Origin of the sequence: Limnohabitans sp. Rim8 (genome assembly GCF_943326455.1) — a bacterium.
GTDB lineage: Bacteria > Pseudomonadota > Gammaproteobacteria > Burkholderiales > Burkholderiaceae_C > Limnohabitans_A.
In genome coordinates, this window is sequence record NZ_CALPTI020000018.1 from 1 (window position 1) to 57,671 (window position 57,671).

The following is a 57,671-nucleotide window of genomic DNA, read 5'->3' on the forward strand; positions in this document are numbered from 1 at the left end:
ATTGCTGCAACTGCTGATCAGCGGTGTGGCCCAGGGCTGTATTTACGGACTCATTGCCCTGGGTTTCGTGCTGATTTACAAGGCCACCGAAACGGTGAGCTTTGCCCAGGGCGACCTGATGATGGTGGGCGCCTTTTCGGGCTTGGCCGCCATGACGCTGCTGGGTTTCCCATTCTGGATTGCCGTCCCCTCTGCCATTGTGGCCATGGGCATTTTTGGCGTTTTGCTCGAACGTTTGGTCATCCGACCCATCCTGGGTCAACCTGCTTTTTCCATCGTGATGCTGACCATTGGCGTGGGCTATGTGCTACGCGGTTTGATTACCATGATTCCCGATGTGGGTACCGACACCCACACCTTGCCTGTACCCTATGCGGGCGAAGTTTTGCGCTTAGGTGGTCTGGTCATTGCGTCAGAGCAATTGGTGGTGATCGGTGCCACCGGCATTTTGTGCCTGGGCCTGTTTGCCATGTTCAAGTACAGCAAGCTGGGCATCGCCATGCAGGCGGCCTCGCAAAACCAATTGGCCGCTTATTACATGGGCATTCCGGTCAAGCAGATCAACGGCCTGGTCTGGGGCTTGGCGGCTGCTGTGGCCGCGGTGGCGGGCTTGCTCCTGGCCCCCATCACTTTTGTGCACGCCAACATGGGCTTCATCGGTCTGAAGGCCTTTCCGGCGGCGGTGGTGGGCGGTTTTGGCAGTTTGCCCGGCGCGATTGTGGGCGGGTTGGTGATCGGTATCGTCGAATCGCTTTCTGGCTTTTATTTGCCCGAAGGCTTCAAGGACATCGCGCCTTACATCGTGGTGTTGCTGATGCTGGTGCTCAAGCCCAATGGCTTGTTCGGCGAACAACTGCGCAAGAAAGTCTGAGGCTCCGGCATGCGTTTCATTTTCAAAACCGATTACAACCAAGATGTCAAACTGGCCAAGCACGGCGGCCATGTGTTCTGGTACAGCCTGCTGGGCTTGTTCCTCGTGGCTGCCCCCTGGATGGTGCCTGAATACTGGTTGGCCCAGCTGACCTTTGTGCTGATTTATGCGGTGGTGGGCTTGGGCCTGATGCTGCTGGCGGGCTTTACCGGCTTGTTCTCGCTGGGTCATGCCGCCTTTTTGGGGGTTGGGGCCTACACCCAGGCCGTCATGGTCAATGCCGGTGTTCCTTTTCCGCTGGCGTTGGTTTGCGCGGGGATGTTCTCGGCCATCGTGGGCATCATTGTGGGTTTGCCTGCACTGCGCGTCAAAGGCATTTACTTGGGCATGGCCACGCTGGCTTTTGGCTTCATTGTTGAAGAGGGTATGGCCCGCTGGGAAAGCGTGACGGGCGGCAACGCCGGTCTGATGGTCGGCTATCCCGCCATCGGCAGTTGGAAGCTGGACAGCACCGAATCGTTTTATTTCCTGTGTCTGGTCGTGACAGTGGGTGCTACTTTGGCCATCGTGAACCTGTTGCGTTCGTCCACCGGTCGTGCCTTTGTGGCCATCCGCGACTCCGAAATTTCTGCGCAAAGCATGGGCATTCACCTGGCGCGCTACAAGACGCTGTCCTTTGCCTTGTCGGCCGCGCTGGCGGGCATTGGCGGTGCTTTGTATGCGCACAAGATCCAGTTTCTCTCGCCCGAGCAGTTCAGCATCATCCAGTCCATTGACTTGTTGCTGATGGTGGTGATCGGCGGCTTGGGCTCGATCCATGGCGCCTTCTTGGGTGCGATTTTCCTGATCGTCATGCCGCAGCTGATTTCCATGGGCAAAGACTTTTTACCAGCCGCCATTGGTGGTGCCGCTGGTTTACAGGGCACGGTCTACGGCTTGGTGCTGATTGCCTTCGTGCTGTTTGAGCCCATGGGCCTGTATGGCCGCTGGCTCAAGGTGCGCACCTGGTTCCAGCTGTTCCCGTTTTACCGCCGTGGCCTGTTCAAGCGCCAAAAATCATTCCAGAAGTCGGACCGCCTGAAATGAACGCAGACATCCTTTTATCCGCCCAAGACCTGAGCGTGCGATTTGGTGGCGTGCTGGCCGTCAACAAGGTCAGCTTCGACGTCAAGCGCGGCGAAGTCTTCACCCTGATCGGCCCCAATGGGGCTGGCAAGACCACCGTGTTCAACCTGATCAGCCGCATTTACACCCCCACCACGGGTGTGATCGACTTCGCCGGGCCACAGGGCAAGGTGCGCCTGACGGAACAGCCGCCGCACCAGATTGCGGGGCTGGGCATCGCCCGCACCTTCCAGAACATCGAGTTGTTCGAACACGCCACCGTGCTGCAAAACCTTTTGATTGGCCGTCACACGCACCGCCAAACCGGCTTGTGGAGCGAGATGTTTTTCAGCGCCAAGACCCGCGCAGCCGAAATCCATGCACGTGAAAAGGTCGAAGAGGTCATCGATTTTCTGGACCTGCAGCACCACCGCGACTCTATGGTAGCGGGCCTGCCTTATGGTGTGCGCAAAGTGGTCGAACTGGCCCGCGCCCTGTGCACCGAGCCCAAGTTGCTGTTGCTGGACGAACCCTCTTCGGGCCTGAACGTCGAGGAAACCGACGACATGGCGTTCTGGATCTCGGACATCAAAAATGAGCTGGGCATCACCGTGCTCATGGTCGAGCACGACATGAGCTTGGTCTCCAAAGTGTCTGACCGCGTGCTGGCCATGAGTCAGGGCGAAGAACTCGCCACAGGTTCCCCCAGCCAGGTGCAAAGCGACCCTGGCGTCATCGAGGCCTATTTGGGCTCGGTGGACGATGTTTCCGCCTTGCGCCGTGAAAACTACGTGCCCGGAGGTGCCGCATGAGCGCAGCCACACAGACTATGAATTTGGCGCCCGAGGCTGCTGATGACAAGGTCATGCTCAAGCTGCTCAACGTCGAGAGCGCCTATGGCCCAATCAAGGCGATTCGCGGCGTGAGCCTGCAGGTGCGGCGCGGCGAAATCGCCACCGTGCTCGGCTCCAACGGCGCGGGCAAGACCACCATCTTGAAAACCATCAGTGGCATCATCGACCCGCGCAAGGGCTCGATCGAGTTCAAGGGCCAGAGCATCACCGCGCAAGATCCAGCCATCATCGTGCAACGCGGTCTGATGCATGTGCCCGAAGGGCGCGAGGTGTTCCCGCTGCTGTCCATCCGCGACAACTTGCTCATGGGCGCCTACACCCGCAAGGACCGCGATGGCGTGGCACGCGACATGGAAGCTGTGTACAACTACTTCCCCATCCTGCGCGAGCGGGCTGCACAAGACGCGGGCTTGTTATCGGGCGGTCAGCAGCAAATGCTAGCGATCAGCCGGGCGCTGATGGCCAACCCCGACCTGATCTTGCTGGACGAGCCCAGCTTGGGCCTGTCCCCAAAGCTGACCAAAGAGATTTTTGAAATCGTGGTGCGCATCAACCGCGAGCGCGGCACCACCATTTTGCTGGTCGAGCAAAACGCCAACATGGCGTTGAACGCTGCAGACTATGGCTACGTGTTGGAGAATGGCCGCATCGTGATGGAAGACACCTGCGCCCGTTTGCGTGAAAAAGAGGACATCAAGGAGTTCTATTTGGGGATGAAGGAAGAGGGCGTGCGCGCCGACCGCCGCTGGAAAAAGAAGAAAACCTGGAGATAAAACATGAGCCAACTCTGGGACACCTCCGGCATTGCGCCGCAAAAAAATGTCGTCATGGCAGGAGAGACCATCCCCGCCATTTTTTGGAATGCGGTGGCCGCACGCGGCCCCAATGTGTGGATGCGCCAAAAAGAACTGGGTATCTGGCGCAGTTGGACATGGGACCAGACCGCCCTGGCCGTGCGCGAGATCGGCCACGGCCTGATGACGTTGGGCTTTGAGGCGCGGCACACCGCCTCCATCCTGTCCAACACCAACATCGAGTGGGTGCTGTGCGATCTGGCCGTTCTCAGTGCCGGTGGTGTTTCCAACGGCATCTACCCCACCGATGCGGCTGAGCAGGTGCATTACCTGTGCGAAGACTCAGGCACCCGCGTGCTGTTTGTCGAAAACGACGAGCAGCTCGACAAGGCCCTGGCCGTGCGTGACACCTTGCCCTTGCTGCAAAAGATAGTTGTGTTCGACATGGACGGCCTGCGTGACTTCCACGACCCGATGGTCATCAGCCTGAAGCAGCTGCAAGCCTTGGGCCGCGAACACGCCCAGCAACACCCCGACATGCTCAAGCAGCGCAGCGCTGCCTGCAAACCCGAAGAGCTGGCCATTTTGGTGTACACCTCAGGCACCACAGGCAAGCCCAAGGGCGGCATGCACAGCCACCACGGGCTGGTCTACACCGTGCGCGGTTACAACACCTTGATTGCCCGCGACGAGCGTGACGAGTGCATGTGCTTTTTGCCGCTGTGTCACATCGCTGAGCGCATGGGGGGCGAATATTTTTCGATGTACACCGGGGCCAAACTCAACTTTGTGGAGAACCCCGAGACGGTGCCTGAAAACGTGCGCGAAATCGCGCCCACCGTGTTCACCGCCGTCCCTCGCGTTTGGGAGAAGTTCTACTCTGGCGTGATGATCGCGCTCAAGGAAGCCGGGGGGCTTCAGCAAGCCACATACGCTTGGTCCATTGGCGTGGGCCACCAAGTGGCCGATCTGGTGTTGGCGCAAAAACCGGTGCCAGGCAGTTTGAAGTTGCGCTTTCATGTGGCCCGAATGCTGGCGCTGAACAACGTGCGCAAGATGATTGGCATCCACCGCGCTCGCTTTTTGGTCACGGGTGCCGCGCCCATCTCGCCCGATCTGGTGCGCTGGTTCTTGGCATTGGGCTTGCCTATGCTGGAGGTTTGGGGCATGACCGAGACTTGCGGTGCCGCCACGGGCGTGCCTGCTGACCGCATCAAGCCTGGGTCGATTGGACCGGCGGCTGAGTACAACGAAATGCGACTGGACCCGGTGACCGGTGAAATTTTGGTGCGTGGTCCCAACGTTTTCATGGGCTACCTGAACCTGCCCGAAAAAACCGCCGAGACCATCGATGCTGACGGCTGGCTGCACACGGGTGATGTGGGGGTGGTGGATGAGGAAGGGTTTTTCCGCATCACGGACCGGATGAAAGACATCATCATCACGGCTGGCGGCAAAAATATCACCCCCAGCGAGTTGGAAAACGAATTGAAATTTTCGCCCTACGTCACAGACGCGGTGGTCATTGGCGACAAACGTCCCTACCTGACCGTGATCGTCATGATCGACCAGGAGAACGTGGAGAAATACGCACAGGACAACGATGTGCCTTTCTCCAATTACGCCAGCCTCACGCACAGCGCCGAGGTGCAAAACCTGATCCAGTCCGAAGTGGATCGGGTCAACAAAAAATTCGCGCGCGTCGAGCAGATCAAGAAATTCTGGTTGCTTGATACGCAGCTGAGCGCCGAAGACGAAGAACTGACCCCGACCATGAAGCTCAAGCGCAAATTGGTCGAGAAAAAATACGCGCCGCAAATCGAGGCGATGTACCGCTGATTCACTTTACCCTTTTCTACAACAGGAGACCTGCACTATGAAAATCAAACTCAGCCTCGTCGCCGCTGCGATGGTCTTGACCGCTGGTGCGGCCATGGCCCAGACGCAAGGCGTGTCCAAAAACGAAATCACGCTTGGCTCCATCCAGGATTTGTCGGGCCCACTGGCTGGCTTTGGCAAGCAAGTGCGTTTGGGCATGATGCTTCGCGTGGACGAAGCCAATGAGCAAGGCGGCATCAACGGCCGCAAGTTCAAGTTGCTGGTCGAAGACTCTGCCTATGACCCGCGTCGCGCGGTGCTGGCTGCGCAAAAACTGGTCAACCAGGACAAGATCTTTGCCATGATCGGTCACATTGGCACGGCGCAAAACATGGCCGCCATGCCGGTGCAGTTCCAGAAGAACGTGATCAACTTCTTCCCCGTCACCGCCGCGCGTGAAATGTACGAGCCCTTCCACAAGCTCAAGTACTCGTTTGCCGCCACCTACTACGACCAGATGCGCTTGGGTTTGCCGATTTTGGTGAAAGAAAAGAACGCCAAACAAATCTGCGCCATGCACCAAGACGATGAATTTGGTCTGGAAGTGTTCCGTGGTGCCGAAGAAGGCTTGAAGTCCATTGGCATGCAGTTTGCCGAAGTCACCACCTACAAGCGCGGCGCCACCGACTTTGCTTCGCAGATGCAAAAACTGGCCTCGTCCAAGTGCGACTTTGTGGTCATGGGCACCATCATCCGCGAAACCATTGGCGGCATTGCAACGGCCCGTCGTTTGGGCTTTAACCCCACCTTCCTGGGTTCAAGCGCGGCCTACACCGACCTGATCCACAAGTTGGGCGGCCCCGCTATGAATGGCTTTTACGCCACCATGTCGACCCAGCACCCCTACCTGGACGAGGCAGCACAGCCCATCCGCTTCTGGGCCAACAAGTACAAGACCAAGTTCAACGAAGATCCGACCGTGTTCTCGGTCTATGGTTACAACGCCATTGATTCGTTCTTGCGTGCGGTTGAGAAATCCGGTGCCAACGTGACCACCGAGAGCATCATCAAGGCCATGGACACCATGGTGATCCCGCCTGACATGTTCGGAACTGGCGAGATGACCTTCGGCCCCACCAAGCGTCTGGGCAGCAATGCATCGCGCATGTCTCAGATCACCGATGGCCGTTGGAAGGTCACATCCGGCTACTTTTCAGACAAGAAGTAAAAAAACCGCTTCAGCGGATTGGAAACCGCCAAAACCCTAATGGGTTTTGGCGGTTTTTTTATGGCTTTTGACAAAAGCGAAGCGCAAGCATTCAGCCCATTGCATGCTGTTCATGAGTCATTCAAAAATCAGTTTAATATTCCCTTTTTTCCGAAGTAAAAACCTATTTTATTCAGACATTAATTTCAGTTTCTGCCCTAGACTTCAGCCCTTGCATGACCCGCAAAAGTTGGTGAACTGAGGCAGTGGTGTGGACGGGTCATCACAACAAACTGAAAGGTGTTTATGGAAACCGTGGCTCCCTTGTGGCTGTGGGTAACGTTTGTGGCCATTGTGTTGGCGTCGCTCTTTGTGGATTTTGTGGTGTTGAAAAAGCAAGGCGCACACGACATCGCCGTTAAAGAAGCGCTCAATTGGTCGCTGATCTGGATCGCCTTGAGCTTTTTGTTCAACGGCCTGTTTTGGTGGGCCATCAAGGACACCACGGGTTCGGTCGAATTGGCCAACACCAAGTCGCTGGAATTCCTGACCGGTTACCTGATTGAAAAATCACTGGCCGTGGACAATATCTTTGTCTTCTTGCTGATCTTCACCTATTTCGCCGTACCTTCGCAATTCCAAAAGCGCGTTCTGATGATCGGCATCATCGGGGCCATCGTACTGCGGACCATCATGATTTTGGTAGGTGGCTGGTTGCTCCAGCAGTTCCATTGGATCTTGTATGTGTTTGGTGCTTTCCTGATCCTCACTGGCGTGAAGATGTGGTGGGCAGCAGGTCAAGAGCCTTCGTTGGACGACAACCCCGCGCTCAAGTTGTTGCGCAGGATCTTGCCCGTCAGCAAAAACTACGACGGTGAAAAGTTCTGGACCATCGAAAACGGTCAGAAAATCGCGACACCTTTGTTCATGGTGATTTGCTTGATTGCTCTGACCGACGTGATCTTTGCGGTGGACTCCATCCCCGCCATCTTCGCCATCACGACCGACCCCTTCATCGTGTTGACCAGCAACGTGTTCGCTATATTGGGTTTGCGCGCCATGTACTTTTTGCTGGCAGCTGTGGCCAGCAAGTTCCACCTGCTGAACTACGGTTTGGCGGTCATTCTGGTCTTCATTGGCACCAAGATGTGCCTGATCGACGTCTTCAAAATCCCGGTGGGCATCTCGCTGGGTGTGGTGGTGACGATTTTGGCGATCACCATGCTGCTGAGCGTGCGTTCGTCTTCCTCATCGTCTTCGTCCAAACCATAAGGGCCTTGGGCCATTCCCGGAGTTTCAACCGGGAATGGCCGGTATGCCAAGGCCAGCCTTCAATGGGCGCTGAGGGTGCTGGCCAGCAGCAAACGTTGCACCAGAGGGTGTTGCACTTTCTTTTCGGTGCCGATGGCATAGAAGTTTTCCTTCACGCCCTCGCAGTCCCCAAGTTTTTGCACCGCGTAGTGCGCCAGCAATTCGTCGTGGATGCATTCGGCGGCCGGGAACACGCCCATGCCGCTTTCTCCAAAGGTCTTGAGCAAGGCGCTGTCTTCGAACTCGCCCACGATGCGCGGGCGAATGCCGTGGTGTTCAAACCAGTGGTCCAAGCGCGTGCGCACGGCGGTGTGTTCGGTGGGCAGCAGCACGGGCACTTCGGCCAGACTGGCAGGGAATGTTTTGCGCGCTGCTTTCACCAGCGATGCGCTGCCATACCAAGACACGGCCGATGAGCCCAAGGCATGGTTGTAAAGCTTGAGGTTGGCATTGGTGGGGGCCGGGCGGTCCGACAGCACCACATCCAAGCGGTGTAGCGCCAGATCACCCAACAATTCGTCAAACTCCCCTTCATGGCACAACAAGCGCAGGTGTGGCTCACCCATGACCGGTTGCATCAACTGGCGTACCACCAGTTTGGGCAAACCATCCGAGATGCCAGCAGCCAAGCGCACCGTGGGTGAGCTGACGGCGTCGCGCACTTTCGAGGGCAGATCCTCACCCAGCTGAAAAATTTGATCGGCCTGTTGCATGGCAGCCAGGCCTGCATCGGTCAAGACCAGCCCACGCCCTGCTGGCTTGAGCAAGGCATAACCGAGCGATTTTTCCAATTCACGCACTTGCGCGCTCACGGTTTGCACTGCCATGTCGAGCTTGTCGGCCGCCCGCGTGATGCCTCCTTCCTTGGCCACGACCCAAAAGTAATACAAGTGTTTGTAGTTGAAGGGCGATTTCATGCTTAGCTTTTGTGAGAGTATTTTTCTTAAATTATCTGATTTTTTATGAGTCAAAAAAGGGGCCAAAGGATGAGCCGCTATCAGAAAAAACCCTAATGTGCGGGGAGTTCGTTTGCGAACTGCTTAGCAAACATTAAGCCGAAACTGACGTTAAAGATGGGTTTTGTCCGGATGAGGTCTACTTGTCAGGGTTACGGCGACGGGCGTTATGGCGACAGTGACCGCGATCACTACAAAAGCAAGAAGCTCTGGCTGCACGACATTTTGACTCAAGCCCAGAGTGTTGCAGGTGACCTGTCCCGAATAGGCCAGTGGTGTTGAGCTTGTGCGGTTAGATTGTGCTCAAGCACAACCGACTGCACACCATGAACCTCTTGACCGCACTGCGCCCGGGCTTGCCCATCCTGATCGGCGCTGCGCTGATGTTGTCGGTCAGCATGGGTTTGCGGCAAAGCCTGGGTGTGTTCATGCCGGCCTTGACCAAGGACATCGGCATTTCAGTGTCCGAGTTCACATTGGCCATTGCGGTGCAAAACCTGGCCTGGGGATTTCTGCAGCCCTTTGCCGGGGCGTTGGCTGTGCGCATCGGGTACCGACCCCTCATGATGACCGGTGCTTTGCTGTACATCTTGGGCATGACTTTGCTGTGCCTGGCCCAGGGCTTGCTGGGCGTGATTTTGGGCGCTGGTCTTGCCATTGGTGCGGCCATGGCCTGCAACGGATCTGCCATTGCCATGGCTGTGGCCTCCAGACCGGTGTCGCCTGCCTTGCGCAGTACGGTGCTGGGCATCGTGTCCGCCGCAGGTTCTTTGGGTGCCTTGATGGCGGCGCCTATCGGTCAGCTGCTGTCGCAGGACTATGGGTGGCGTGTGGGCGTGGGCGGTTTCGTCATCATGGCGCTGGTCATCTTGCCTGCAGCCTGGTATGCCGGACGGGTGGACGCCTTGCCGGTGCCGCCTTCACCGCATGGCGAAAAAGACAATGCCCTCGACATGGCCCGGTTTGCCTTGAAACACCCGCCTTTTGCGGTGATGACACTGGCCTATTTTGTGTGTGGCATGCAGCTGGTTTTTTTGACCACACATCTGCCGTCCTACCTTGATTTGTGCGGCATGGACCCGATGCTTAGCGCCCAAGCGCTGGGCATGATTGGTGGCTTCAACGTCTTGGGCAGCTTGTTTTTCGGTTGGGCGGGTGGACGTTACAACAAGCTGCTGCTGTTGGGCAGCATTTATGTGCTGCGCTCATTCGGTCTGGCCTGGTATTTTCTGTCGGTGCCAACGCCTGAGAACACGCTGGTGTTCGCCGCCATCATGGGTTTTTTGTGGCTGGGTGTGGCACCCTTGGTCACCGGCTACATCGGTGAAACCTTTGGCCTGCGCTGGCAAGCCATGCTGGGTGGCATCGCTTTCATGAGCCACCAGCTGGGCAGTTTCATGGGGGCTTTGGGGGGCGGTCTGGTGTTCGATGCCATGGGTTCGTACAACCGGGCTGTGCAAGTGGGCGTGCTGGTGGGTTTGCTGGCCGGCATGGTGCAAATGGCTTTTGCGTTTCGCTCCGAGTTGCCCCCTGGCCAGTCCAGACTTGCCTGATTCGCACCGTTTGAGCGTGGTCTGAGCCAAGTCTCAAATGCCCAGCTGCTTGGCCGCCAGCTCTTTCATGATGTCTTCAGCCCCGCCGCCAATCATCATGACCTTGACTTCGCGGTACACCCGCTCGCTCACGGTGCCGCGCATGTAGCCCATACCGCCCAACAGTTGCACGGCGGCATCGGCGCAGTGCTGCAGGGTTTGGGTGGCGTGGTTTTTGAGCAGGCAAACCTGGGCCACCCACTCGGCACCGGTCTGGCCCGCATCGGCCGACTGCGTCACGACATCGACCCAAGCCTGGGTGGATGAAATGCGCATTTGCATGTCCATCAGTTTGTGGCGGACCGCTTGGCGTTCGATCAACGCAGCGCCAAAGGTGTGACGTTGGCGACTCCAAGCCAGAGCTTCGTCAAAGCACGCCTGCGCAAAACCCAGCGCCATGGCCGACATGGCCAGGCGCTCGCCGTTGAAGTTGCCCATGATCATTTTGAAGCCTGCGCCTTCTTCGCCTAAGCGGTAACGCTGGGGCACGCGCACGCCCTCAAAGCGCAGTTGAGCGGTGTCTGAGCTGTGCCAGCCCATTTTGTGCAGGCGCGTGCGTGAGATGCCGGGTGTATCACCTGGCACCACGACCATGGAAATGCCGCTGGCGCCCCTGCTGGCCACATCAGTCCGCACGGCCAGCGTGATCCAATCGGCGCGCAAGCCCGAGGTGATGAAGACTTTCTCGCCGTCGATCACATAGTCCGCGCCATCGGCACGCGCCGTGGTGCGCAGCCCGGCCACGTCGGAGCCGCCGCCTGGCTCAGTGATGGCGAGTGCAGCAATGCGCTCGCCGCGCAGCACGGGGGGGACCACTTCGACCTGCAATTCGGCGTTGCCATGCGCCATGACTGGGGGCAGGCCGATGTTGAGCGAGAACAGGCTGGCCATTACGCCGCCGCTGCCGCCATAGCGGGCCAAGCTTTGCGACAGCAGGTTGCGCGCACGCCAAGGAGCGGGTGTGCCGCCCAGGTGTTCGGGGTAGCCCAGGCCCAGCAGGCCCAGCTCGGCGGCTTGGGTGTAAAGCGAACGGTCAAATTGACCGGCTTCTTCCCAGGCGGGCACATGCGGGGCGATGGCATGACGGGCAAAGCGCTCCACCGTGGCCTGCAGGCTTTGCAGATCTTCGGTGGTGAAATCGTTGGTGAATCCAGCTTTGTTCATGCAGCGTCCTTCCATTGCACCAGCACTTGGCCGGGGCTCACTTGTTGGCCCACGCTGGCCGAAAGGCTGTGCACCAACGCATAGCGTGGGGCGCACAAGATGTGTTCGAGCTTCATGGATTCGATCACCAGGACGGCATCTCCTTGTTTGACTGTTTGGCCTTCTTGCACATGCAGCGCGATCAGCTTGCCGTTGAAGGGCGCACGCAAAGACTGCGCGGCTTGTGTGCTGGCGCCTGTGTTGGGAGCGCTGTGGCTTTGGTCGCTCAGCCATAGCTCAAAGCTTTCGGGGCCATGCAGCTGCACATGCCACTGCACAGCGTAGGCTGTGCCCCAGCACGCCACGATGCGGGCATGCCAGCGCTGGCCGTTCAGGTCGATGTGCAGCGTCTCAGCGCTGCGCGTCACGTGGGCCTGGTGTGTGGCCTGGCCTGTTTGAATGCGCACTTGTCCCTGGCCCAGCTCCTGCAAGTTCAGCGAGAAGGTGTCCGCACCCATGCCCATGCGCACCGGCCGCGTGAACGGACTGGGTATGGCGTGTGCAGGCGCTTGGTTGGCATACAACACAGCCAGCGTGGCCACGGTGCGGGCTTCGCTCGTGGCTTGCAGACTGTGGCGCACGTTATCGGCCGCCTCGGCCAAGAAGGGAATCAAGGCCTCGCCCGCACGGAACACTGGGTGCTTCAAGCACGCGGCCAAAAAAGCACGGTTGGTGGGCAGGCCTAGCACGGCGGTTTGGTCCAAGCCCTTGCGCAGGCGGTCTATGGCTTGCGCGCGGGTGGGCGCGTGAGCGATCAGCTTGCCCAGCATCGAATCGTAGTGCGGCGTGACCACCATCCCCGCGTGTAGCGCATGGTCAAAGCGTAAATCTGCAGGTGCTGCAAAGGCCTGCACCGTTCCAGTTTGCGGCGTGAAATGTTCGTCTTCGGCGCACAAGCGCACCTCGATGGCGTGGCCTTGCAGGTGTACATCGGCCTGCGCCAAGGGCAGAGACTCGCCGCGTGCGATGCGCAACTGCCATTCGACCAGGTCCAGACTCGTCAGCATTTCGGTGACGGGGTGCTCCACCTGCAAGCGGGTGTTCATCTCCATCAAATAGAAGGGCTTGTCTGCTTGCTGGTTCGTTGGCGTCTCGTCCAGCAAAAATTCCACCGTGCCCGCGCCCACATAGCCCGCCGATTGCGCCAGCGCGATGGCCGCTTGCCCGAGTTGCTCACGCAGCGCAGCACTCACGGCCGGGCTGGGGGATTCTTCGATGATTTTTTGATGCCGCCGCTGCACCGAGCAGTCGCGCTCGCCCAAGTGGATGCAGTGGCCTTGTGTGTCGGCCATGATTTGCACCTCGATGTGGCGGGGGCGCAGCAAGGCGCGCTCCATCAGCAAGTCGCCGTTGCCAAAACCGGCCAGCGCTTCGGAGCGGGCGCTGTGCAGTGCGGGCAGCAGTTGCGCCATGTCGGTCACCAGGCGCATGCCGCGCCCGCCGCCGCCGGCCACGGCTTTCACCATCAGCGGCAAACCCAATTGCTCAGCCTGTGCGGTCAAGGTGGCATCGCTTTGGTCCGCGCCAAAGTAGCCCGGCAAACAAGGCACGCCATGTTTCAGTGCCAGCGCTTTGGCGGACGATTTGCTGCCCAGTTCGCGGATGGCTGCAGGCGGTGGCCCGACCCAGGTCAGGCCTGCGTCGATCACCGCTTGCGCAAACTCGGCGTTTTCGCTCAAAAAGCCATAACCCGGGTGCACCGCATCGGCCCCGGTGGCCTGCGCGGCGGCCAGCAGTTTGTCGATGCGCAAATACGAGTCGGCCGACAAGGTGCCGCCCAAAGCGAACGCGGTGTCGGCTTCTTGCACATGCAAGGCGTCGCGGTCGGCGTCGGAATAAACCGCCACCGTCTGGATGCCCATGTGGCGGGCTGTGCGGATCACCCGGCGGGCGATCTCGCCCCGGTTGGCGATCAACAGACGGGTGATGGTGTTGGTCAAAGGGGCGGTCATGCGGTGTCCTTGCCAGAATGTGTCCAGGGCGCGGGCTGTTTGCGTGCAAACGCGGCCAAGCCTTGGGCAGCCTCGGTGCTGCGCAAGCTGTGTGCAAAGGCCTGCGCTGCGGCATCGCGCACATCGGGCACCGGGCCGCGCAGTTGCCGCAGCAGTTGTTTGGTGCTGGCCACCGCGCCGGGTGCTGAACGCATGAGGCGCGTCAGCGTTTTTTGCCGGGCTTCATCGGTGTCTTGTTCGATCACCTCGTTCACCAAGCCCACTTGCAGCGCTTGCGCTGCGGTGTAGCTCAGGCCTTGCAACAGACATTGGCGTGCAGCACTTTCGCCCAGACGTTGCCATACAAAAGGCGCAATCTGTGCGGGTGGTAGGCCCAGCGTGACCTCGGGTGTGCCCAGCACCGAACGCGCTGTGGCCACCACATGGTCGGCGCAGCACACCAGGCCAAAGCCGCCGCCCATGGCCGCGCCGTCCACCCGGCACACCAAGAGCTGGGGCAGGGCGCTCAAGGCATGGAGCAGGTCGCCAAAGCCTCGGTTCATGGCCAGCAGCGGGTCGGTTTGGCCCGCTTGCAGGGGGTGGCCGATCAGGTTGGCAAAGCCACCCAAACTGCCGCCTGCGCAAAAAGCGCCCCCCGCGCCTGTCAACACCACGATGCGCAGCGAGCTGTCTTGAACGGCCCGCTTGCAGGCTTGCAGCAAGCCGTCCACGATGGCATTGCTCAAGGCGTTGCGTGTGGCCGGATCGTTCAGGGTCCAGGTCTCGACCGCGCCCTGGCGTTCGATCAACAAAGCGCTGCTCATTTTTGCGGCCGCTTGGCAATGCCCATCATCTTGGCCAGTATGCCCAGCATCACCTCGTCAGCGCCGCCGCCAATCGAGGCCAGACGCCCATCGCGGTACATGCGCGAGACTTTGTTTTCCCAGGTGAAGCCCATGCCGCCCCAGAACTGCAAGCAGGTGTCGGGCACGGTGCGGTTCAAACGACCTGCTTTGAGCTTGGCCATGGTGGCCCACTCGGTCACGTCTTCGCCCGCGATGTAATGTTCGCAAGCCTGGTAGGTCAGGGCGCGCAGGCATTCGATGTCGGCCTTGAGTTCGGCCAGCTTGAACTGCACCCACTGCTGGTCGGCCAAGGTGCTGCCAAACAGCTTGCGCTCTTGCGCCCATTCCACCGTCCACTGGATGCAGTTGGTGAGCGACTGAAGCGTGCTGGCGGCACACCACAGGCGCTCTTCTTGGAACTGTTGCATCTGGTAGATGAAACCCTGGCCCTCGGCTCCGATGCGGTAGCGCTGCGGCACACGCACTTCGTCAAAATAAATCAAGCCCGTATCGCTGCTGTTCATACCAATTTTTTTGATCTTCTTGCCCACCTCGATGCCGGGCAGCAACTTGCCGTTCTCGCGCATGGGCACCATGACCAAGCTTTTGTTCTTATGGATCGGCCCTTCACCCGTGTTGACCAGCATGCACATCCAGTCGGCCTGCAGGCTGTTGGTGATCCACATTTTTTGACCACTGATCACGTAGTCGTCACCATCTTTGCGGGCCACGGTTTTGATGCCCGCCACATCGCTGCCTGCGCCCGGCTCGCTCACACCAATGCAGCCCACCATGTCGCCCGCAATGGCCGGGGCCAAAAATTGCGCCCGCAATTCGTCGCTGCCAAAACGCGCCAAGGCAGGCGTGGCCATGTCGGTTTGCACGCCAATGGCCATGGGGATACCGCCGCAATCGATGTGCCCCAGCGCCTCGGCCATGGCCACGCTGTAGGAATAATCCAGACCCGCACCGCCATAGGCCTCGGGCTTGGTCAGGCCCAAGAGACCCAAGTTCCCCATCTTCTTGAAAACCTCGTGCGCCGGAAAGATCTCGGCCGCTTCCCACTCATCGACATGGGGGTTGATCTCGGCCTCGATGAAGCGCTTGAGCGTGTTCTGGATCTCGCGGTGTTCGTGGGTGTATTGCATGGTGTGTCTCCGTTGGGCTTGTTTCACATGCGCGCCACGCCAAACGTGCTGGCGCGGGGTTGGCGGGCGGTCGCTTCAAAGCAGGTGTCTAGGCAAAAGCTCAGCACGCTGCGGGTGTCACGCGGGTCGATCACGCCGTCGTCCAGCACCAGGCCGCTGGTGTAGAAGGCATCGGCTTGCGCTTCAAACAAGGCCACGATCTTGTCGAACTGGGCCTGCATCTTGTTGGGGTCGGGTGTGATGCCTTTGCGGGCCATGCCGGCTACTGCCACGATCTGCATGGTGCGTGCGGCTTGCTCGCCGCCCATCACCGCTGTTTTGGCCCCCGGCCAGCTGAACAAAAAGCGCGGTGCATACCCCCGGCCGCACATGCCGTAATTGCCCGCACCAAACGAGGCGCCGCACTGGATGGTGATTTGCGGCACGGTGGCGCTGGTCACAGCCTGGATCATTTTGGAGCCGTGCTTGATCATGCCGCCTTGCTCGCTGTCTTTGCCGACCATGTAGCCGGTGGTGTTTTGCAGGTAAATGATGGGATGACCCAGCTGACACATCCACTGGATGAAGTGCGTGGCCTTGTTGGCCCCGGCCACATCGATCGGGCCGTTGTTGCTGATGATGCCCACCGCATGCCCGCCGATGCGGGCTTGTGTGCACACCGTGGCCGCGCCGACAAGCGGTTTAAATTCCAGAAAATCCGAGTCGTCCACCAGCCGCAAGATGACTTCGCGCATGTCGATCGGTTCGCGGTGGTGGGCGGGCATCAGGCCCAGCAGATCTTCGGCGTCAAAGCGCGGGGGCTTGGCCTCTCGCTGTGCCTGGTGCGCCGCCCAGTCCCAACGCGCCACCACATCGCGGGCCGTGCCCAGCGCGTGGCGGTCGTCTTCACACAGGTACTCGCCCAGGCCCGACACGCTGGTGTGCATCTCTGCGCCGCCCAACTCTTCTTCGCTGGCCACTTCACCGGTCGCGGCTTTGAGCAAAGGCGGCCCGGCCAGAAAAGCCCGCGACCTGCCACGCACCATGATGACCGTGTCACTCAAGCCCGGCATGTAAGCCCCACCTGCGGTACCCGAGCCGTGTTGCACCGTGAGCACCGGCAAGCCGGCCGCCGACAGGCGTGCCAAGTTGCGGAACAGACTGCCGCCCAGTACAAAGCCCTCGACCTTGTACTGCATCAGGTTGGCTCCGGCGCTTTCGACCAGGTGCACAAAAGGCAACTTGTTTTCGAGGGCCAACTCTTGCACGCGCAAAATCTTTTCCAGGCCGCGTGCCTGAATGGCGCCGGCCTCGATGCCTGAGTCGCTGGCCACCACCATGCAGCGCACGCCGTTGATGAAGCCAATGCCCGCGATCATCCCGCCGCCGGGCACCGACTTGGTGGGGTCGGGCGTGTCTTGCATGAAGCCTGCCAGAGCGCACAGGGGCAAGAAGGTCGCACCGGGGTCGAGCAGCAAGGCCACGCGCTCACGCGGCAGCAACTGCCCGCGTTTGTCGAACACCGGTTTCGATTGGGCCGAGGCCTGCGCGGCCCGCTCTTGCAAAACTTGCCACTGCGCCAGGCGGGCCAGTGCCGCTTCGCGCCGTTTTTGTGCCACGGGGCTGTGCGGGTTCCAGGTGGATTCAAACGTCATTGGAATACCTTGGGTGTGACGGCGCGGTGAAAGCCGTCAAAGGCTTTGACGGCGTCGCGTGTTTGCACATCGGGCTTGGCCACACTTTGTTGCCAGCCCATGCGCATTTGGGGGCGGGCACCATCCACGCGCAGCACGGAGCCGCTGATGAAGCTCGCGGCGGGTGACAACAAAAACACAATCGCAGCCGAGGTTTCGGCTTCGGTGCCAAAGCGGCCTTGCGGCACCGTGTTGCGCATGGCGCGCAGCATGTCTCCAGCCTCGGGCGGGTAGTGGTCCATGCCGCTGCTGGCGATGTAACCCGGTGCCACGGCGTTGACGCGCACGCCTTGTGCGGCCCATTCAAGTGCGGCGGTTTCTGTAAAACTGACCATGCCCGCCCGCGCTGCGCCGCTGTGGCCCATGCCGGGCATGGAGCCCCACATGTCGGCCACGATGTTGACCACCACGCCGCCGTGCTGTTGCATGCTTTGGTTGAAGCACTCGCGTGCCACCAAAAAGCCGCCCGTCAAGTTGGTGTCGATGACGGCTTGCCAGCCTTTGGCGCTGGTCTTGGCCAGGGGCGAGATGTATTGCCCGCCCGCGTTGTTGACCAGGCCGTGGATGCGGCCGTGTTGCTGCACCACCTGCGCGACCATGGCTTTCACATCGTCCTCGCGCCGAATGTCGCAGCTGTGCCAACTGGCTTGCCCACCGTCACCCACGATCTCTTGCGCGGTGGCTGTCAGTTTGTCGGGGTTGCGACCGACCAGCACCACATGCGCGCCCAGACTGGCCAGCTCGTGCGCGGTGCAGCGGCCAATGCCCGAGCCGCCACCGGTGACCAGGATGACTTGTCCGCGCAGCAGATCGGGTGCAAAGACGGATTGGTAAGGTGTGGCGGGGTTCATGCAGGGGCTCTCAAAAACAAGGCCAGTGCGGCCTCGGTCAAATCGTCCAACGAGGCGCGTGGAAGGCTATTCCGTGCTGTTTGGGGTGCTGCTTTGGAAGCACGATTGGCAGCTGTGGTGTTGAATTTGGGGTCATGCGGCTGGTACCACTGCACTGCCCAATTCAAAGCGCCAAAGATCATCAGTCGGGCCAAGCCCACAGGCGCTTGCAGTTGCCCGCTGCCATGCAGGGTTTGCAGCACAGGCGTCCAGACGGCTTCGTAGTCGTCCTTGATTTGCGTGATGGTCTGGCGCTGCTCGTCATTGAGTGAGCGCCATTCGTAGAGCATCACCGGGATGAAATCGCTGTCCGGCCCCAGCAGCACATCGAACTGGTTGCGGATCAGGGCGCGAAGTTGTTCGCGTGGGGTCAATTCATCGGCCAGACCCGCGAAAGCGGCTGTTTGCCGTTGGCTGGCTTGCTTCATTCCTTCTACCATCACCGCCAGCAGCAGGTCTTGCTTGTTGCCGAAGTGGTAGAAGGGCGAGCCCGGCTGCATGCCCACCAGCGCTGCGATTTCGCGCGTGCTGGTGGCGTCATAACCCTTGCGGTGGAACAGCTGCGCCGCCGCCGAGATGAGCGCCTGACGCCGGTTGCCATCGTCGCGCTCGTCCTCAGTTTTGCGCGGGCGACCGCGTGCGCGTTTGGGTTCAGCCAACTCAACCATGCGATCAGCGGCCTGCCAAACCCATGCTGCGCGAGATCACTTCTTTCATGATCTCGTTGGTGCCGCCATAGATGCGTTGCACGCGCGCGTCGGCATAGGCGCGGGTGATGGGGTATTCCCACATGTAGCCGTAGCCGCCGTGCAGCTGCACACACTCGTCCATCACCTTGCATTGCAGGTCCGAGCACCAGTACTTGGCCATGCTGGCCGTGGCGGTGTCGAGCTTGTCTTGCAGCAACAGTTCGCTGCACTTGTCCACAAACACGCGCGCCACCTGCACCTCGGTTTGCAACTCGGCCAGGGTGTAGCGGGTGTTTTGGTAATTGCCCACCGCCTGTCCAAACACCTTGCGGTCCTTCACGTACTGCACCGTCCAGTCGATGGCCGCTTGCGCCGCAGCGATGCCACCAATCGCGATTTGCAGGCGTTCCCAAGGCAGCTGCTCCATCAGGCAAATGAAGCCCTTGCCTTGCATGGCCGTGCCGCCCAGCAGCTGGTCGGTGCTGACCTTGACGTTGTCAAAAAACAGCTCCGAGGTGTCTTGTGCCTTGAGACCCAGCTTCTTCAAGCGCTTGCCTTTTTCGAAGCCGGGCATGCCGCGTTCGATCAAAAACAAGCTGGTGCCTTTGGCGCCTGCTGCCGGGTCGGTTTTGGCCACCAAGATCACCAAATCGGCGAGCCAGCCATTGGTGATGAAGGTCTTGCTGCCATTGATCAGGTAAGTGCCGTCGGGCTGTAACAGGGCGGTGGTTTTGACGCCCTGCAAGTCGGAGCCTGCTGCCGGTTCGCTCATGGCAATCGCGCCCACCATCTCGCCACTGGCCAGCTTGGGCAGGTATTTTTGCTTTTGCGCCTCGGTGCCGTAATGCAGGATGTAAGGGGCGACGATCTCGCTGTGCAGGCCGTAGCCAATGCCCGAAAAGCCTGCGCGTGAGAGTTCCTCCATCTGCACCACCGAATACAGCTTGTCGGCGTCTGAACCGCCATAGGCCTCGGGCAAGGTCATGCACAAAAAGCCGTTTTCACCGGCTTTGTCCCACACCGCGCGGTCCACATAACCTTGCTCTTCCCAGGCGTCGTGGTGGGGGGCTATTTCCTTGTCCATGAAGCGGCGAAAGCTGTCGCGAAAAGCTTCGTGATCGGCGTTGAAAAGTGTGCGTTCGATCATGGGTGTCACCTGTTGGACTGAAGAGGGAGGATTTATACAAAGCGTTTGCTTGGTAAAAGTCTATACTGTTTAAAAACCCCCGCAACACAGGGCAAACCCCCTGATGACCCCCAGGAGACAGCATGAGCGAAGCATTTGTTTATGACGCCATACGCACACCGCGTGGCAAAGGCAAAAAAGACGGCAGCCTGCACGAAGTCAAACCCATCAGCCTGCTCTCAGGCGTGTTGCGTGAGCTGCAAAGCCGCAACCAGTTCGACACCGCTGCGGTGGACGACGTGGTCATGGGCGTGGTCTCGCCGATTGGCGAGCAGGGCTCGGTCATCCCCAAAGTGGCGGCGCTGGCGGCCGGTTGGGACTGGCGCTGCTCGGGTGTGCAGCTCAACCGTTTTTGCGCCTCAGGCCTGGAGGCGGTCAACACCGCCGCCATGAAGGTGCGCAGCGGCTGGGAAGACCTGGTGGTGGCCGGGGGCCTGGAGAGCATGAGCCGCGTGCCGATTGGTGCGGACGGCGGGGCCTGGGCACAAGACCCCGAGACCAACAGCGCCACGCTGTTTGTGCCGCAAGGCATTGGCGCCGACCTGATTGCCACCATGAGCGGCTTCACACGCCTCGATGTGGACGCCTTCGCGGTCGAGTCGCAAAAGCGCGCCACGGCAGCGCGTGCGGCGGGTTACTTCGATGGCTCGGTCGTGCCGGTCAAAGACAAGCTGGGCCAGGTCATCCTGGCGCAAGACGAATTCATCAAACCCAGCACCACGGTGGAAACACTGGGCGGCCTCAAGGCTTCGTTTGAACAACTCGGCGCCATGGGCTTTGACGCGGTGGCCTTGCAGCGCTACCCACAGGTCGAGCGCATCCACCATGTGCACCACGCGGGCAACTCGTCTGGCATCGTGGACGGCGCAGCGGCGGTGCTGATCGGCTCTGAGGCCGCGGGCAAAACGCATGGCCTGACACCCCGCGCCCGCATCGTGTCGGTGGCTTTGTCGGGGGCTGACCCGACCATCATGCTCACCGGCCCGATGCCGGCTGCGCGCAAGGCCTTGGCCAAAGCGGGCCTCACGATTGACCAGATCGATTTGTTCGAAGTGAACGAAGCTTTTGCCGCCGTGCCGATGAAGTTCATGCAAGAGATGCATGTGCCGCACGACAAGGTGAATGTGAACGGCGGCGCGATTGCCATGGGCCACCCGCTGGGGGCCACGGGCGCGATGATTTTGGGCATCCTGATCGACGAGCTGCACCGCCGCAAGTTGCGCTACGGCTTGGCCACTTTGTGTGTGGGCGGTGGCATGGGCATTGCCACCATCGTTGAACGCGTTTGACCGGGGAAAGAGCACCATGAGCACCATCATTTTGAAAACACTGCGCTACGAACTGGCGGACGGCATCGCCACCATCACCTTTGACGAGCAGGGTTCGCCGGTCAACACCATGTGCCTGCAATGGCAGGCCGACTTGGCCCAGGCGGCCGAGCAAGTCCTCAAAGACAAAGCCCAGATCAAGGGCGTCATCTTGGCCTCGGCCAAGTCCACCTTTTTTGCAGGGGCCGACCTCAAGGGGGTCATGCGCTCGCAAGCCTCGGACGGCCCGCGTGTCTTTGTGGAGATCGAAGGCATCAAGAAAGCTTTTCGTACCATCGAGACGCTGGGCGTGCCGGTGGTCAGCTGTCTCAATGGCACGGCGCTGGGTGGCGGCTGGGAAGTGGCGCTGATCGGCCACCACCGAATCGCCACCGCGAACCCCAAAACGCAGTTTGGCCTGCCCGAAGTCACGCTGGGCTTGATCCCCGGTGGCGGCGGCATCACCAAAATGACGCGCCAGCTGGGCCTCCTGGCGGCGCAGCCCTATGTGCTGGAAAGCCAACTCTTTGGCCCCGAAGAAGCGCAAAAACTGGGCTTGGTGCACGAGATCGTGGCCAGCGACGACCAGTTGCGCCCAAGCGCTCTGGCGCACATTGCGGCAAGCCAAGGCCAGCCCGAAGCGGCCCAACACCTGTGGGACCGCAAAGACTACAAAATGCCCGGCGGCACGCCCAGCAACCCCAAGATCGCGGGCATGCTGAGTGTGGCCCCGGCTGTGCTCAAGCAAAAAACACGCGGCCTTTACCCCGCGCCCGAAGCGGCGCTGGCCGCCATGGTTGAAGGCGCGATGGTGGACTTTGACACCGCCATGCGCATCGAAAGCCGTTACCTCGCAGGCCTGATGACCAGCCAGGTGGCGCGCAACATGATCAACACCTTCTTCTTCAACATGAACAGCATCAAGGGCGGCCAAAGCCGCCCCAAGGCTGCACCGCGCTACAAGCCCCAAAAAGTGGGCATCTTGGGCGCGGGCATGATGGGTTCGGGCATCGCGTATTCACAAGCCAACCGGGGCATCGCCACGGTTCTCAAAGACGTGAGTATGGAAGCCGCCGAAAAAGGCAAGGCCTACAGCCACAAGCTCACCCAACAGCGTGTGGACAAAGGCCGCATGGTGGCAGACAAACAAGCGGCCTTGTTGTCACTCATCCAGCCCACGGCCAGCGCCGCAGACCTCAAGGGCTGCGACCTGATCATCGAAGCCGTGTTTGAAAACCGCGAACTCAAAGCCCGTGTCACGCAAGAGGCCGAGCCCTTGTTGGCCGAAGGTGGCTTCTTTGCCAGCAACACTTCTACCTTGCCCATCAGCGGCCTGGCCACGGCCAGCGCCAAGCCCGAGAAATTCGTGGGCATCCACTTCTTCAGCCCTGTGGACAAGATGCAGCTGGTGGAGATCATTCGCGGCTCGCAAACCGACGACGAGACGATTGCGCGTGCGTACGACTACGTGCAGGCGCTGGGCAAGTTGCCGATTGTGGTGAACGACTCGCGTGGCTTTTACACCAGCCGCACCTTTGGCACCTTTGTGATGGAAGGCGCGGCCATGCTGGGCGAGGGCATCCCCGCGCCCGTGATCGAGAACCTGGCCATGCAAGTGGGCATGCCTGTGGGGCCGTTGGCGGTGTTGGACGAAACGGCGCTATCGCTGTCAGTCCATGTGCTGGACCAAACCCGCGAAGACTTCTCCAAAGAAGGGAAAACCCACCATGCCACCCCCGGCGAACTGCTGGTCGAGCGCATGGTCAAAGAACTGAAACGCCCCGGCCGCGCCGCAGGCGGTGGTTTTTACGACTACCCCGCTGGCCAAAAGAAAGTGCTGTGGCCTGAACTGAAAACCCGCTTTGAAAAAGCGGATGTGGCCTACAGCCAGCAAGACATCAAAGACCGTCTGCTGTACCGCCAAGCCGTGGAGACCGCCCGCTGCCTGCAAGAAGGCGTGCTGACCTCGGTGCACGACGGCAACATCGGTTCGATCTTCGGCATCGGCTTTCCGGCATGGACGGGTGGTGCGCTGCAGTTCATCTATGGCCAAGGCGTGGATGCGTTTGCCAAGCGTTGCGGTGAACTGGCCGCGAACTATGGCGCAGGTTTTGTTCTGACAGCCGATGTGATGGCGACCCTCAAGCAGCATCAGCCGGTGTATTGATGCAGCCGTTTGGTCAGCAGGCCCGGTTGGGGCCTGCCAGGTCAGATATCAGCTGAGCAAATCCAGCAAGGTCCGCGCCACCACCTTGGTCGCCCGGCGCAGGTCATCGAGCTGCACATGCTCGTCGGCACGTTTGGCGTTGGATTCGAGCACAGTGCGCGGGCCTGCGCCGTAGATCACGCCGGGGATGCCGCGCTCCACGTACAGGCGCACGTCGGTGTAGAGCGGTGTGCCGATGGCGGGGATGGGCTCACCAAAAACCTCACCGCCGTGTTTCTGAATCGCGTCCACCAGTGGCTTATTGCCGGGCAGGGGTTTCATGGCGTTGGCCAGCAGCATGCGGCGCACATCCACTTTCAGCACATGGCCACCGCGTGGGGGCTTGAAGCTGGCCGCCGCATCGGCAATGGTTTGGCGGATGGACGCCTCCACTTCGGCCGGGTTCTCTTCGGGGATCATGCGGCGGTCGAGCTTGAAGCTGACTTTGCCGGGCACCACGTTGGTGTTGGTGCCGCCTTCGATCAGGCCCACGTTCAGATAGGGGTGGCTGATGCCCTCGACCTTGGACGTGACCTTCAGGTATTGCGTGTTGAGCGCGAGCAGGGCGTTCAGAATGTGCACCGCGCCTTGCAGTGCGTCGGTGCCGCTGTCAGGGATGGCGGCGTGCGACATCTCGCCTTGCACGGTGACTTCCATCTGCAGGCAGCCGTTGTGCGCGGTGACCACCTGGTAGCTGAAGCCTGCCGCGATCATCAGGTCAGGCTTGGTCAGGCCCTTGGCCAGCAGCCAGCCGGGGCCCATTTCGCCGCCAAACTCTTCGTCATAAGTGAAGTGCAATTCCACGCCGCCTTTGAGCGGAGCCTTCAATGACTCGAGTGCCCGTGTGGCAAATGTGAAGGTGGAAAAGTCGCACTTGCTCACCGCAGTGGCACGGCCGTACATGGCGCCGTTGTGGATCTCGCCGCCGTAGGGCGGGTGGGTCCAGCCTTCGCCGGGGGGTACCACGTCACCATGGGCGTTCAGGGCAATGGTTTTGCCTTCGCCATATTGGCGGCGCACGATCAGGTTGGTGACCGACTCCAGGCCGTAGGCTTTGACTTCGGAGGCGGGCACTGGGTGCTTTTCTGCGACAAAGCCCATGGGGGCCAGCAGCTCGGCGGTGCGCTCGGCGTGGGGTGCGTTGTTGCCGGGTGGGGTGTCGGTGGGCACTTGCACCAGCGCTTGCATGAACTTGACCTGCTCGTCAAAGTGCGCGTCGATCCAGGCGTCGAGTTGTTGGTATTGTTGGGCGGTAACGCTCATGACAGTTCCTGAGAGAGTTGGTTCAAAACATGGGTGAAGGCGTCGACACACAGTTGCATGTCGTCGCTGGTGGTCGATTCGCGTGGGTTGTGGCTGATGCCCCCGTTTTCGCCGCGCACAAACAGCATGGCTTGCGGCATGACTTCGTGCAGCTTCATCGCGTCGTGGCCAGCGCCGCTGGGCAACTTGAACAGCGGCACGCCCAAGGCAATCACCGCACGTTCCCAACGGGCTTGCCATTCGGGGGCGCTGGGGGCGGCTGCGGCGCTCATGGTCAGCTCCGCTTTCACGCGCACGCCACGGCGCTCGGCAATGGCGTGCATTTGCGCCAAGATGTCGGCGACCAGCGCGTCGCGCTGCGCGTCTGTGGGGGCGCGCATGTCCAGGCTGAAGAGGCAGCGGCCGGGCACCACGTTGATGGAGCCGTTGGGTACTTGCAGCTGCCCTATGGTGGCGACGCTGTCACCGTCTTGGGTCGCGCGTTGCTCCATGTAAAGCGCCAGTTCTGCCACGGCGCAGGCCGCATCACGGCGGCGGTTCATGGGCGTGGTGCCCGCATGGCTGGCGGTGCCGATCATCTCGCACTGGTAGCGCACGCCGCCGTTGATAGAGGTGACCACGCCGAGCGGGATGTTCACTTCGTTGAGCACCGGGCCTTGTTCGATGTGCACTTCGATAAAGCCCAAATACTGCGCCGGGTCGCGCTGGATTTTGGGGATGTCGTCGATGTTCAAGCCCGCGTGTTGCATGGCCGCACGCATGGTGATGCCGTCGGCATCTTGCTGGTCCAACCAAGCGGGGTTGAACTGGCCAATGAGCGCGCCCGAGCCGAGGAATGTAGCTTTATAGCGCTGGCCTTCTTCTTCTGCAAAAGCGACGACCTCGACGCCAAAGGGCAAGCGCTTGCCATGCTGGTGCAACTGCTGCACACAGGCCATGGGCACAAAAATGCCCAGGCGCCCGTCGTACTTGCCGCCGTTGCGCACAGTGTCGTAGTGGCTGCCCGTCATCAAGTATTTGCCGCCTGCGGTGGCCGGGTGGTAGCGGCCCACCACGTTGCCCACGGCGTCGGTGTAGACCTCGTCAAAGCCGCAGTCGCGCATGTTTTGTGTGATCCGCTGGGCGCAGGCGCGGTGCGCGTCGGTCAGGTAAGTCACGGTGAGTTGGCCCAACTCGGCAAAGCCGGGGTCGGAGTGTTGCGCGAGTTGTTCTTGCCAGTCCCAGACCCTGTGGCCCAGTGTGGGCTCTACGCCAAACTTGTCGTTCAGGCGGATTTCGGCGATGCGGTGGATGTTGCGCAGGCACTCTTGCAACTCCATGTCGGGATGGCCGAACAGACGGCGTTCAAAGGCATCGATGATCTGTTTTTTGCTCAAGCCTAAGCCCCGCGGACCGCGCACGGCCAAAATGAAGGGCCAGCCAAACTTGGTGTTGTAGTCGGCGTTGAGCTTTTGAATTTTGGCGAACTCTTCGGGCGTGCAGTCGGTCAGGCCCGCCTTGGTTTGCTCGTTCGTCGATTCGGCCGTGAGCGACTTGCTGACCATGGCCTTGCCCGCCAATTCCGGGTGAGCGCGGATCAGGCCCAGCTGCGCGTCGCGTCCAGCGTGTGCCAGCACTTCACACATGGCGTGCTTGAGGTGGGCCAGCGATGCGAAGGGGCGTTCGTTCAGCGCCCGCTCGGCAATCCAGGGCGAATGCTCGTACAAGCCGTCGAGCATCTGCGCCGCCTGTGCTGCGGATGCGTGGTTGAGTTGTTCCAAGGTCAAGGGCATGTTCAATCCTGGTAGGGGTGAGTGGCTTTCCAGTGCCGTGCGATGTCAATGCGTCTGGCCACCCACACCTTGTCGTGTGACTGGATGTGGTCCAAAAAGCGTTGCAGCGCCGTGATGCGTCCCGGGCGGCCGAGCAGTCGGCAGTGCATGCCGATGCTCATCATTTTGGGCGCGTTGTCACCACTCGGGTCACCTTCTGCATACAGCGCGTCAAAGGTGTCTTTCATGTACTGAAAGAACGGGTCGGCATGCGAATAACCCTGGGGCAGAGCAAAGCGCATGTCGTTGCAGTCGAGGGTATAGGGCACGATCAGTTGCGGTGCATCGCTGCCATCACTTTTGCGCACTTTCATCCAGAACGGCAGGTCGTCACCGTAGTAGTCGCTGTCGTATTCAAAGCCGCCAAAGTCGGCCACCAAGCGGCGGGTGTTGGGGCTGTCGCGCCCGGTGTACCAGCCCAGAGAGCGTTCACCGGTCAGCTTCTGAATGATGGCCATCGCCTCGGCCATGTGGGCGCGTTCGGTGGCTTCATCGATATTTTGGTAATGGATCCATTTGAGGCCGTGGCAGGCGATGTCGTAGCCCAGTTCCTGGAAGGCGGCGGTCAATTCAGGGTGTTTTTGCAGCGCGGTGGCCACGCCAAAAACAGTGAGCGGCAGGCCGCGCTTTTCAAACTCGCGCAAGATGCGCCAGACACCGGCCCGTGAACCGTATTCGTAGATACCTTCCATGCTGATGTGCCGCTCGGGGAAGGACGCGGGGTTGAACATCTCGGACAAAAACTGCTCGGAGCCCGCATCACCGTGCAGCACCGAGTTTTCGCCACCCTCTTCGTAATTCAAGACAAATTGCACCGCGATGCGGGCGCCGCTGGGCCATTGGGCGTGCGGCACATGGCGGCCGTAGCCCTGAAGGTCGCGGGGGTAGGGCAGGGTGCTGTCGTAAGTGCTCATGGCGTTCAATCCAAAAGTTCAGGCCAGGGCCAGAGAAATGTCGTGGGTGGGGACTTTGCGGTCGAAGGTCAGGCTGGCCTCAACATGCAGCAGGTGTTCGTGCATCAGGCGCACGGCCAAGTCAGAGTCTTGTGCCTCGAGCGCTGACACGATGGCCACATGCTCGTCTGTGGAGTGTTCGGCTTCGTTGCGTGACTGGTACATCAGCGTGATCAGTGCGCAGCGCGAGATCAATTCACCCAGCACCTGAGCCAGCACATCGTTGTGCATCAATTCGGCCATGCGCACATGAAAGTCGCCCAGCAACTCGGTCCGTCCTGTGATGTCTCCCTGCGTCACCGCTTCGCGCTCTTGCTTGATGTGGTCTTTGAGGGAGGCGATTTGTTCGGGCGTGACCTGTTGCACAAATGCGCGGGTCATTTCGGCCTCGAGCATGCGGCGCACGGCAAAGACCTGTTGGGCTTCTTCGACCGAGGGGGCCGCCACAAACGCACCGCGAGCAGGCTCAAGGCGAATCAAGCGGTTTTGCGACAACTGAAACAGCGCTTGGCGAACCAGCGTGCGCGACACGCCAAAATGGTCGGCCAGTTTTTGCTCGGCCAGTTTGGAGCCAGGCAAAAGCCGGTGCTCCACGATGGCACGGGTCAGCGATTCGACGATGTGGTGTGTGGTGGAAATTTCCATGTCTCGCAGTCCCTTTGGGTGGCGACACCCAAGTGTTTTTATGCTGTTGGCGTCAATCATAGCCATCAAATGCAAAATTGTATACACTTCAGTCGACCGGTTTCTGGGGCAAATGAAAGTCTTGCCAAAACCACCCTTTTGACCCTTTTCAAGACAAGCGAGCAAAACCATGGGATTGAGCACACACGTTCTGGACACGATGCACGGCTGCCCCGCTGCAGGGATGCAAGTGGCCCTGTACACCACGCAGGGCGATCAAGCCACGTTGGTCAAAAGCTTCACCCTCAACCACGACGGTCGCAACCCTGACGGCTTGCTCTACGACCACGCCAGCTTGCGCAAAGGCACCTACCGTTTGGTGTTCAATGTGAGCGACTACTTCAAGGCCAAAGGCGTGGAACTGCCTGAACCCAATTTCCTGAACCTCGTGTCTCTGGACTTCGGCGTGGCCCATGAGGATCAGCATTACCATGTGCCGCTGCTGGCCAGCCCTTGGAGTTATTCGACTTATCGCGGGTCCTGAAAGCCATCGGGGCATGTCCCCGGTGATGCGCCCCTGTCGATGCTGTTGACCAGAGAGGAATTCAAAGTTTGACTTTTGACAGGTCAAAACTGGGCTTCGGGGGCTTCAGTTGCATGTTTTCCAGGGTTTGCACGATCAGTCCGGCCACGAAACTGTCTCGGTAAGGCTTGCTGTCGGCGGGCACCACGTACCAAGGGGACTCGGGCGTGCTGGTGGCGCTCAGGGCATCTTCGTAAGCTTGGGTGAATTGGGGCCACAACTCGCGGTCTTCAAAATCCGAAGGCTGCAGCTTCCAATGTTTGCGCGGGTCGTCCAGCCGGGCTTGCAGGCGTTTCTTTTGCTCGGATTTGGAAATGTGCAAATAGCACTTCAAAACGCTGATGCCCGCGTTGTGCAGCAAAGACTCAAAGTGCAGGATATTGTCGTACCGTTGTTGGCAGGTTTCCTCGTCAATCATGCCCCGCACACGGGTGACCAGCACATCTTCATAGTGGCTGCGGTTGAAAATCACCATTTCGCCGCGTGCAGGCGCTTTGGCATGGATGCGCCACAAAAAGTCATGGCGGCTTTCCAGCTCTGTGGGCACGCCAAAGGCCTCGGCCCGCACGCCCAATGGGCTGACGTGGGTGAAAACGCTGCGGATCACGCCGTCCTTGCCCGCTGTGTCCATGCCCTGAAAAACGACCAACAAGCCCCGGGTCTTGGCTGCATGCAGGGTGCTTTGCAGTTTGTCGAGCTTTTCGCCCATGTCGGCCAAGTGCTCCTCCAATTCGTCGCCAGAGAGTTGACCTTCGGTGGGGGGCGCGGTGTCAAAGTCTGAGAGTTTGCATTTGCTCTCGGGTGAGACATACCAAGGGGTGTAATCAGTGTTGGGCATGGGCACAGTTTAGGCGCTCGGTCAACATAAGCCCATCCATTGGCACATCGGACTTTTTGGGGCCTGGCTCTGGGCCAACTTCAATTGGGCTGGGTCCCCCTTTTTGTCTTTGCGTTCACGCCGCGCTCGGCTAAGCTGATGCCATGTTGAGGACTTTGATATTCATTTGTGCGATGGCTCTGTCGGCATGCGGCGGTGGGGAGGGCGCGAGTTTTGCGCCTGGAACGGGCAACACGCATTGCGGTGTGAGCGTTGGCACCCAACGCATTTCAGGCGTGGTCACATCGGTGCACGACGGTGACACGATCACCGTGGGCGGTGAATCCGTTCGGCTCGCCAGCATCGACGCCCCCGAGCTGGGCCAAGCCTATGGTCCTCAGTCGCGTGAGGATTTGGCGGCGATGGTCTGGGACCAGACCGTCACCGTCGCTTACGAAGAAAAAGACCGTTATGGCAGAGTGGTGGGCACCGTTTTCAAGACCGACTGCAGCCACGTCAACCTGAAGATGGTCCAAGAGGGCGCGGCTTGGTACTACGAGGCGTTTCAATGTGAGATCGATCTTCGGCAGCGCCAAGACTATGCTGCAGCCCACGGACAGGCTCAAGCAGCCCGAAGGGGGTTGTGGGCCGCGAATGCCATGGCCCCGTGGAGGTACCGCAACGGTGTGGATGCCAAAGTACCCAACAGCTGCCCCAATGGGGATGCGGCCTCGTTGTAAATGGGCGTATTTGCCCGTTCTCGTCGAAAAAGCAGCCCACAGCGGGTTTTCCCTCTCTAAAATCAGGCTTTACCGATTACCCACCCCCTGAAACTATGACCCAAGTCACCAACACCGTGCGCTTTGTGCTCGACGGCCGTATCGTCGAAGCCCAGGGCGAGCGCCGCACCACCACTGTTCTCGACTACCTGCGCGAAGAGCTGCACCGCACAGGCACCAAGGAGGGCTGCGCGGAAGGCGATTGCGGCGCTTGTGTGGTGATGGTGGGTGAGCTCAACGCCGCGGGCACGGGCGTGGACTATGTGGCCACGAACGCTTGTATTCAGCTGCTGCCTTCGCTGGACGGCAAATCGGTCAAGACCGTTGAGAGTCTGAAAAAAGCGGATGGCACGCTGCACCCGGTGCAGGCAGAAATGATCAAGTGCCACGGTTCGCAGTGCGGCTTTTGCACGCCGGGCATTGTGATGAGCTTGGTGAACCTGGTGCAGGTTTTGCCCATGCCCAATCGCCAGCAAATCACCGATTCGCTGAGTGGCAATCTGTGCCGCTGCACGGGCTACAAGCCGATCATCGATTCGGCCACCCAAGCCTGCGCCAAGCCCGAGGCCTTGAAGTTGGACGACAGCGCCGATGTGCCTTTGCTGAAAGAAATCAAGCGCGCCGGCGTGCCCACGCTGAGCCTGGACGGCGACATCATCGTGCAGCCTGTGGTGCGCACCCGCAAAGGCAACGAATTCGTCTCGCCCGCGACCCTCGCCGAAGTGGCCGACTACCTGGTCAAGAACCCTGGCACCACACTCTTGGCAGGCAGCACCGAAATCGGTCTGCAGGTCAACAAGCAGTTCAGCCGCCCCGAGCACATCATGTATCTGGGCAACGTCAAAGAACTGCGCCAAGTGACCGAGACCGCCAGTGCCTGGCGCATTGGCGCGGCGGTGTCGCTCACGCAAGTCGAAGCACTGGTGGCCCAGGCTTACCCCGACTTCACCGAAGTGCTGCGCCGCTTTGGATCGCCCCCCATCAGGTCGACTGCCACGCTGGCGGGCAACATCGCCAACGGCTCGCCGATTGGCGACACCATGCCTTGCCTGATGGCGCTCGGTGCCAGCTTGGTGCTGCGCCGGGGCGACAAGACGCGCAAGGTGCTGCTGGACAACTTCTACACCGGCATGAAGAAAAACGTGATGGAGCCCGGGGAGTTCATCGAAGCCGTGGAGTTGCCCAAGCCCGTTGCAGGCCAGGTGTTCCGTGCCCACAAGGTGAGCAAGCGTTTTGAGCAAGACATTTCGGCCACCTGCGCCGCGATCAGCTACACGCTGAAAGGCGGCCAACTCTATGGCGTGAAGCTGGCTTACAACGGCCTGGCACCATCGCCTTGCCGTGCCCCCAAGCTCGAAGCCGTGCTGGAAGGCCGTGCACCTGCCGATGTGAAGTCGGCCGATCTGGACGCTGCGATTGCCGCCAGCTTTACCGCCCGCGATGGTCTGCGTGCCACTTGGGCCTACCGCGCCTTGGTCGCCCGCAACCTGGTGCTTGAATTCATCGAAGAACAGAAAGAGGTGGCCTGAATGAACGCTCCTACCCCCATCAAAAACCTGTTGCCCGCTTCTGAGGTTCAGCAAGGCAAAGACATCTTTCACGAGTCCGCGCACCTGCACGTCACGGGTTCGGCCACTTACATCGACGACATCCCTGAGCATGCAGGCACTCTGTATGCCGCACTCATCTTGTCGCCCGTGGCGCATGGCGAGTTGATTGGCGACGGCATTGACCGCGCAGCCATCATCAAGGAGCATGGCGTCGTCGCGGTCTACACCGCCAAAGACATTCCCGGCGAAAACAACTGTGGCCCCATCATCCACGACGACCCTTTCCTCGCTGCAGGCAAGGTCGAGTTTGTTGGCCAGGCCGTGGCCGTGGTCGTGGCACGCGAGATGCTCTATGCCCGCGAAGCCGCCAAAAAAGCCAAAGTGCTGGTCAAAGAACTCACGCCCATCTTGACGATCGAAGAGGCCATGGCGGCGAGCAGTTTCATCATGCCGCCCAAAGGCATCACCCGTGGTGACGCCGCAGGGGCAATAGCCAACGCACCGCACAAGATCAAAGGCAGTACCAACACCGGCCAGCAAGAGCAGTTTTACCTGGAAGGCCAGATCACCTACGCCGTGCCCAAGGAAGACGGGCAGCTGACGCTGTATGTGTCGACCCAACACCCCGATGGCAACCAGCGCGAAGCAGCGCACGCCCTGAACCTCCACACCAACGATGTGGAGGTGATTTGCCGCCGCATGGGTGGCGGCTTTGGTGGCAAAGAAGGCAACGCCAGCATCTTCAGCCAAAGCGCTGCCTTGGCTGCGCACAAGCTGCAAAAGCCCGTCAAGCTGCGCGTGAACCGCGACGACGACATGACCATCACCGGCAAGCGTCACGATTTCCGTATCGATTACGAAGTGGGTTTTGACGACAACGGTCGCGTGCTGGGCGCCAACATCACGCTCATGTCGCGCTGCGGCTACAGCACCGATTACTCCGGCCCGGTGAACGACCGTGCTTGCTTGCACATCGACAACACCTACCACCTGCCCGCGCTCAAGCTGGTCAGCCACCGCTGCAAAACCAACACGCAAAGCGCCACCGCTTTCCGCGGTTTTGGTGGCCCACAAGGCATGTTCGGCATCGAGACGGTGATGGATGAGATCGCGATGACTTTGGGCAAAGACCCTTTGGAAGTGCGCAAGCTCAATCTGTACAAAGACCCGGCCATCAGTGGCACACCCGACACCATGACCACCCAGTACAACCAGTTGATTGAAGACTGGGTGTGTGACAAAGTGATCGATCAGGTGGAGCACGAATCCAACTACGCCGAGCGCCGCGCTCAGATTCACGCCTTCAACGCCAAGAGCAAAACCCGCAAGCGTGGCATGGCGCTGGTGCCTCTCAAGTTTGGCATCAGTTTCACCGCCACGCACCTGAACCAGGGCGGCGCATTGCTGGTGGTCTATATGGATGGTTCTGTCAGCTGCAACCACGGCGGAACCGAAATGGGCCAAGGCCTCAACACCAAGATGGCACAGGTGTGTGCCGATGGTTTGGGCATCAGTGTGGACCATGTGCGCATCACCGCCACCGATTCGCAAAAAGTCCCCAACGCTTCAGCCACCTCGGCATCGAGTGGTGCCGACATCAACGGCGCGGCCATCATGAACGCCACCGCGCAAATGCGTGAGCGCCTCAAACCCGTGGCGGCCCGCATGTTGAGCTGCGCCGCCGAAGAGGTGAGCTTTTCGAACAATGAGCTGCACGGCGGCGGCAAGTCCGTCAAGTGGGCCGACGTGACCAAGCAAGCGTATATGGAACGTGTGGGCTTGTCGGTCACCGGCTTTTACATGACACCCGAAATCAAATACGACTTTGCGACCCTGAACGGCCGTGCTTTCTATTACTACTGCTACGGCGCGGCCGTGAGCGAAGTGGAAATCGATACCCGCACTGGCGAGTGGTGGCTCAAGGCGGTAGACATCGTGCACGACGTGGGCCGCAGCATCAACCCGGCGCTGGACAAAGGCCAGATCGAAGGCGCTTATGTGCAAGGCATGGGCTGGCTCACCATGGAAGAGTGCATTTGGGACAAGAAGGGCAAGCTGCTCACGCACGGCCCCAGCACCTACAAAATTCCGGTGGCGGGCGACATCCCAGAACACTTCAACGTCACTTTGTTCGACAACGCCAACCTCAAACCCACGCCTTTCAACAGCAAGGCCACGGGCGAGCCGCCTTTGATGCTGGGTTTGTCGGCCTTCTTCGCTTTGCGCGATGCGGTGGCAGCCAGTGCTGACCACAAAGCCGTGGTGTACATGGACGCTCCGGCCACGCCCGAGCGCATCTTGATGGCCTGCGAAAAAGCCAAGGCGACAGCAGGCCTGTGAGGGCCTGATTTTCAGGAGCAGACCCATGTCAGACGATCCACGTTGCTGCGGCACCGGTACTTGCATCATCAATTCCGAGGGCGTGTGCTGGTGCGGCCAGCGCTGGGATGGGGAGAAGATGTGTTTCGTGGCCGAGCCTGCAAAGCCACAAGCGGGACTGCAAAACGGCGAGCCCTCCCAGCCGCCTTCTCGGGTTGGGCAAGACTGATCTCCGCCCAAGCATGACCTGCAGCCCATACCCGCTTGAGGTCTTGCATCGTTTGACGCAGGGCACAAGGCCACCTCGTTGAGCGATTCAGCTGCCCCCGCCTCATCCCCGCCCGCCATGCACTGGCGCGACCCGTTCCGGGTTCGGAGCTTTCGATTTCAGTGGCCGGCCGATTTGGCCACTTCTTGGGCCTTCGAGATGGAGTCCATCGTGCTGGGCTGGTTTATCTTGGTCGAGTCGGGCTCGGTCATGATGCTGGTGGTTTTTGGTGCCTTGCAGTACCTGGGCTCTTTGGTCTCGCCCCTGTTTGGTGTGGTGGGCGACCGATTGGGTTACTGCCGCATGCTGGTCCTGTCGCGTGCCCTCTATGCGGCGCTGGCGGCCACCTTCATGATGCTGGCCTGGATGCAAGTTCTCACGCCGCTGGTGGTGCTGTTGATGGCCGCTTTGGCAGGCCTGGTGCGCCCCTCGGACATGATGATGCGCAACGCCTTGATCGCGCAGACCCTGCCGCCCCGGCATTTGTTGGGCACGCTGGGCATTTCGCGCATTACCTCGGATTCGGCCCGCATCGCCGGTGCCCTGGCGGGTGCGGGTGTGGTTGCGTGGCTGGGCATGACCTGGGCTTATGCGCTGATCACCGCGCTTTACACGCTCAGCTTTGTGCTGTCTCGCGGGGTGTCGGAGGTGCCTGTCCCAGCCCATGACACCGTGCGCGTGTCGCCCGTGCGCGATTTGCAGCTGGCTTTTGGCTACGTGTGGACCCGCCCTGTGCTGTTGGCGGCCATGGTGCTGGCGTTTTTGGTCAACCTGCTGGCCTTTCCCTTTTCATTAGGCTTGCTGCCCTACGTGGCCAAAAACATTTACCAGACCGACCAGACGGGCTTGGGGTGGCTGGGCGCCAGCTTTGCCTTTGGGGGCTTGGTGGGTTCGGTGGTGCTGAGTTCGCACCGCTTTGCGTTTCGTGCTGCGCAAACCATGGTGCTGGCCGGGGCGGTATGGTTTGTGGTTGATCTGCTGTTTGCCTTCAGCACACAGTTGGGTGTGGGCATGGCTTTGCTGTGGTTGGCCGGCCTGGCGCAAAGTCTGAGCATGACTCCGTTGGCGGCCGTCATGCTGCGCGCCACAGAACCCGCTTACCGGGGCCGTGTCATGGGGATGCGCATGCTGGCCGTCTGGGGCTTGCCTTTGGGTTTGCTGCTGTCGGGACCACTGATTGACCGCTGGGGCTATACCACCACAGCGGGTGTGTATTCGGCCTTGGGTCTGCTGCTGACCGGGGCCATGGCGGTGTACTGGCGTGCGCACATTTGGGACCGCAAAGCCCCAGCCAACGCGCCCTTGTGATGCGCGCAGTTTGAGCCTCCGCTGTGACCAAAGCGACAGCGTGCAAGCGGCCTTGGATGCACAGTGTTATAGCCTGTTGACCGGGATGACCACCAGCGGACCTGAATGCTGACAGTCGAAAGCGCAAAACGACCATGACGACCTTGACCTCTTCTGCGGCCCCTGTGCCCGAACAACCAGCTGACCACCCTCGCATGGTGCGAGGCTTGCTCAATATCGCGCACGCGCTGGACCATTTGTTCTTGCTGATTTTTGCGGCGGCGGTCAGCACCATCGCGGCCGACATGGGCTTGGCCCAATGGCAAGACCTGATGCCTTACGGTGCGGGGGCTTTCTTCATGTTCGGTCTGGGCTCTTTGCCTGCCGGTCGCTTGGGCGATTTGTGGGGCCGCCGCAGCATGATGCTGATTTTCTTTTTTGGCATTGGTGCAGCCGCTATCCTCACGGCTTTCGCGCAGGCACCTTGGCAGTTGGCCGTCACTTTGACCTTGGTGGGTTTGTTTGCATCCATCTACCACCCGGTGGGCATACCGATGCTGCTTGAACGCTCCGCCAATCCAGGTACGACGATTGGCTTCAATGGTCTGGCGGGTAATTTGGGTGTGGCCGTGGCAGCTTTGCTCACGGGCTTTTTGATCCAGTGGTTCGGTTGGCGTGCAGCTTTTGTGGTGCCCGGTGTGGGCGCTCTTTTGTGCGGCTGCTTGTTCGCTTTGAATTGCCCGAAAGAGGCATCTTCCCCCGCCAAGCGCAAGGGCGGTGCCCAGGTGAGATTGCCCGCACCCCTGCTGGCGCGTGCGCTGGTGGTGATGACAGCAGCCGCGGTGACCAGCAGCGTGCTGTTTAACTTCACCACCAATGGCAATGGTTTGCTGTTGGCCGAGCGTTTTGTGGGGGTGATGGAAGATCCTGCTGCCTTGGGTCTGTTGTTGGCAGTGGTGTACGCCGTCGCTTCGTTGGCTCAGTTGATCGTGGGTCACTTGATCAACCGATTTGCCTTGAAACCTTTTTTCCTTTTCATGGTGTTGGCGCAGATTCCCATGTTGGTCTTGGCGTCCCAAGCGCAAGGCTGGTGGTTGTTTGTCGCATTGACGGGCGTGATGGTGTTCATTTTTGGCGCCATTCCTTTCACCGATTACATGATTGCCCGTTATGTCGACGATCGCTTGCGTTCGCGCGTATCTGGCATGCGGCTGGGTGTTTCGTTTGGCGTGAGCTCCTTGTCTGTCTGGGCTTTGGGCCCTGTAATCAAAGCCATGGGCTTTGGTCAATCTTTGCTGTTGTTGGCAGGCTTTTCGGTGACCACTTGCCTGATTTTGAGTTGGCTGCCCAATGCGGCCCATGAGGAAATCAAGCCTTCTTAAACAAGGTTTTTGCCTAGGGAAAATACCGGTACTTTTGGTCTACTTCATTGATTTTTCTATAAATAATTCCTTTCATAATATTGACTCATTTCAAACTGCGCTTGCGACGCAAAATGAGCATCTAAACAAGACTCGGTGTGTGGCCTGTCCAAAGTGCACATCAGGGTGTATTGAGTCTATTCAAGGAGTTCCATGAACATCAACCCCGACAGCGCAAGCGCGCATCGTCCGTGGTCCGCGGTTTACCCGCAGGTGGGCATTGCCCCCGATTTGCCCGCCAGCACTCACCACAATTTGGCGCACTTTATTCACGACCACTGCACCCGATGGGCGCGCGACAGCGAGGCCAAGGCAGCTTTCACCTGCGTGGTGCCCAATGGCATGAATGGCAGTTTGAGTTTTGCGCAAGTCGATGCTTTGTCGGATGCGTTTGCAGGCTATTTGCGCGGGACCCTGGGCTTGGCTCGTGGCGACCGTGTGGCGGTTCAGCTGCCCAACAGCCTGTCCTTTCCGGTGGCGGCCTTTGGCGTGCTCAAGGCCGGTTGCGTGTTGGTCAACACCAACCCGCTCTACACCGTCAATGAGATGGTCCACCAGTTCAACAACTGCCAAGCCAAGGCCTTGGTGGTGGTCGACATGTTTGCCGATAAGCTGCCCGAGGTTCTGTCGCAAACCGGCGTGCAGCATATTGTGTTGGCGGGCGTACCTGAATTCTTCCCGGCCATTCCGCGCGGCATCATCCGGGGCGTGCAAAAGGTCTGGAGCAAGGTGTTGCCACCCGTGACGGTTCCGCATGTGCGCTTGCAGACCGCCTTGGCTTTGGGCAGCGCCACCCTGGCACAGCAGCCGGCCAAAAGTTATTGGCAATACTTGCAGCCCCACGACTTGGCTTTGCTGCAATACACCGGTGGCACCACAGGTGTGAGCAAGGGGGCGATGATCAGCCACGGCAATTTGCTCAGCAATGTGCAGCAGATGTTGGCCATGGGTGCGACCCACATGAGCCCTGGCAAAGAGTGCGTCCTGACGGCGCTTCCCATGTACCACATCTTCGCGTTCACGGCCAACTTGTTGGGCTTCTTGTCCATCGGTGCGCACAACATTTTGGTGCCCAGCCCACGCCCTGTTCAAAACCTCCAACGTGCCGTCGAAAACTACCCACTCACTTGGATGACGGGCGTGAACACCTTGTTCAATGGCTTGCTCAATGAAGAGTGGTTTTTGGCCTATCCGCCCAAGCACCTCAAAGCCTCTATCGCAGGCGGTACCGCTTTGCACAGTGCTGTGGCGCAGCGTTGGCGCGAAGTCACCGGTACCCCCATCGCCGAAGGTTACGGCCTGACCGAGACCTCGCCCGTGGTGAGTTTCAACCCATTGAGTGGTGAGCCCCGGTTGGGCAGCATTGGCATTCCAGCACCGGGAACCGATGTGCGCTTGGTGTCTGAGACCGGTCAAGACGTGCCCGTGGGCGAGCCCGGTGAGATATGGGTGTGCGGCCCTCAGGTGATGCAAGGCTATTGGCAAAACGAGGCCGAAACCGCCAATGTCATGCGGGACGGTTGGTTTGCCACCGGCGACATCGGTGTGATGGATGCCGAGGGCTTTTTCCGCATCGTGGACCGCAAAAAAGACATGGTGTTGGTGTCGGGCTTCAACGTCTACCCGAACGAGGTGGAGGATGTGATCGCCCAGATGCACGCCGTGCTCGAGGTGGCCGTGGTCGGCACGCCCGACGAGCGCACGGGTGAGGCGGTGCGTGCTTATGTGGTGCCCAACCCCGACCATGCTGGTCAACTGACCACCGAAGACGTCATCGCGCACTGCAAGCAACACTTGGCCGCGTACAAGCGTCCCAGCTCGGTGGTGCTGCGCGATGAGTTGCCCAAGTCCCCGATTGGCAAGGTGCTGCGCAAGGACCTGAAAGCCGAAGTCAAAAATGAATTCAACCGCGCCTGAGCGCTACAGCGGAGTTTGATATGGTCACCGAATTTGAAACCAAATTGCTGGGCGTGATGATGATGATCATCATGCTGGGCATGGGCGCATCCTTGACCCTCAAGGACTTCATGATCGCGCTCAAGAGGCCAGTAGGCATTGGCATTGGCGTGGTCACCACCTACCTGCTGACCCCGATTGTCGGCTTCACGCTGGCGCATCTGGTGCTTTTGCCCAATGCCTCACAGGATGCCTCCCAGTGGTATGCCTATGCTGTCGGTCTCATTCTCATGGCCTGTTTGCCCGGAGGCACCACGAGCAACATCTTCAACTATTTCAGCAAGGGCGTGCTATCCCTGTCTTTGTTGATGACCATTGTCTCGACCTTGCTGGCTGTGGTGATGGTGCCCCTGACTTTGGGTTTCTTCAGCATGGGCATTGACGGCAACTGGAAGATTCCCCCGGAAAATGTGGCGCAGGTGCTGTTTGTCTTGCTGGTGCCCACTGCCATTGGCATGGGCCTTCGCAAGCTCAACCCCAACATTGGTGCCACTTTGGAGCTGCTGGGCGGTGCACTCGGGGTGCTCGTCATTCTCTTTCTGATGGTTTCTTGGGTGCCACGCAACTGGCAGCTGCTGCTCACGACGCCTTGGCAGGTGTACTTTGGGTCAATCGGTTTGGGGGTTTTCGGTTTTGCCGTGGGCTACACCTTTGCTCGGCTGGTTCGTCAGGATAAGCGTCGAGCCCGCACCATTGCCCTGGAGACAGGCATTCAAAACGGTCCCCTGGGTGTGCTGATCGTCACATTGACTTTCACGGGCATGCAGCAGCAACAGGTGCTGTTGATCCCGGTGCTTTATTCGTTGTTCATCATGGTCAGCTCGACCCTGGCGACCTTGTGGTTCAGGCGCATTTCTGACCGTGAAACCCTTTCCCGTGACCGCGCCAAGGTGGGCGCCATGAAGGCCGCCTGAAGCACTGGATCCACCTTGAGGCTGTGGCAGAAGCCCTTTGCATGGGCTTGCTGCTGTGCATGTCTTCAGTCCTGCCCTTCGGTCAGGGTGTCGAGCTGAAACTTGCCGCTTTTGTGCCATAGCCACACGTCGGTGTAGGTGACCTGACTCATGTGCAGGGGCACTGGGTAGGGCGCAGCGGCTTTGACCAATTGCTCAATCTCTCGCATCACCTGTGGCGCATGTTTGGGCGCACGTTGCCACTGGATGGCTTTGACGCTGCCCTTTTGGTCAATGTTGACATGGATCACGCCCACGGCTTCGAGCATGGGGGGCAAGCGGCCTTTGAAAATTCGCTGTTGGTGTTGGGCGTACAAATGGCTGGCGGCATCGTGGCGGTACTCTTTGGCGGTGCGTGCCAGAGATTTCTTGACCGTTGGGGGGGGAGGGCTGAAAGCCGGCGCTTCCGGAATCAGGCGTTCGGGCATGGCCACGAACGGGCGTGGTGGGGGTTCTGGCAAGACCGCTGGCTGAGCTGGCACGATGACAGCTTGCTGGACTGGCGCAGGCGGTGTGCTGCAGCCGCTCAACCATGTCAGGCCCAGCGCCCCCAGCGCCATGCCGATCCGGGCACCTAAAGTGCGGTTTATTCCGGTCTGATGTGTCATGTCGGGTGTGACTCCTTGGCATACTCAGCGTTTTACTCGCGTGATTGTGGCATTGGCTGACAGGCTTGGCGAGTCCTTGATGGACAATTGGAAATCAATGTGAATTGGATCAATGAGGCATGGACGCGTTTGTCCCAAGAGTCGGCCGTGCTGGTCACGGTGACGGCCACCAAAGGGTCTGTTCCGAGGGGGCCGGGCACGCTGATGCTGGTATTTTCTAGGGGTGAATTAGGCACCATTGGCGGTGGGCACCTTGAGTTTCAAGCTTTGGCGCACGCGCGGCTGATCTTGTCAGGGCACTCCGCACCCAACAGGTTGAGCCAAGTGTTGGGCCCTAGTTTGGGGCAATGCTGTGGTGGTGCGGTGGATTTATCGTTTGAACAGGTGCAACTGGCGGATTTGCCCCGCCTGCGTGAGCAGTGGGTGCCTCAGCGCAGCCCATTGGCGCTGTTTGGTGGTGGGCATGTGGGCAAGGCACTGGTTCAGACCCTGGCTCCTTTGCCCTTTGCGGTGCGTTGGATCGATAGCCGTGACGAGATTTTTCCGCCAGATGTTCCGAGTGGCGTGGATTGTGAACACTCCAATCCCGTGCAGGCCGCCGTGACCGATCTGGCCCCGGGTAGCCGGGTGCTGATCATGAGTTTCAGCCATGCAGAAGATCTGGACATCGTGATGGCGTGTTTGAAGCGACAGCGGGAGCAGGGCGACTTGCCCTTTGTGGGCCTGATCGGCAGCCAAACCAAATGGGCCACCTTCCAGCACCGCTTGGAGGATCGGGGTTTCAGTGCACAAGAGATCGCGCACATCACCTGTCCCATCGGCGTTCCCGGCATCACGGGCAAGGAGCCCGAAGTGATTGCCGTGGCGGTGGCGGCACAACTCTTGCAGTCCCTTTGATTGCGCGATGCTGGTTTCCCCTAGGCTGCTAAGCCTTAGGGGTACTGGAATCTCAAACGTAAACTGTATACACTTCGGTGCACTGGTCGCAGCGGCGCAGGTTTCTTCGGGAACATGTTCGCGGCCGAATACCCGCTCACAGGGCCCGCGGTGGTGAGAGGGTTGGAGAATCCTTCATGGAACCGTATTTTTTGGAATGGGCCAATTTGTTGCTGCGATGGGTGCATGTCATCACCGCCATCGCCTGGATTGGCTCTTCGTTCTACTTTGTCTTTCTCGACAACAACCTTCAAAAACCCAATTCACCCGACCTGCTTGAAAAAGGCGTCGGCGGCGCGATGTGGGCGGTGCACGGCGGCGGTTTTTACAACCCCCAAAAATACATGGTGGCTCCCAAAAAGATCCACACCAAACTGCACTGGTTTTATTGGGAAAGTTACTCCACTTGGTTGAGCGGGTTTGCGCTCTTCACGGTGATGTACCTCTACAACGCGGGTACTTTCTTGATCGACAAGTCCTTGATGGACTGGACGCCTGTGATGGCCGGCTCGGCCGCTGTGGGTTTGTTGGTGGCCTTCTGGTTCGTGTACGACATCATTTGCCGTGTCTTTGGTTTTCGCCAAAACGGCGAGCTGATCGTGGCAGGTCTGATGATCGTGGTGGTGGCCTTTTCATCCTGGTTGGCCAATGAACTGTTTGCAGGCCGTGCTGCCTTCTTGCTGGTGGGCGCCATGATTGCCACCGCCATGAGCGCCAACGTGTTTGTTTGGATCATCCCTGGCCAACGCAAAGTGGTGGCGGCCATGACCAGCGGCGAAACCTATGATGCCAACGCCCTGGCCATCCACGGCAAACGCGGCAAGCAACGCAGTGTGCACAACACCTATTTCACTTTGCCCGTCATCTTCGCGATGCTGAGCAATCACTACAGCTTTTTGTACACCCACGAACACCGCTGGGTGCTGCTGTTTGTGATGATGTTGGCCGGTGCCTTGATTCGCCAGTTCTTTGTGCAGCGCCACGCCTTCCACCTGGGCCGCGCATCCAACCCCTGGCCTTTTGCAGCCGTGGGCGTGGTGATGATTTTGGCTGTGATCGTGGCCTTGAAACCGGCAGCCCCCGTGGCCTCGGCCGCTCCGGCAACACCGGTGAGTTTTGCGCAGGTGCAGGTACTGGTGGACAAGCATTGCCTGAGCTGCCACAACGCGCAGGTGCAGATGAAAAACGTGCGTCTGGACAGCCCCGAACAGCTCAAGCAGCATGCGCAAAACGTCTACCAGCAAGTGGCGGTGACCAAGCAAATGCCCATGGGCAATGCGACCGGCATGACCGAAGAAGAGCGCGCTCTGATCGGGCGCTGGTTTGTGGCAGGGGCCAAGCTGGACTGAGGGCTGGACACGCTTGTCGGTTCACGACGAGCGGCCTGCAACCGCCCTAGTGCGGCAGCTATAAAGCCTGTCGCAGTTCAAGCTTTTTTGTCTGGCGGTGTTTCAAACTGGTCTGCGTTTTTGCCCTTGAAGGGGGCATAAAACGCTTTGATGGCGACCATGTCTTCTTCGATGTTGCCCGTGGGATAGAACAACGGCCCCAGGCCACTGAGTTTGCGCGAGTAGTCCATGTAGGCCATCACGATGGGCACTTGCGCTTGCAGCGCGATGTAATAAAAGCCGGTTTTCCAATAGCGGGTTTTGCTGCGCGTACCTTCAGGCGGCACCACCAGGTGCACCGAGCCTTCGGCTTTGACCAATTCTTGAGCGCAGGAATCCACCAAGTTCGATGCTTGTGAGCGGTTGACCGCAATGCCGCCCAACCAGCGCATGACCGGACCAAACGGAAACGAAAAGATGCTGCTTTTGCCCATCCAGTAAATCTGCAGTCGCAAGGCAAACGCCACCATCAGGGTGTAAGGCAAATCCCAGTTGCTGGTGTGCGGTGCGGCAATCACGACGCATTTGCTCACACCGTCAGGCAAACTGCCCTCGATCTTCCAGCCTGTGACTTTGAGGAATGCCAGCGAGATGCCGCGCAAGGCGGTGTTGACGATGGGGGTGTCAAAAATGGTGCGGTGCATGAAAGGCAGGTCTGTGAGAGAGAAAATCGTGTTTGAGACAGATGCCTTGAATCATTGTCCAACGAATCGCAAGCGGATTATGACTGTCCCACGGTCATGGGTTCAACATAAGCAGCATCACCTTGAACCTATCGCCAACCGCATCGCCAGCTGGTTGTGCCGCTCGATCAGCGGCCCCATGTCCACGGTCGTGATCTGACCCTGACGCACCACCACGCGGCCATTCACGAGGGTGTAGTCCGCGTTGTCACTGGCGCACAGCAAGAGCGCGCCCACCGGGTCGTGCACCGCGCCGCCCGCCATGCTCAGCGTGTCGGTGCGGAACATCGCGATGTCGGCGCAGTAGCCTTCTTTGATTTGTCCCAGCTCGTGGGCGCGGCCCAGCACCTCAGCGCCGCCGCGTGTGGCCATGCGCAGGGCGTCGCGGGGTGTCATGTCAGACGGACCCAAGTCACAGCCAAACACGGTGCGCCCGTTTTCGATGCGCGGCGGCTCCATCGCTTTGCCCACACGCGCCAGCAGCATGGCTTGGCGGGCTTCATTCAGCAAATGCGCCGCGTCGTTGCTGGCGCTGCCGTCCACGCCCAGGCCAATCGGAACGCCGGCATCGAGCATTTTGCGCAGGGGCAAGATGCCGCTGGCCAGGCGCATGTTGCTACAGGGGCAGTGGGCAATCCCGGTGCGCGTGCGGGCAAATAAATACTTGCCTTCGTCGTCGAGCTTCACACAGTGGGCGTGCCACACATCGTGGCCCACCCAGCCCAAGTTTTCGGCGTATTGCGCGGGGGTGCAGTTGAACTTCTCGCGGGTGTACGCGATGTCGTGGTCGTTTTCGGCCAAGTGGGTGTGCAGGCGCACGCCGTGGGCGCGGGCCAGCTTGGCCGATTCGCGCATCAGGTCTTGGCTCACGCTGAAGGGCGAGCATGGGGCCACAGCCACATGCGTCATCGAGCCAAAGCTCGCGTCATGCCAAGTCTCGATCAGGCGCTGGGTTTCTTTCAGGATGAAATGCTCTTGCTCGACCACGCTGTCGGGTGGCAGGCCTCCTTGAGATTCGCCTACGCTCATGCTGCCGCGTGTGGCCGTGAACCGCATGCCGATGGTGTGCGCGGCTTCGATGCTGTCGTCCAGCCGCACGCCATGGGGGTAGATGTAGAGGTGGTCACTGCTGGTGGTGCAGCCGCTCAGCAGGAGTTCTGCCATGGCCACTTGGCCCGACACGCGCACCATCTCGGGCGTGAGGCCCACCCAAATCGGGTACAGGCCTTTGAGCCAACTGAACAGTTCGGCGTTTTGTACCGCTGGGATCGCCCGCGTGAGTGACTGGTACATGTGGTGGTGCGTGTTGATCAGGCCCGGCACCACCACATGGCGGCGGGCGTCGATCACCTCGTCCACTTGCGTGAGCAGTTCGCCGACGTTCTCATTGGCGGGGATGATGCGCTCGATGCGGCCATCGCGGATCAAGAGCGACGCATCCTGTCGTTCGGAGTTCGCATCGTCCATCGTGGCGATGCAGCGGGCGCGGTGGATGAGCAGCGTGGTCATGGACTTGTCCTGTGCAAAGTGTGAAACAAGTCGCGGCCGAATCCCCTGGCCCCAAGTGCAGGGGTAGGGCGAGCACCACGATGCCGCGCGTCCCGGGCTGTGCAGTGGGGTGATTTTAAGCGGGCATGCTGCAGATTCAGGGGCTGGCGGGCCTGAATGCCTCGGCGACAAAGTCCACAAACGCCCGTACCCGTGCTGCCGATTTGTGTTGCGCTGGATAGACCGCATAGATGTCGGCATCGGGCGTGTGGTGCTGCGGTAGCACTTGAACCAGCTGGCCATTGGCCAGATGTTGACGGATGTCCCACTCTGCGCGCAACAAAATGCCGTGACCTTCAATCGCCCACTGCACTGCGATGCTGCCGTCGTTTGTGGTCAGGTTGCCGCGGGTTTTGATGGTCTCGGATTTCCCCTGCTTGCCTCGAGTGAGCTTGATGACCCCATAGGCCTCACCCCCTTGGCGGATGCTGATGAGGTTGTGACGCGCCAAGTCACTCGGACTTTTGGGTTCACCATGTACCTGCAAGTAAGTGGGCGCGGCGCACAGAAGCCGTTGGTTATCAGCGATCTTTCGCGCGATGACGCGGGTGTCTGGCGGCGGACCAAATCGGATGCAAACGTCGAAGACATCGTCCGTCAGCGCCGGTGGATCGGCAGTCAAATGCAGCTGGGCTTGCACTTGCGGATATTGCTTGACAAAGCGACTGACCAAAGGCCCGATGTGACTTCTGCCAAAGCCTAAAGTTGCATTGATGCGCAGCAAACCACTGGGCGTTGATCGGCTGGCACCGAGTTGTTGATCCAGGTCGGCCATCTCGGCCAGGATGCTGCGGGCGTGGCGCAGCACGGTTTCACCCTCCACGGTCAAACTCATGCGGCGCGTGGTCCGGTTGACCAGTGACAAACCTGCTCGAGTTTCCATTTGGGACAAGTGCTTGCTCACTGCCGCAGTGGTGATCCTCAACTCCCTGGCGGCTGCGCTCAGGCTGCCGGACATGGCCAACGTTGAAAAAAACCCCAGATCGGCTGCTTGGAGGCGGGTTTTCATTGTTAATTAAAAGTTAATAGCACCTTAAATTTTAAATAGTTTGTTGAGCATGCAGGTGTACAAAATTGGGCTCTCTGTCACTTTATTTCAGCAGTACCTTATGAAAACCTACCGCATCGCCACCATCCCCGGAGATGGCATTGGCAAAGAAGTCATTCCCGCAGGCCAGCAGGTCATGCAAGCCTTGGCGCAAGCCTGCGGCACTTTTGCTTTTGAGTTCGAAGACTTTGGATGGGGCGGTGACTACTACCGCCAGCATGGTGTGATGATGCCGGCCGATGGTCTGGATGCTTTGCGTGGCAAAGATGCCATCCTGTTCGGCTCGGCCGGTGACCCGCACATTCCTGACCACATCACCTTGTGGGGTCTGCGCCTCAAAATCTGTCAAGGCTTTGACCAATACGCCAATGTGCGCCCCACGCGCATCTTGCCTGGTATCGATGCGCCTTTGAAGCGCTGCACGCCCAAGGACCTGGATTGGGTCATCGTGCGCGAAAACTCCGAAGGTGAATATTCAGGTGTGGGTGGACGTGTGCACCAAGGTCATCCGATCGAGGCGGCCACCGATGTGTCCATCATGACCCGCACAGGCGTTGAGCGCATTTTGCGCTATGCCTTCAAACTGGCACAGTCGCGCCCTCGCAAGTTGTTGACGGTGGTGACCAAAAGCAACGCGCAGCGCCATGCCATGGTCATGTGGGATGAAATCGCCGTGCAAGTGTCCAAAGAGTTCCCCGATGTGAAGTGGGACAAGGAATTGGTGGATGCGGCCACCGCCCGAATGGTCAACCGACCTGCGACCCTGGACACCATCGTCGCTACCAATTTGCATGCCGATATCTTGAGCGATTTGGCAGCCGCGTTGGCGGGTAGCTTGGGCATTGCGCCAACGGGTAACATTGACCCCGAACGCCGTTACCCCAGCATGTTCGAGCCGATCCACGGTTCGGCTTTTGACATCATGGGCAAAGGCCTGGCCAACCCGGTGGGCACGTTCTGGTCGGTGGTCATGCTGCTGGAGCACATTGGCGAGCAAGCCGCTGCCCAGCGCCTGATGGAGGTCATTGAAAGCGTGACGGCCAACTCCGCCTTGCACACAGGTGATTTGGGTGGCAATGCACGCACGCAAGAAGTGACCGAGGCGGTGTGCAAGGCCTTGGCTTGATTCGAATGAAGTTTTTCTGAGTTTTCGGTGAACGTTTTTCTGTCTCTCAATTTTTGAAAGGTTTGAACATGAGCTTCAAGTTTCTATCCGTCGCCCTGGCCTGTGCGGCCATGGCCTCTGCCAACGTGATGGCGCAGGATTACCCTGTTGCCAACAAATCCATCACCTTCGTCTTGCCCTATGCGGCGGGCGGCCCAACCGACAAGGCGGCGCGTGACCTGGCACAGTCCATGAGCAAGTTCATGGGTGGCCACAGCATCGTGATCGATAACTCTGCGGGCGCATCGGGCTCGATTGGTGCCAACAAAGTGGCCAAAGCCCCAGCCGACGGTTACACGCTGCTGTTCACCCACATTGCACAGGCCACCTTGCCCACGTTTTTCCGCAATTTGCCCTACAACGTGGAAAGAGACTTTGAGTACATCGGCCTGGTCAGCGAAAACCCCATGAACCTGATCGGTCGTCCCAGCTTGCCGGCCAACAACATGGCTGAGTTGTTGGGCTGGATCCAAAGCAACAAAGGCAAGATCAACATCGCCAATGCCGGCCCAGGCTCCGCTTCTCATTTGTGCGGCATGTTGTTCCAATCCACCATCAAAGTCGACATGACGTCGGTGCCCTACAAAGGCACGGCGCCCGCAATGACCGACTTGATTGGCGGCCAGGTCGATTTGATGTGCGACCAGACCACCACCACCATTCCTCAAATTGAGGGTAAGCGTGTCAAGTCCTTTGCTGTGACCACGCCTGTGCGTTTGACCGCTCCGGTGCTCAAAGACAACCCCACCATGCAAGAAGCTGGCCTCAAGGACTTCTCGGTCACCATCTGGCAAGGTTTGTATGCCCCCAAAGGCACGCCAGCACCGATTCTGAAGAAGCTCAACGATGCGCTCAAGGCAGCGGTCAAAGACACTGACTTCATTCGCAAGCAAGAGGCCGGTGGCGCCACAGTGATCACAGATGCGCGCAACGACCCAGCAGGACACAAGACCTTTGTCATGTCTGAAGTGGCCAAGTGGGCACCGGTCATCAGGGCCGCTGGCGTTTACGCGGATTGACATTGGATTTCACGGGCCGTGCTGTGTTTTGACAGAGCACTGGTCTCGTCGGTTTCAGCCAATTCGTCAGGGCAGCGTTGGTCGCATGCTGCCTTGATGTCAATTGCCTTTATCCTTGGCTTTTGCATCTTTGACCACTTGCCTTGTGAAGACTGAACCTCAAACCATCTTGCGCCACCTCTACGATGTGGCGGTGCAACGCGCCCTGCCCCTGCACAACACGGCGGCCCATTTGCCAACACCCCCCAAGGGGCGCACCTTGGTGTTGGGTGCAGGCAAAGCCGGAGGCGCAATGGCCCAGGCTGTCGAGGCGCTGTGGCCGGCAGATGCCCCACTGTCGGGTTTGGTGGTCACGCGTTACGGCCACACACCACCGCGCCCTGCCGGTTTGCCCGAACGCATTGAAGTGGTGGAGGCGGCACACCCCGTGCCCGATGCGGCGGGCTTGCAAGCGGCCGAGCGTATTTTGGAACTGACGAAGGGTCTGACGGACGACGATCTGGTGTTGTGCCTGATCTCGGGCGGCGGCTCGTCTTTGCTGACTTTGCCAGCCGACGGCATCAGCTTGCAGCTCAAGCAAGACATCAACCGCCAACTGCTCGCCAGCGGTGCCAATATTTCTGAAATGAATTGCCTGCGCAAACACCTCTCGCGCATCAAGGGCGGGCGCTTGGCGGCGGCATGTAGCCCTGCGCGGGTGGTCACACTCACCATCAGCGATGTACCCGGCGATGATCCGTCCATCATCGCCAGCGGCCCCACCGTGCCCGATGCCACCAGCTGCGCGGATGCGCTGGCCATCTTGAAGCGTTACGCCATCACGGTGCCCGACTCGGTGCTGCAGGCTTTGCAGTCGGGTGTTTGGGAAACGCCCAAGCCCGGCTCGGCTGTCTTTAAAGGTCACAGCGTGCACATGATCGCCACGCCCCAGCAGTCGCTGGAGGCTGCTGCCGAGGCCGCCCGCGCGATGGGACTCAATGCCTACATCCTGAGCGACGAGATCGAAGGCGAATCGCGCGAGGTGGGCAAGGTGCATGCGGCGCTGGCCCGTGCGTCGGCCAAGGGCTTGGGGCCGTTCATCAAGCCTTGTGTGATTCTGAGCGGCGGCGAAACCACGGTGACGATCAAGCCGCAAACGGTGGGCGTGCCCAAAGGGCGTGGGGGCCGGGCGGGAGAGTTTTGCATGGGGCTGGTGCAGGCCTTGCAGGGCCAGTCAGGTGTTTGGGCCTTAGCGGCCGATACCGATGGCATCGATGGCATCGAAGACAATGCCGGGGCGCAAGTGGCCCCTGACACACTGGCTCGTGCTCAGACCCTGGGACTCAAAGTGGACGAACACCTGCAGCGTAACGACGCCTATGGCTTTTTTCAGCCACTGGGCGATCTTGTCATCACCGGCCCCACTCACACCAATGTGAACGATTTCAGGGTGATGCTGGTGTTGTGATTTTCTAAGGAGAAAAAGCATGTCTATCAGTCGAAGAACTTTTTTCGCAGCCGCATCGACACTGGCCGTTGACGCGGCCTTTTCTCAGGCGCACCACCACCATCCGGATTTGCCAGTGTTGCCTTCAGCGGTAGAACCTTATGCCCGTTTGCAGGGAGGGCAGCCGCACCACCTGACGGCAGACCAGACGGCACAGCGCTCGTTTGTCAGTCCTGCACCCAAGGGTCCTGAAGGTCGCTGGGTGCCCAAAGCCGCTTTGCCCATTCCCCGAAGCGAGATGGCCTGGGCCACAGAGTGGGCGGGTCGTTTGCACGTGGTGGGCGGCTACGGCGAAGGGCGTGTGGATCGGGGGTACCACCATGTGTACAACCCGGCCACCGATCGGTGGCACAACGCTGCGGCATTGCCACGAGGTGCCAACCACGTGGCGGTGGCCACGTTGAACGGGCGCATCTACGCTTTTGGTGGCTTCATCGAGCAAAACCGCAACCCCGATGCTTACGCTTATGTCTACGATGTCAGCCAGGACAAATGGACGACGGTGGCGCCCATGCCCCGTCCGCGCGGCGCAGCAGCAGCAGTAGCGCTGGGCGGCAAGCTGCATTTGATTGGCGGCGCAGCCGCACCCACGGAAGAGCGTGCCAGTGTGGGCTGGCATGAGGTGTACGACCCCCAGACTGACCAATGGAGCCGCCGCAAGCCATTGCCGGGCGCGCGTGACCATGTCGGCTGCGTGGCTGATCAAAATCGCATCCATGTGGTGGGTGGGCGCTTCAACACCTTCGAGTACAACACGGCCTTGCACCACGTTTATTTGCCCGAGCGTGACACTTGGGAGCTGCGCGCGCCCATGCCCACAGCCCGATCAGGCCATGGTTTGGTGATCTACCGAGACCGGTTTTTTGCCATGGGAGGAGAGGGCGGCATCATCAATCGGCCTGGACAGCAAACTGTGTTTGGCCAAATGGAGAGTTACGACCCCAAGACGGACAGCTGGCAGTCGCACGCTGCGATGCCCACACCGCGACACGCCGTGGGGGCAGTGGCGATCGGCGATTGGATTTACGTCGCTGGCGGTGGCGCCATTTTGGGCGGTGGCGTGCAATCGGCCGTGCACGAGGCATTCACGTTGCAGTCCTGACCTGAGTGCCCCATGGGCACTTTCAGCAGCTTTTGGGGTTTGAATCAGAGCTTGTGTTGGAAATGATTCGCATCGATTGACTGCTTTGATGTGCGTCAAATGCTTGTCTCTCAGGCTCTGGCACATTCGGGTCCAATATGTTGGATACCTCTTTGTCCCCCCTGCCCGAGCCCGCTCCACCCTTATCCCTTTTGGGGGTAGGCACCGTGTTGCAGCACCGAGGCGATGCTGTGGACCACATCTTGCACGTCATGCAGGGGCGCGTGGTGCTGGGTGTGATGGCAGACGGCCACATGGCGCACCAGCTGGGCGTGGTCGAGGGGCCGTTTTGGCTTGAAGCCGCTTCGGGCCTATTGGCCTTGCCTCACGCGGTCGATGCGGTGGCCGAGACCGAGGTGCATGTGCAGTACGTGAGCGTGGACGACTTTGTGGCCGAGGTGCAAGCCTTGCCCGTGGCCTCGCAGAAATTGCTCATGGACATGGCCCGTTCGCAGCGCCAACAAACGGAAATGGCCGTGAGCCGCCAGGCCAAGGACGCCGATGCGCGTTGCGCTGAATGGCTGCTGCGCCATGCTGTACCCGACGAGCTTTTGGGGGGCTTGTCCGTGAAGCTGACAGAACGCAAGCGCACGATTGCCGCCCAACTGGGCATCGCCCCCGAAACTTTCTCCCGCGTGTTGCGCCACTTGCGCGAGCGCCAACTCATCAGCGGTGGCGGCCGTGTGTTGGGTCTACCCAATCCCCAAGCCTTGCGTGAGCTGGCTGGGGTTTGAGCCTGCTGGACCTTTAGGACTTTTGCAGCCTTGGATTTTTCATCCACAGCACGGGTTGTTCCTTGACAGGGCGCGCTGGGGCCCCGTGTTGCAGCAAAGCTTGGTCGAGTGCTTGACCGGCTTCGTCTTGCAAGGCCGCTTGGCGGATGCGGGCCACAGCCTCAGCCCTCTCGGTCACCGGCACTTTCGAGGCCGGACCGCACACATGGCGCAGGATGTGCAGCAGGTTGTCTTTGCCGCGCTCGTTGGTGCTGCCGTAGCCTTTGATGAGCTGCCCGCAACGTGCCAGTTCCAGGCCCAGTGCGGGTGACTGGCGCGTAGCGGCTTCGATGCCGCCCAACCACTCTTCGATCAGGGCTTGCTCTGTGGCATAGCGGCTGCCCAGTGGGCGCAGCACGCGCAGGCTGGCCAAGAGGCGCAAGCTGGCCATGCCCCACAGCGCATGCCGCGCGACCTTGAGCGGCATGGACCAAGGCGCTTTGCCATTGGCCACGCGGCCACGGTCCCAGCGCAGTAGATGGTTGGCTAGGGCTTGCGGCAGCAGGGCAGCCAACTCGGGGACGCCAGGTTTGAAGTGGTCGTACACCTTGAGCACATCGCCTTCTTTCGCCTTGACCTCTTGCGTGACCCGGCTCCAGCGGCTGGCGCGGCTTTTCAGGTCAGCCACGCGGATGATGTCGTCAAACGCCATCCACAGCGCCAGCCAACGGGTGGCCTCGGCGGTCACGGGGTGGCTGGCGTCGTTGGCGTGGGCTTCTGCACTCTGCAAGCGTTCGAGCCGCTGCACATACAAACGGGCATAAGCCGGACCTTGGTACTCGACCAAGCGCTGGTGCGCCAAGCCCATCAGGGGGTGCAACACGGCTGGAAACTTGGCGGCGACATCTGCAGGCAAAACAGCCGAGGCAGAGGGTGCAGCCACGGCAGGTTTCATCACCTGTTCGACATAGTGTGCCTGTTCGCGCTGGCGCTTGACCAGATCAAAAGCCAGTGCAAAGCCGCGCAAACTGGCCTCGGCCGAACTACTTGGCCCCGCCAACACGGCCTCGTAATGCGCCCTGTCAAAAGGCAGCAAGCCACTGCCAGCAATGGACCCCAGCATCACGGCACTCACCATGGTGCCGCTTTGCTGGCACAGGCTGGCCATGTCCATCACATGGTGTCGCAGGCTGTGCGCGGCCACCACATCGAGCAGTGGACCTTCAGGGCGACGACCGTCGCCCATGGTCATTTTTTCGGCGGTGGTGAGCGCCCGGGAGGAAGCGCTGATCACCAGCGTGCGGTCGTTTGAAGCCAGGCCGTTGCCAATTTGGCGTGCGGTTTCCAGCAATTCGGATGAGACGAGCGCATCGAGTCGGCCTGGCAGCGGGTTCAGACCCAACACCGGCAAGCGGCCTTGCAGCTGGCTGTGGGGCAGAGGGTAGACCTCGAGGTAGTAGGTGGTGGCGCCGGTGCGCTGCGCCACGCCGGGGATCGAGGTGGCTTGCGCCGGATAGCCTGCGTGGCGGGCCACGTCAACCAGCCAGTCGGCCAGCACGCCGCCGCCTTCGCCGCCCAGGGCGCAGAGCAAGATGGAAATCGGTTGGGTCATGGTGTGTCTCTCAAATGAGCGTTTCAAGCTGGTTGCAGCCAACGTGTGGCCAGGCCTTGCCAGCGGGCCCACAGGCGTTCGTGCCACTTGGGGTTTTGCACCACTTCGGCGCGGTAAAAGGACGGGCACAGTGTGGCCGCGTGCGCGTTTTCGCCGCACAGGCCGCAGCCCACACAGCCGTCGATCACGGTGGCCACCGGATCCACTTTCAGCGGGTCGGGGTTGTCTTTGAGCGTCAAGGTTGGGCAGCCTGAGAGGCGAATGCAGGCGTGGTCGCCATTGCACACGTCTTCGTCCACGCCGTATTTCACGCGCTCGACGCGTTCGCCTTTGGACAGCAGCGAGGCCAGCCAGGGCTTGATGCGGCGCTGGCGTTCCAGCTGGCATTCACCCTCGGCCACGATCACTTTCAAGCCCTGAAACTCGGTGGTAAAGGCCTCGGTGAGTGTGGCTTGCATGTGGCTCACTTCGTAGGTATGCACCGTGCGCAGCCACTGCACGCCCAAACCTTTGAGCGTGGACTCGATGGTCTGGTTGGTGTGCACCATGCTCTGGCGCTTGTCACCCGCCAGTTCTTTGGCGATGTCAGTAGGCGTGTTGATGATGTCCTGCGTGCCGGTGGCCGAGGTGTAGCCGTTCTTGAAGATCAGCAGCACCGCATCGTCGCCATTGAACAGCGCGCTTTGCACGCCCGTCAGCAAGCCGTTGTGCCAAAAACCACCGTCACCCATTACCGACAACACTCGCCGCTTCATGACGGGCGACACACCCGCCCGGCTGGCCAGGCTCATGCCATACCCCAGGATGGAGTGGCCAAAGGAAAACGGCTCGAAGGTGGCCAGCGCGTGGCAACCAATGTCGCCCGCGATGTGCACTGGGCCCACGTCTTGTTGCGCCAGTTTGAGCGCAGAAAACACCGGCCGCTCGGGGCAGCCAATGCACATGCCGGGCGGCCTTGCGGGCACCGGACTGCCCAACAAGGTTTGCACTTGTTGGCGGCGTTCGCCGTTGGTGGCCAGCCATTGGCGCGTGGTCTCAGGCACGGCGTCCGCTTGATGGCGGTCCAGAAACTTCAGCAAGCCTTGGGCCATGACTTCGGCGGTGTACTCACCGCCCGAGGGCAGCATGTCTTTGCCGTGCAGCGGGGTTTGCAGATCGAGGCGGCGCAGCATCAGCGCAAGTTCTTGCTCGATGTATTCGGGCTGGCCCTCTTCGAGCAACAGCACGGCCGACTTGTCCTTGCAAAAATTCACCAACTCATCGGGCACCAGCGGATACGTCACATTCAGCACCAGCACCGACAAGCTGGACACGCCAAAGGCGTCGGCCAGGTCGAACTGCTGCAGGGCCCGCATCAGCGTGTTGTACAAACCGCCTTGAACGATCAGGCCCAAGTGGCGGTGGGTGCTGCCTTCAAAGTGTTCGTTCAGGCGCTGTTCAGTGATGTATTGGCGGGCAGCGGGCAGGCGGTGCTCTACTTTGCGTTTTTCTTGCGCAAAGGTCACGGGCGGGTGCGCCAGTCGCATGTAGTTGAAGCCTGCCGGCTCATCGATCAGGTGCTTTTTGGACAGCTTGGGGGCTTGGTTGTCCTTGGCCACAAACTGGCCGCGCACATGGCAGGCGCGGATGCGCAACTCCATCATCACTGGCATGTTGGACGCTTCGGACAGCCTGAAACCATGTTCGACCATGTTGACCATTTGGCCCAACTCGGGGCGCGGGTCTAGCAAGCACATGCCCGACTTGAGCGCATAGGCGTGTGTGCGCTCCTGGATCACGCTGGCACCTTCGCCGTAGTCTTCGCCCACCACGATCAGCACGCCACCCGTCACGCCGGGCGAGGACAAGTTGGACAGCGCGTCGGCCGCCACGTTGGTGCCCACAATCGACTTCCAGGTCACCGCGCCGCGAATCGGGTAGTGGATTGACGCGCCCAGCATGGCCGCTGCCGAAGCTTCATTCGAGCAGGCTTCCACATGCACGCCCAACTCGTCCATGTAGGGCTTGGCCTGCACCATCACATCGAGCAGGTGCGAGACCGGCGCGCCCTGGTAGCCACCCACATAGCTCACGCCCGACTGCAGCAGACCCTTGGTGATGGCCAGGATGCCCTCACCGTGAAAGACCTCGCCTGCGCCCATGCGCAGGGCCTTGATTTCTTCGTGAAATGAAACTTCCAAAGCACACTCCTTGCGTTGTGGTGTCCGCATGCTGCGGGGCAAGGAGCATCTTACGTATAAGTTCATTCAATGAAATTTATAAAGATCATGCATTGAATTTATAAGTCAGGGCCAGTCATCTTGGTTACAGCAGACCCTGCTGCAAGACGCCACCATGCGGCATCCCCCAACCAACAGGAGTCGATACATGAGCAGCAGACGACAGTGGATTCAATGGGCCGGCCTGGGTGCCGCTTCGCTGGGTGTGATGGGCCGTGCTTGGGCCTCTGCATTTCCTGACAAACCGATCAAATTGATCGTGCCCTATCCTGCAGGTGGCGGTGCCGATCAATGGGCCAGGATCGTGGGGGGCAAGGCGGAGAAATTGTTGGGGCAACCCATCGTGATGGATTACAAGCCCGGTGCCAGCACCACCATCGGTGCGGATGCTGCCGCGAAAGCCCCGGCCGATGGCTACACCATCCATTTGATTGACAGCACCGCTTTTGCCTATGTGCCCAATATGCGCAAAGTGTCTTATGACCCCCTCAAAGCCTTCACGCCTTTGGTCCATTTGGGCGACTTGCCATTTGTGCTGGTGGCTCACCCCTCATTGCCCGTTCGCAACTTGCAAGAGCTGATTTCGTTTGCCAAAGCCAACCCCAACAAAGTCAATTGCGCCAGTGCGGGGGTGGGTTCACCGCATCATTTGATTGCCGAAATCTTCAAGCAACGTGCAGGCATCTCCATGAACCATGTGCCTTATAAAGGGGCCGCTCAATACATGGCCGATTTGGTGGGCGGGCAAGTGGACTTGGCCGTTTCAACCTTGGGGCCGGCCTTGCCGCACATGCAAACGGGTCGCATCCGTGCTTTGGCCGTGTCTACGGGCAAGCGTTCGTCTGCCATGCCCGATGTCCCCACCATTGCCGAGCAAGGGTTTGATGGCTTTGATGAGAAGCCCTGGAACTGTTTTGTGACCAATGCTGGTGTGCCCGCCCAGGCTTTGGATCGCTTGCGTTCAGCATTTCGCGCAACGATGGATGACCCCGAGGTGGTACAGGCTTTACGTAAGACGGGCGTCGAAGAAATAGGCCGCATGCCCTTGGCCCAAATCAGCGAGCAAATGCGTCTGGACAACCTGAAGTGGGGCGAAGTGATTCGCCGCGCCAAAATCACCATGGACAGTTGAGCGCCGCAGGCCCTGATTGGGCCCTTGGGCCTGACCTCAAGCTGGGAGGCGGGCCTTGTCCGGGTACTGGTCAAACACGGTGCCGTGGGCGAACAGGGTCTCTATGTCTGGGGCCGAGTAGCCCAGTTGGCTCAGCACAGTCCTGGAGTGCTGACCCAACCACGGGGCCGGCTGTCGAATGCTGCCCAAAGCGCCACTGGATTTGATGGGCAAGCCCAAAGTTTTCATGGGGCCAATGATCGGGTGGTCCATCTCATGCACCATCTGTCGTGCCAGCACATGCGGGTCGTGCAGGGCTTGTTCGTAGCCAAAAACCGGACCGCCCGGTATGCCCACCGCATCCAGCCGTGCGACCCAGTGGGCCGTCGGTTCTTGCGTTGTCACCGATTCAATGTCGCGTTCAAGCGCATCCACGTTCTTGACGCGCAATGCCTGAGTCAGGTACTCAGGGCGCTGAAGCCAGTCGGGCTGGTCGATGACTTTTTCACAAAAGGCCACCCACATTTTTTGCGTGCCCGCACCCACCGTGACATAGCCATCGCGGGTGCGGTAGGCCTGGTAGGGGGCAGAGCGCCTGTGGCGGGTGCCGGTGGCGGTAGGGATCTCGCCTGAGCCAAAATAAGCCCCGAATTCCCAAGGGGTCCAAGCCAGCCCTGCCTCCAAGAGCGAGGTCTCTAGGTACTGACCTTCCCCAAAACGCAGTTTGCCAATCAGGGCACCCAAAATCCCCGACAGAGCCGTCACGCCACTCGCAATGTCGTTCATGGCAATACCCACCTTGGCCGGACGCCCACCGGGCGCTCC

At 60.0% G+C, this 57,671-nt stretch carries 48 protein-coding genes (1 of these 48 running past the window's edge); 27 read left to right on the plus strand and 21 right to left on the minus strand.

Annotated features, from left to right (window positions below; genetic code table 11):
- Nucleotide 1: 1 nt before the first annotated feature.
- The 7 genes from Q1M54_RS11825 (at nt 2) to Q1M54_RS11855 (ending at nt 7,920) form a co-directional block, all read left to right on the plus strand.
- Nucleotides 2-871, plus strand: a complete 870-nt coding sequence (locus tag Q1M54_RS11825; protein WP_300557427.1) for a branched-chain amino acid ABC transporter permease — start codon at nt 2-4, stop codon at nt 869-871.
- 9 nt (nt 872-880) lie between these two features.
- On the plus strand, nt 881-1,957 hold the full coding sequence (locus tag Q1M54_RS11830; protein ID WP_300557429.1) for a branched-chain amino acid ABC transporter permease: 1,077 nt from the start codon (nt 881-883) through the stop codon (nt 1,955-1,957).
- Nucleotides 1,954-2,787 carry an ABC transporter ATP-binding protein gene (locus Q1M54_RS11835; protein ID WP_300557431.1) on the plus strand — a complete coding sequence of 278 codons (834 nt, stop codon included), beginning with the start codon at nt 1,954-1,956 and terminating at the stop codon, nt 2,785-2,787. The genes Q1M54_RS11830 and Q1M54_RS11835 overlap by 4 nt, the downstream gene beginning before the upstream one ends.
- Nucleotides 2,784-3,602: an ABC transporter ATP-binding protein gene (locus Q1M54_RS11840; protein WP_300557433.1), complete on the plus strand. Its 819-nt coding sequence runs from the start codon at nt 2,784-2,786 to the stop codon at nt 3,600-3,602. The genes Q1M54_RS11835 and Q1M54_RS11840 overlap by 4 nt, the downstream gene beginning before the upstream one ends.
- A 3-nt stretch (nt 3,603-3,605) precedes the next feature.
- Complete coding sequence (locus Q1M54_RS11845) at nt 3,606-5,462, plus strand: long-chain fatty acid--CoA ligase (RefSeq protein ID WP_300557435.1); 1,857 nt, start codon at nt 3,606-3,608, stop codon at nt 5,460-5,462.
- A 37-nt stretch (nt 5,463-5,499) separates the two neighbouring features.
- Nucleotides 5,500-6,669, plus strand: coding sequence for an ABC transporter substrate-binding protein (locus tag Q1M54_RS11850; protein WP_300557437.1), 1,170 nt, complete (start codon nt 5,500-5,502; stop codon nt 6,667-6,669).
- A 285-nt stretch (nt 6,670-6,954) separates the two neighbouring features.
- Nucleotides 6,955-7,920: a TerC family protein gene (locus Q1M54_RS11855; protein WP_300557439.1), complete on the plus strand. Its 966-nt coding sequence runs from the start codon at nt 6,955-6,957 to the stop codon at nt 7,918-7,920.
- 59 nt (nt 7,921-7,979) lie between these two features.
- Here the strand turns inward: Q1M54_RS11855 and Q1M54_RS11860 are convergent, their stop codons facing one another.
- Nucleotides 7,980-8,876 carry a LysR family transcriptional regulator gene (locus Q1M54_RS11860; protein ID WP_300557441.1) on the minus strand — a complete coding sequence of 299 codons (897 nt, stop codon included), beginning with the start codon at nt 8,874-8,876 and terminating at the stop codon, nt 7,980-7,982.
- A gap of 365 nt (nt 8,877-9,241) precedes the next feature.
- On the opposite strand from Q1M54_RS11860, the gene Q1M54_RS11865 reads away from it, so the two are divergent.
- Nucleotides 9,242-10,468, plus strand: coding sequence for an MFS transporter (locus Q1M54_RS11865; protein WP_300557443.1), 1,227 nt, complete (start codon nt 9,242-9,244; stop codon nt 10,466-10,468).
- 33 nt (nt 10,469-10,501) lie between these two features.
- Here Q1M54_RS11865 and Q1M54_RS11870 read toward each other — a convergent pair whose 3' ends face one another.
- Genes Q1M54_RS11870 through Q1M54_RS11905 form a run of 8 tightly spaced genes read right to left on the minus strand, consistent with a single transcriptional unit; the run spans nt 10,502 to nt 20,033 of the window.
- Entirely contained in the window at nt 10,502-11,671 is a 1,170-nt protein-coding gene (locus Q1M54_RS11870; RefSeq protein ID WP_300557445.1) for an acyl-CoA dehydrogenase family protein, read from the minus strand.
- Complete coding sequence (locus Q1M54_RS11875) at nt 11,668-13,662, minus strand: biotin carboxylase N-terminal domain-containing protein (protein ID WP_300557447.1); 1,995 nt, start codon at nt 13,660-13,662, stop codon at nt 11,668-11,670. The genes Q1M54_RS11870 and Q1M54_RS11875 overlap by 4 nt, the downstream gene beginning before the upstream one ends.
- The gene (locus Q1M54_RS11880; RefSeq protein ID WP_300557449.1) at nt 13,659-14,465 is read right to left on the minus strand and encodes an enoyl-CoA hydratase-related protein; all 807 of its coding nucleotides are present in this window, start codon (nt 14,463-14,465) and stop codon (nt 13,659-13,661) included. Before Q1M54_RS11880 ends, Q1M54_RS11875 begins: the two co-directional genes overlap by 4 nt.
- The gene (locus Q1M54_RS11885; protein ID WP_300557451.1) at nt 14,462-15,634 is read right to left on the minus strand and encodes an acyl-CoA dehydrogenase family protein; all 1,173 of its coding nucleotides are present in this window, start codon (nt 15,632-15,634) and stop codon (nt 14,462-14,464) included. Before Q1M54_RS11885 ends, Q1M54_RS11880 begins: the two co-directional genes overlap by 4 nt.
- Before the next feature lie 23 nt (nt 15,635-15,657).
- Nucleotides 15,658-17,268: a carboxyl transferase domain-containing protein gene (locus Q1M54_RS11890; protein WP_300557453.1), complete on the minus strand. Its 1,611-nt coding sequence runs from the start codon at nt 17,266-17,268 to the stop codon at nt 15,658-15,660.
- Nucleotides 17,265-18,158, minus strand: coding sequence for an SDR family oxidoreductase (locus Q1M54_RS11895; protein ID WP_300557455.1), 894 nt, complete (start codon nt 18,156-18,158; stop codon nt 17,265-17,267). Before Q1M54_RS11895 ends, Q1M54_RS11890 begins: the two co-directional genes overlap by 4 nt.
- Entirely contained in the window at nt 18,155-18,865 is a 711-nt protein-coding gene (locus Q1M54_RS11900; protein WP_300557457.1) for a TetR/AcrR family transcriptional regulator, read from the minus strand. The genes Q1M54_RS11895 and Q1M54_RS11900 overlap by 4 nt, the downstream gene beginning before the upstream one ends.
- A 4-nt stretch (nt 18,866-18,869) precedes the next feature.
- Nucleotides 18,870-20,033, minus strand: coding sequence for an acyl-CoA dehydrogenase family protein (locus Q1M54_RS11905; protein WP_300557459.1), 1,164 nt, complete (start codon nt 20,031-20,033; stop codon nt 18,870-18,872).
- Between the two features lie 122 nt (nt 20,034-20,155).
- On the opposite strand from Q1M54_RS11905, the gene Q1M54_RS11910 reads away from it, so the two are divergent.
- Nucleotides 20,156-21,361 (plus strand): acetyl-CoA C-acetyltransferase, encoded by a 1,206-nt coding sequence (locus Q1M54_RS11910; protein ID WP_300557461.1) that lies wholly within the window; start codon nt 20,156-20,158, stop codon nt 21,359-21,361.
- Nucleotides 21,362-21,392: 31 nt separating this feature from the next.
- Entirely contained in the window at nt 21,393-23,546 is a 2,154-nt protein-coding gene (locus tag Q1M54_RS11915; protein WP_300557541.1) for a 3-hydroxyacyl-CoA dehydrogenase NAD-binding domain-containing protein, read from the plus strand.
- Between the two features lie 48 nt (nt 23,547-23,594).
- Here the strand turns inward: Q1M54_RS11915 and Q1M54_RS11920 are convergent, their stop codons facing one another.
- From Q1M54_RS11920 to Q1M54_RS11935, 4 genes are read right to left on the minus strand one after another with little or no spacing between them, the layout of a single operon-like run.
- Nucleotides 23,595-24,848, minus strand: coding sequence for a M20/M25/M40 family metallo-hydrolase (locus Q1M54_RS11920; RefSeq protein ID WP_300557463.1), 1,254 nt, complete (start codon nt 24,846-24,848; stop codon nt 23,595-23,597).
- Complete coding sequence (uraD, locus tag Q1M54_RS11925) at nt 24,845-26,620, minus strand: 2-oxo-4-hydroxy-4-carboxy-5-ureidoimidazoline decarboxylase (protein WP_300557465.1); 1,776 nt, start codon at nt 26,618-26,620, stop codon at nt 24,845-24,847. The genes Q1M54_RS11920 and uraD overlap by 4 nt, the downstream gene beginning before the upstream one ends.
- Nucleotides 26,621-26,622: 2 nt before the next feature.
- A complete protein-coding gene (puuE, locus tag Q1M54_RS11930; protein WP_300557467.1) occupies nt 26,623-27,573 on the minus strand; it encodes an allantoinase PuuE in 951 nt (316 codons plus the stop codon).
- 18 nt (nt 27,574-27,591) lie between these two features.
- Nucleotides 27,592-28,257 (minus strand): GntR family transcriptional regulator, encoded by a 666-nt coding sequence (locus Q1M54_RS11935; RefSeq protein WP_300557469.1) that lies wholly within the window; start codon nt 28,255-28,257, stop codon nt 27,592-27,594.
- Between the two features lie 169 nt (nt 28,258-28,426).
- Here Q1M54_RS11935 and uraH point away from each other — a divergent pair, with 169 nt between their 5' ends.
- Nucleotides 28,427-28,780: a hydroxyisourate hydrolase gene (gene uraH, locus Q1M54_RS11940; protein WP_300557471.1), complete on the plus strand. Its 354-nt coding sequence runs from the start codon at nt 28,427-28,429 to the stop codon at nt 28,778-28,780.
- A gap of 61 nt (nt 28,781-28,841) precedes the next feature.
- Here the strand turns inward: uraH and Q1M54_RS11945 are convergent, their stop codons facing one another.
- Nucleotides 28,842-29,657, minus strand: a complete 816-nt coding sequence (locus Q1M54_RS11945; protein WP_300557473.1) for a PPK2 family polyphosphate kinase — start codon at nt 29,655-29,657, stop codon at nt 28,842-28,844.
- Nucleotides 29,658-29,800: 143 nt separating this feature from the next.
- On the opposite strand from Q1M54_RS11945, the gene Q1M54_RS11950 reads away from it, so the two are divergent.
- The 8 genes from Q1M54_RS11950 (at nt 29,801) to Q1M54_RS11985 (ending at nt 40,130) form a co-directional block, all read left to right on the plus strand.
- Nucleotides 29,801-30,376 carry a thermonuclease family protein gene (locus tag Q1M54_RS11950; protein WP_300557475.1) on the plus strand — a complete coding sequence of 192 codons (576 nt, stop codon included), beginning with the start codon at nt 29,801-29,803 and terminating at the stop codon, nt 30,374-30,376.
- 95 nt (nt 30,377-30,471) lie between these two features.
- Nucleotides 30,472-31,944, plus strand: coding sequence for a xanthine dehydrogenase small subunit (gene xdhA, locus Q1M54_RS11955; protein WP_300557477.1), 1,473 nt, complete (start codon nt 30,472-30,474; stop codon nt 31,942-31,944).
- The gene (gene xdhB / locus Q1M54_RS11960; protein WP_300557479.1) at nt 31,945-34,305 is read left to right on the plus strand and encodes a xanthine dehydrogenase molybdopterin binding subunit; all 2,361 of its coding nucleotides are present in this window, start codon (nt 31,945-31,947) and stop codon (nt 34,303-34,305) included.
- Nucleotides 34,306-34,330: 25 nt separating this feature from the next.
- The gene (locus Q1M54_RS11965; RefSeq protein WP_300557481.1) at nt 34,331-34,513 is read left to right on the plus strand and encodes a hypothetical protein; all 183 of its coding nucleotides are present in this window, start codon (nt 34,331-34,333) and stop codon (nt 34,511-34,513) included.
- A gap of 117 nt (nt 34,514-34,630) precedes the next feature.
- The gene (locus Q1M54_RS11970) at nt 34,631-35,860 is read left to right on the plus strand and encodes an MFS transporter (protein ID WP_300557483.1); all 1,230 of its coding nucleotides are present in this window, start codon (nt 34,631-34,633) and stop codon (nt 35,858-35,860) included.
- 134 nt (nt 35,861-35,994) lie between these two features.
- A complete protein-coding gene (locus Q1M54_RS11975; RefSeq protein ID WP_300557485.1) occupies nt 35,995-37,221 on the plus strand; it encodes an MFS transporter in 1,227 nt (408 codons plus the stop codon).
- Between the two features lie 192 nt (nt 37,222-37,413).
- Entirely contained in the window at nt 37,414-39,177 is a 1,764-nt protein-coding gene (locus Q1M54_RS11980) for an AMP-binding protein (protein WP_300557487.1), read from the plus strand.
- Nucleotides 39,178-39,197: 20 nt separating this feature from the next.
- Entirely contained in the window at nt 39,198-40,130 is a 933-nt protein-coding gene (locus Q1M54_RS11985; protein WP_300557489.1) for a bile acid:sodium symporter, read from the plus strand.
- Between the two features lie 65 nt (nt 40,131-40,195).
- Here Q1M54_RS11985 and Q1M54_RS11990 read toward each other — a convergent pair whose 3' ends face one another.
- Complete coding sequence (locus tag Q1M54_RS11990) at nt 40,196-40,777, minus strand: hypothetical protein (protein ID WP_300557491.1); 582 nt, start codon at nt 40,775-40,777, stop codon at nt 40,196-40,198.
- 99 nt (nt 40,778-40,876) lie between these two features.
- On the opposite strand from Q1M54_RS11990, the gene xdhC reads away from it, so the two are divergent.
- Both xdhC and Q1M54_RS12000 read left to right on the plus strand, forming a co-directional pair.
- Nucleotides 40,877-41,674 (plus strand): xanthine dehydrogenase accessory protein XdhC, encoded by a 798-nt coding sequence (gene xdhC, locus Q1M54_RS11995; protein ID WP_300557493.1) that lies wholly within the window; start codon nt 40,877-40,879, stop codon nt 41,672-41,674.
- A 176-nt stretch (nt 41,675-41,850) separates the two neighbouring features.
- Entirely contained in the window at nt 41,851-43,062 is a 1,212-nt protein-coding gene (locus Q1M54_RS12000) for a urate hydroxylase PuuD (RefSeq protein ID WP_300557495.1), read from the plus strand.
- Nucleotides 43,063-43,139: 77 nt separating this feature from the next.
- On the opposite strand, the gene Q1M54_RS12005 is transcribed toward Q1M54_RS12000, so the two are convergent.
- The 3 genes from Q1M54_RS12005 to Q1M54_RS12015 all read right to left on the minus strand — a co-directional run bounded on the left by Q1M54_RS12005 (nt 43,140) and on the right by Q1M54_RS12015 (nt 46,341).
- Nucleotides 43,140-43,745 carry a lysophospholipid acyltransferase family protein gene (locus tag Q1M54_RS12005; protein ID WP_300557497.1) on the minus strand — a complete coding sequence of 202 codons (606 nt, stop codon included), beginning with the start codon at nt 43,743-43,745 and terminating at the stop codon, nt 43,140-43,142.
- A 117-nt stretch (nt 43,746-43,862) separates the two neighbouring features.
- Complete coding sequence (locus Q1M54_RS12010; RefSeq protein WP_300557499.1) at nt 43,863-45,293, minus strand: 8-oxoguanine deaminase; 1,431 nt, start codon at nt 45,291-45,293, stop codon at nt 43,863-43,865.
- A 136-nt stretch (nt 45,294-45,429) separates the two neighbouring features.
- Nucleotides 45,430-46,341 (minus strand): LysR family transcriptional regulator, encoded by a 912-nt coding sequence (locus Q1M54_RS12015; protein ID WP_300557501.1) that lies wholly within the window; start codon nt 46,339-46,341, stop codon nt 45,430-45,432.
- A 100-nt stretch (nt 46,342-46,441) separates the two neighbouring features.
- On the opposite strand from Q1M54_RS12015, the gene Q1M54_RS12020 reads away from it, so the two are divergent.
- The 5 genes from Q1M54_RS12020 to Q1M54_RS12040 all read left to right on the plus strand — a co-directional run bounded on the left by Q1M54_RS12020 (nt 46,442) and on the right by Q1M54_RS12040 (nt 51,925).
- Complete coding sequence (locus tag Q1M54_RS12020; protein ID WP_300557503.1) at nt 46,442-47,506, plus strand: tartrate dehydrogenase; 1,065 nt, start codon at nt 46,442-46,444, stop codon at nt 47,504-47,506.
- Between the two features lie 68 nt (nt 47,507-47,574).
- Nucleotides 47,575-48,564, plus strand: coding sequence for a tripartite tricarboxylate transporter substrate-binding protein (locus tag Q1M54_RS12025; RefSeq protein WP_300557505.1), 990 nt, complete (start codon nt 47,575-47,577; stop codon nt 48,562-48,564).
- A gap of 145 nt (nt 48,565-48,709) precedes the next feature.
- Nucleotides 48,710-50,011: a glycerate kinase gene (locus Q1M54_RS12030; RefSeq protein WP_300557507.1), complete on the plus strand. Its 1,302-nt coding sequence runs from the start codon at nt 48,710-48,712 to the stop codon at nt 50,009-50,011.
- Between the two features lie 19 nt (nt 50,012-50,030).
- A complete protein-coding gene (locus tag Q1M54_RS12035) occupies nt 50,031-51,152 on the plus strand; it encodes a kelch repeat-containing protein (RefSeq protein ID WP_300557509.1) in 1,122 nt (373 codons plus the stop codon).
- Between the two features lie 137 nt (nt 51,153-51,289).
- On the plus strand, nt 51,290-51,925 hold the full coding sequence (locus Q1M54_RS12040) for a Crp/Fnr family transcriptional regulator (protein ID WP_300557511.1): 636 nt from the start codon (nt 51,290-51,292) through the stop codon (nt 51,923-51,925).
- A 13-nt stretch (nt 51,926-51,938) separates the two neighbouring features.
- On the opposite strand, the gene Q1M54_RS12045 is transcribed toward Q1M54_RS12040, so the two are convergent.
- Nucleotides 51,939-53,516, minus strand: a complete 1,578-nt coding sequence (locus Q1M54_RS12045) for an indolepyruvate oxidoreductase subunit beta family protein (protein ID WP_300557513.1) — start codon at nt 53,514-53,516, stop codon at nt 51,939-51,941.
- Between the two features lie 23 nt (nt 53,517-53,539).
- A complete protein-coding gene (locus Q1M54_RS12050) occupies nt 53,540-55,696 on the minus strand; it encodes an indolepyruvate ferredoxin oxidoreductase subunit alpha (protein WP_300557515.1) in 2,157 nt (718 codons plus the stop codon).
- A 187-nt stretch (nt 55,697-55,883) separates the two neighbouring features.
- Between Q1M54_RS12050 and Q1M54_RS12055 the strand changes: the two genes are divergently transcribed.
- Nucleotides 55,884-56,867 (plus strand): tripartite tricarboxylate transporter substrate binding protein, encoded by a 984-nt coding sequence (locus Q1M54_RS12055; RefSeq protein WP_300557517.1) that lies wholly within the window; start codon nt 55,884-55,886, stop codon nt 56,865-56,867.
- 36 nt (nt 56,868-56,903) lie between these two features.
- On the opposite strand, the gene Q1M54_RS12060 is transcribed toward Q1M54_RS12055, so the two are convergent.
- Nucleotides 56,904-57,671 carry the 3' portion of a CoA transferase gene (locus Q1M54_RS12060; RefSeq protein ID WP_300557519.1) on the minus strand. It continues 456 nt past the right edge of the window, so 768 of the gene's 1,224 nt are visible here — the last part of the coding sequence; the start codon falls outside the window, past its right edge; its stop codon occupies nt 56,904-56,906.

Coding starts and splice junctions, on each gene's coding strand:
- Q1M54_RS11860 (WP_300557441.1), bottom strand. CDS start 8,876: ATGAAATCGCCCTTCAACTACAAACACTTGTATTACTTTTGGGTCGTG.
- Q1M54_RS12000 (WP_300557495.1), top strand. CDS start 41,851: ATGGAACCGTATTTTTTGGAATGGGCCAATTTGTTGCTGCGATGGGTG.
- Q1M54_RS12055 (WP_300557517.1), top strand. CDS start 55,884: ATGAGCAGCAGACGACAGTGGATTCAATGGGCCGGCCTGGGTGCCGCT.
- Q1M54_RS11855 (WP_300557439.1), top strand. CDS start 6,955: ATGGAAACCGTGGCTCCCTTGTGGCTGTGGGTAACGTTTGTGGCCATT.
- Q1M54_RS11880 (WP_300557449.1), bottom strand. CDS start 14,465: ATGAGCAGCGCTTTGTTGATCGAACGCCAGGGCGCGGTCGAGACCTGG.
- Q1M54_RS12020 (WP_300557503.1), top strand. CDS start 46,442: ATGAAAACCTACCGCATCGCCACCATCCCCGGAGATGGCATTGGCAAA.
- Q1M54_RS11920 (WP_300557463.1), bottom strand. CDS start 24,848: ATGAGCGTTACCGCCCAACAATACCAACAACTCGACGCCTGGATCGAC.
- Q1M54_RS11970 (WP_300557483.1), top strand. CDS start 34,631: ATGCACTGGCGCGACCCGTTCCGGGTTCGGAGCTTTCGATTTCAGTGG.
- Q1M54_RS11865 (WP_300557443.1), top strand. CDS start 9,242: ATGAACCTCTTGACCGCACTGCGCCCGGGCTTGCCCATCCTGATCGGC.
- Q1M54_RS11900 (WP_300557457.1), bottom strand. CDS start 18,865: ATGGTTGAGTTGGCTGAACCCAAACGCGCACGCGGTCGCCCGCGCAAA.
- Q1M54_RS11850 (WP_300557437.1), top strand. CDS start 5,500: ATGAAAATCAAACTCAGCCTCGTCGCCGCTGCGATGGTCTTGACCGCT.
- Q1M54_RS11895 (WP_300557455.1), bottom strand. CDS start 18,158: ATGAACCCCGCCACACCTTACCAATCCGTCTTTGCACCCGATCTGCTG.
- Q1M54_RS11990 (WP_300557491.1), bottom strand. CDS start 40,777: ATGACACATCAGACCGGAATAAACCGCACTTTAGGTGCCCGGATCGGC.
- Q1M54_RS12035 (WP_300557509.1), top strand. CDS start 50,031: ATGTCTATCAGTCGAAGAACTTTTTTCGCAGCCGCATCGACACTGGCC.
- Q1M54_RS11980 (WP_300557487.1), top strand. CDS start 37,414: ATGAACATCAACCCCGACAGCGCAAGCGCGCATCGTCCGTGGTCCGCG.
- Q1M54_RS11870 (WP_300557445.1), bottom strand. CDS start 11,671: ATGAACAAAGCTGGATTCACCAACGATTTCACCACCGAAGATCTGCAA.
- Q1M54_RS11830 (WP_300557429.1), top strand. CDS start 881: ATGCGTTTCATTTTCAAAACCGATTACAACCAAGATGTCAAACTGGCC.
- Q1M54_RS11910 (WP_300557461.1), top strand. CDS start 20,156: ATGAGCGAAGCATTTGTTTATGACGCCATACGCACACCGCGTGGCAAA.
- uraH (WP_300557471.1), top strand. CDS start 28,427: ATGGGATTGAGCACACACGTTCTGGACACGATGCACGGCTGCCCCGCT.
- Q1M54_RS11965 (WP_300557481.1), top strand. CDS start 34,331: ATGTCAGACGATCCACGTTGCTGCGGCACCGGTACTTGCATCATCAAT.
- Q1M54_RS12045 (WP_300557513.1), bottom strand. CDS start 53,516: ATGACCCAACCGATTTCCATCTTGCTCTGCGCCCTGGGCGGCGAAGGC.
- xdhB (WP_300557479.1), top strand. CDS start 31,945: ATGAACGCTCCTACCCCCATCAAAAACCTGTTGCCCGCTTCTGAGGTT.
- Q1M54_RS12025 (WP_300557505.1), top strand. CDS start 47,575: ATGAGCTTCAAGTTTCTATCCGTCGCCCTGGCCTGTGCGGCCATGGCC.
- Q1M54_RS11945 (WP_300557473.1), bottom strand. CDS start 29,657: ATGCCCAACACTGATTACACCCCTTGGTATGTCTCACCCGAGAGCAAA.
- Q1M54_RS11950 (WP_300557475.1), top strand. CDS start 29,801: ATGTTGAGGACTTTGATATTCATTTGTGCGATGGCTCTGTCGGCATGC.
- Q1M54_RS11935 (WP_300557469.1), bottom strand. CDS start 28,257: ATGGAAATTTCCACCACACACCACATCGTCGAATCGCTGACCCGTGCC.
- Q1M54_RS11905 (WP_300557459.1), bottom strand. CDS start 20,033: ATGATCGAACGCACACTTTTCAACGCCGATCACGAAGCTTTTCGCGAC.
- Q1M54_RS11890 (WP_300557453.1), bottom strand. CDS start 17,268: ATGACGTTTGAATCCACCTGGAACCCGCACAGCCCCGTGGCACAAAAA.
- Q1M54_RS11835 (WP_300557431.1), top strand. CDS start 1,954: ATGAACGCAGACATCCTTTTATCCGCCCAAGACCTGAGCGTGCGATTT.
- Q1M54_RS11885 (WP_300557451.1), bottom strand. CDS start 15,634: ATGCAATACACCCACGAACACCGCGAGATCCAGAACACGCTCAAGCGC.
- Q1M54_RS12010 (WP_300557499.1), bottom strand. CDS start 45,293: ATGACCACGCTGCTCATCCACCGCGCCCGCTGCATCGCCACGATGGAC.
- Q1M54_RS11845 (WP_300557435.1), top strand. CDS start 3,606: ATGAGCCAACTCTGGGACACCTCCGGCATTGCGCCGCAAAAAAATGTC.
- Q1M54_RS12015 (WP_300557501.1), bottom strand. CDS start 46,341: ATGAAAACCCGCCTCCAAGCAGCCGATCTGGGGTTTTTTTCAACGTTG.
- Q1M54_RS12005 (WP_300557497.1), bottom strand. CDS start 43,745: ATGCACCGCACCATTTTTGACACCCCCATCGTCAACACCGCCTTGCGC.
- Q1M54_RS11840 (WP_300557433.1), top strand. CDS start 2,784: ATGAGCGCAGCCACACAGACTATGAATTTGGCGCCCGAGGCTGCTGAT.
- xdhA (WP_300557477.1), top strand. CDS start 30,472: ATGACCCAAGTCACCAACACCGTGCGCTTTGTGCTCGACGGCCGTATC.
- Q1M54_RS11985 (WP_300557489.1), top strand. CDS start 39,198: ATGGTCACCGAATTTGAAACCAAATTGCTGGGCGTGATGATGATGATC.
- puuE (WP_300557467.1), bottom strand. CDS start 27,573: ATGAGCACTTACGACAGCACCCTGCCCTACCCCCGCGACCTTCAGGGC.
- Q1M54_RS12040 (WP_300557511.1), top strand. CDS start 51,290: ATGTTGGATACCTCTTTGTCCCCCCTGCCCGAGCCCGCTCCACCCTTA.
- Q1M54_RS11975 (WP_300557485.1), top strand. CDS start 35,995: ATGACGACCTTGACCTCTTCTGCGGCCCCTGTGCCCGAACAACCAGCT.
- Q1M54_RS11875 (WP_300557447.1), bottom strand. CDS start 13,662: ATGACCGCCCCTTTGACCAACACCATCACCCGTCTGTTGATCGCCAAC.
- uraD (WP_300557465.1), bottom strand. CDS start 26,620: ATGCCCTTGACCTTGGAACAACTCAACCACGCATCCGCAGCACAGGCG.